Origin of the sequence: Stenotrophomonas sp. NPDC047960, from assembly GCF_043204395.1 — a bacterium.
In the GTDB taxonomy this organism is placed as follows: domain Bacteria; phylum Pseudomonadota; class Gammaproteobacteria; order Xanthomonadales; family Xanthomonadaceae; genus Stenotrophomonas.
Genome location: NZ_JBIDBX010000001.1, coordinates 896,994 through 953,413, shown reverse-complemented (window position 1 = coordinate 953,413; position 56,420 = coordinate 896,994). Strand labels below are relative to the sequence as shown.

Annotated in this window: 53 protein-coding genes and 2 tRNA genes (2 of these 55 cut by a window edge); 13 read left to right on the top strand and 42 right to left on the bottom strand. The window is 65.5% G+C overall.

The genetic code is table 11. The features are described from left to right. The 4 genes from ACGFZ3_RS04590 to ACGFZ3_RS04575 all read right to left on the bottom strand — a co-directional run. Positions 1-592, bottom strand: the 5' portion of a protein-coding gene (locus ACGFZ3_RS04590) for a homoserine kinase (RefSeq protein ID WP_392916988.1). 341 nt of this gene lie to the left of the window's left edge; the window shows 592 of its 933 coding nt (coding positions 1-592); the start codon lies at positions 590-592; its stop codon lies beyond the left edge, outside the window. Then, positions 589-3,111 carry a bifunctional aspartate kinase/homoserine dehydrogenase I gene (gene thrA / locus ACGFZ3_RS04585; RefSeq protein ID WP_392916985.1) on the bottom strand — a complete coding sequence of 841 codons (2,523 nt, stop codon included), beginning with the start codon at positions 3,109-3,111 and terminating at the stop codon, positions 589-591. The genes ACGFZ3_RS04590 and thrA overlap by 4 nt, the downstream gene beginning before the upstream one ends. 351 nt (positions 3,112-3,462) lie before the next feature. Beyond that, entirely contained in the window at positions 3,463-4,410 is a 948-nt protein-coding gene (locus ACGFZ3_RS04580; RefSeq protein ID WP_392916982.1) for a DMT family transporter, read from the bottom strand. A gap of 73 nt (positions 4,411-4,483) precedes the next feature. Beyond that, the gene (locus ACGFZ3_RS04575; RefSeq protein WP_392916979.1) at positions 4,484-5,212 is read right to left on the bottom strand and encodes a helix-turn-helix domain-containing protein; all 729 of its coding nucleotides are present in this window, start codon (positions 5,210-5,212) and stop codon (positions 4,484-4,486) included. Between the two features lie 143 nt (positions 5,213-5,355). On the opposite strand from ACGFZ3_RS04575, the gene ACGFZ3_RS04570 reads away from it, so the two are divergent. Then, on the top strand, positions 5,356-5,841 hold the full coding sequence (locus ACGFZ3_RS04570; protein ID WP_392916975.1) for a GNAT family N-acetyltransferase: 486 nt from the start codon (positions 5,356-5,358) through the stop codon (positions 5,839-5,841). Between the two features lie 6 nt (positions 5,842-5,847). Here the strand turns inward: ACGFZ3_RS04570 and ACGFZ3_RS04565 are convergent, their stop codons facing one another. The 11 genes from ACGFZ3_RS04565 to ACGFZ3_RS04515 all read right to left on the bottom strand — a co-directional run bounded on the left by ACGFZ3_RS04565 (position 5,848) and on the right by ACGFZ3_RS04515 (position 14,271). After that, positions 5,848-6,132: a hypothetical protein gene (locus tag ACGFZ3_RS04565; protein ID WP_392916972.1), complete on the bottom strand. Its 285-nt coding sequence runs from the start codon at positions 6,130-6,132 to the stop codon at positions 5,848-5,850. Positions 6,133-6,308: 176 nt separating this feature from the next. Continuing rightward, complete coding sequence (locus tag ACGFZ3_RS04560; RefSeq protein WP_392916970.1) at positions 6,309-6,758, bottom strand: PA2169 family four-helix-bundle protein; 450 nt, start codon at positions 6,756-6,758, stop codon at positions 6,309-6,311. A 553-nt stretch (positions 6,759-7,311) separates the two neighbouring features. Then, entirely contained in the window at positions 7,312-8,694 is a 1,383-nt protein-coding gene (locus ACGFZ3_RS04555; RefSeq protein ID WP_392916967.1) for a DUF1214 domain-containing protein, read from the bottom strand. Between the two features lie 182 nt (positions 8,695-8,876). Next, positions 8,877-9,305 (bottom strand): BLUF domain-containing protein, encoded by a 429-nt coding sequence (locus ACGFZ3_RS04550; RefSeq protein WP_392916964.1) that lies wholly within the window; start codon positions 9,303-9,305, stop codon positions 8,877-8,879. Positions 9,306-9,381: 76 nt separating this feature from the next. Further along, positions 9,382-9,735 carry a hypothetical protein gene (locus ACGFZ3_RS04545; RefSeq protein ID WP_392916961.1) on the bottom strand — a complete coding sequence of 118 codons (354 nt, stop codon included), beginning with the start codon at positions 9,733-9,735 and terminating at the stop codon, positions 9,382-9,384. A gap of 517 nt (positions 9,736-10,252) precedes the next feature. Beyond that, positions 10,253-10,789 (bottom strand): GNAT family N-acetyltransferase, encoded by a 537-nt coding sequence (locus ACGFZ3_RS04540; protein WP_392916958.1) that lies wholly within the window; start codon positions 10,787-10,789, stop codon positions 10,253-10,255. A gap of 354 nt (positions 10,790-11,143) precedes the next feature. Next, the gene (locus tag ACGFZ3_RS04535; protein ID WP_392916955.1) at positions 11,144-11,518 is read right to left on the bottom strand and encodes a M35 family metallo-endopeptidase; all 375 of its coding nucleotides are present in this window, start codon (positions 11,516-11,518) and stop codon (positions 11,144-11,146) included. Between the two features lie 180 nt (positions 11,519-11,698). Further along, positions 11,699-12,388, bottom strand: coding sequence for a hypothetical protein (locus ACGFZ3_RS04530; protein ID WP_392916952.1), 690 nt, complete (start codon positions 12,386-12,388; stop codon positions 11,699-11,701). A 600-nt stretch (positions 12,389-12,988) separates the two neighbouring features. Beyond that, a tRNA-Arg gene (locus ACGFZ3_RS04525) sits at positions 12,989-13,063 on the bottom strand. Positions 13,064-13,282: 219 nt separating this feature from the next. Next, positions 13,283-13,888: a hypothetical protein gene (locus tag ACGFZ3_RS04520; protein ID WP_392916950.1), complete on the bottom strand. Its 606-nt coding sequence runs from the start codon at positions 13,886-13,888 to the stop codon at positions 13,283-13,285. A 170-nt stretch (positions 13,889-14,058) separates the two neighbouring features. Continuing rightward, positions 14,059-14,271: a hypothetical protein gene (locus ACGFZ3_RS04515; protein WP_392916947.1), complete on the bottom strand. Its 213-nt coding sequence runs from the start codon at positions 14,269-14,271 to the stop codon at positions 14,059-14,061. Between the two features lie 221 nt (positions 14,272-14,492). On the opposite strand from ACGFZ3_RS04515, the gene ACGFZ3_RS04510 reads away from it, so the two are divergent. Next, the gene (locus ACGFZ3_RS04510; protein WP_392916944.1) at positions 14,493-14,948 is read left to right on the top strand and encodes a carboxymuconolactone decarboxylase family protein; all 456 of its coding nucleotides are present in this window, start codon (positions 14,493-14,495) and stop codon (positions 14,946-14,948) included. 58 nt (positions 14,949-15,006) lie between these two features. Here ACGFZ3_RS04510 and ACGFZ3_RS04505 read toward each other — a convergent pair whose 3' ends face one another. From ACGFZ3_RS04505 to kdsA, 6 genes are all read right to left on the bottom strand, one after another. Further along, on the bottom strand, positions 15,007-15,306 hold the full coding sequence (locus tag ACGFZ3_RS04505) for a hypothetical protein (RefSeq protein WP_392916941.1): 300 nt from the start codon (positions 15,304-15,306) through the stop codon (positions 15,007-15,009). A 344-nt stretch (positions 15,307-15,650) separates the two neighbouring features. Next, positions 15,651-15,839, bottom strand: coding sequence for a hypothetical protein (locus ACGFZ3_RS04500; RefSeq protein WP_392916938.1), 189 nt, complete (start codon positions 15,837-15,839; stop codon positions 15,651-15,653). Positions 15,840-15,924: 85 nt separating this feature from the next. After that, positions 15,925-16,287: a DUF3168 domain-containing protein gene (locus tag ACGFZ3_RS04495; protein ID WP_392916935.1), complete on the bottom strand. Its 363-nt coding sequence runs from the start codon at positions 16,285-16,287 to the stop codon at positions 15,925-15,927. Beyond that, positions 16,284-16,619, bottom strand: a complete 336-nt coding sequence (locus ACGFZ3_RS04490) for an HK97-gp10 family putative phage morphogenesis protein (protein ID WP_392916932.1) — start codon at positions 16,617-16,619, stop codon at positions 16,284-16,286. The genes ACGFZ3_RS04495 and ACGFZ3_RS04490 overlap by 4 nt, the downstream gene beginning before the upstream one ends. A gap of 268 nt (positions 16,620-16,887) precedes the next feature. Beyond that, positions 16,888-16,964: transfer RNA gene (locus ACGFZ3_RS04485), tRNA-Arg, on the bottom strand. Positions 16,965-17,089: 125 nt separating this feature from the next. Beyond that, positions 17,090-17,935, bottom strand: coding sequence for a 3-deoxy-8-phosphooctulonate synthase (kdsA, locus tag ACGFZ3_RS04480; protein WP_392916929.1), 846 nt, complete (start codon positions 17,933-17,935; stop codon positions 17,090-17,092). A 214-nt stretch (positions 17,936-18,149) separates the two neighbouring features. On the opposite strand from kdsA, the gene ACGFZ3_RS04475 reads away from it, so the two are divergent. Genes ACGFZ3_RS04475 through ACGFZ3_RS04445 form a run of 7 tightly spaced genes read left to right on the top strand, consistent with a single transcriptional unit; the run spans position 18,150 to position 24,650 of the window. Continuing rightward, positions 18,150-19,682, top strand: coding sequence for an aldehyde dehydrogenase family protein (locus ACGFZ3_RS04475; protein ID WP_392916926.1), 1,533 nt, complete (start codon positions 18,150-18,152; stop codon positions 19,680-19,682). Further along, complete coding sequence (locus ACGFZ3_RS04470) at positions 19,682-20,506, top strand: SDR family NAD(P)-dependent oxidoreductase (protein WP_392916923.1); 825 nt, start codon at positions 19,682-19,684, stop codon at positions 20,504-20,506. Before ACGFZ3_RS04475 ends, ACGFZ3_RS04470 begins: the two co-directional genes overlap by 1 nt. Positions 20,507-20,556: 50 nt before the next feature. After that, entirely contained in the window at positions 20,557-20,841 is a 285-nt protein-coding gene (locus tag ACGFZ3_RS04465; RefSeq protein WP_392916920.1) for a DUF4190 domain-containing protein, read from the top strand. A 7-nt stretch (positions 20,842-20,848) separates the two neighbouring features. Further along, a complete protein-coding gene (locus tag ACGFZ3_RS04460) occupies positions 20,849-21,619 on the top strand; it encodes a class I SAM-dependent methyltransferase (RefSeq protein ID WP_392916918.1) in 771 nt (256 codons plus the stop codon). Between the two features lie 9 nt (positions 21,620-21,628). Continuing rightward, on the top strand, positions 21,629-22,684 hold the full coding sequence (locus ACGFZ3_RS04455) for a quinone-dependent dihydroorotate dehydrogenase (RefSeq protein WP_392916915.1): 1,056 nt from the start codon (positions 21,629-21,631) through the stop codon (positions 22,682-22,684). Positions 22,685-22,692: 8 nt separating this feature from the next. Continuing rightward, a complete protein-coding gene (gene murB / locus ACGFZ3_RS04450; protein WP_392916912.1) occupies positions 22,693-23,730 on the top strand; it encodes a UDP-N-acetylmuramate dehydrogenase in 1,038 nt (345 codons plus the stop codon). A gap of 32 nt (positions 23,731-23,762) precedes the next feature. Further along, positions 23,763-24,650 (top strand): DMT family transporter, encoded by an 888-nt coding sequence (locus tag ACGFZ3_RS04445; RefSeq protein ID WP_392916909.1) that lies wholly within the window; start codon positions 23,763-23,765, stop codon positions 24,648-24,650. 40 nt (positions 24,651-24,690) lie between these two features. Here the strand turns inward: ACGFZ3_RS04445 and ACGFZ3_RS04440 are convergent, their stop codons facing one another. The 4 genes from ACGFZ3_RS04440 to ACGFZ3_RS04425 form a co-directional block, all read right to left on the bottom strand. After that, a complete protein-coding gene (locus ACGFZ3_RS04440; RefSeq protein WP_392916906.1) occupies positions 24,691-25,740 on the bottom strand; it encodes a phosphotransferase enzyme family protein in 1,050 nt (349 codons plus the stop codon). Positions 25,741-25,829: 89 nt separating this feature from the next. Next, positions 25,830-28,034, bottom strand: a complete 2,205-nt coding sequence (locus ACGFZ3_RS04435) for a hypothetical protein (protein WP_392916903.1) — start codon at positions 28,032-28,034, stop codon at positions 25,830-25,832. Continuing rightward, a complete protein-coding gene (locus tag ACGFZ3_RS04430; protein WP_392916900.1) occupies positions 28,031-29,242 on the bottom strand; it encodes a helix-turn-helix domain-containing protein in 1,212 nt (403 codons plus the stop codon). Before ACGFZ3_RS04430 ends, ACGFZ3_RS04435 begins: the two co-directional genes overlap by 4 nt. Positions 29,243-29,332: 90 nt before the next feature. Beyond that, complete coding sequence (locus ACGFZ3_RS04425) at positions 29,333-29,857, bottom strand: DUF3592 domain-containing protein (RefSeq protein WP_392916898.1); 525 nt, start codon at positions 29,855-29,857, stop codon at positions 29,333-29,335. 255 nt (positions 29,858-30,112) lie between these two features. Between ACGFZ3_RS04425 and ACGFZ3_RS04420 the strand changes: the two genes are divergently transcribed. Beyond that, entirely contained in the window at positions 30,113-33,202 is a 3,090-nt protein-coding gene (locus tag ACGFZ3_RS04420) for a discoidin domain-containing protein (RefSeq protein ID WP_392916895.1), read from the top strand. Between the two features lie 24 nt (positions 33,203-33,226). Here the strand turns inward: ACGFZ3_RS04420 and ACGFZ3_RS04415 are convergent, their stop codons facing one another. The 14 genes from ACGFZ3_RS04415 to ndk form a co-directional block, all read right to left on the bottom strand. Continuing rightward, positions 33,227-33,724 carry a hypothetical protein gene (locus ACGFZ3_RS04415; RefSeq protein WP_336443376.1) on the bottom strand — a complete coding sequence of 166 codons (498 nt, stop codon included), beginning with the start codon at positions 33,722-33,724 and terminating at the stop codon, positions 33,227-33,229. 85 nt (positions 33,725-33,809) lie between these two features. Continuing rightward, complete coding sequence (locus tag ACGFZ3_RS04410; RefSeq protein WP_392916891.1) at positions 33,810-34,397, bottom strand: TetR/AcrR family transcriptional regulator; 588 nt, start codon at positions 34,395-34,397, stop codon at positions 33,810-33,812. 123 nt (positions 34,398-34,520) lie between these two features. Then, positions 34,521-36,086, bottom strand: a complete 1,566-nt coding sequence (gene guaA, locus ACGFZ3_RS04405; protein ID WP_392916888.1) for a glutamine-hydrolyzing GMP synthase — start codon at positions 36,084-36,086, stop codon at positions 34,521-34,523. A gap of 106 nt (positions 36,087-36,192) precedes the next feature. Next, positions 36,193-37,647, bottom strand: coding sequence for an IMP dehydrogenase (gene guaB, locus ACGFZ3_RS04400; protein ID WP_282245539.1), 1,455 nt, complete (start codon positions 37,645-37,647; stop codon positions 36,193-36,195). A gap of 209 nt (positions 37,648-37,856) precedes the next feature. Further along, the gene (gene folD, locus ACGFZ3_RS04395) at positions 37,857-38,750 is read right to left on the bottom strand and encodes a bifunctional methylenetetrahydrofolate dehydrogenase/methenyltetrahydrofolate cyclohydrolase FolD (protein ID WP_392916885.1); all 894 of its coding nucleotides are present in this window, start codon (positions 38,748-38,750) and stop codon (positions 37,857-37,859) included. Between the two features lie 111 nt (positions 38,751-38,861). Continuing rightward, on the bottom strand, positions 38,862-40,688 hold the full coding sequence (locus ACGFZ3_RS04390) for a monovalent cation:proton antiporter-2 (CPA2) family protein (protein WP_392916882.1): 1,827 nt from the start codon (positions 40,686-40,688) through the stop codon (positions 38,862-38,864). Between the two features lie 125 nt (positions 40,689-40,813). Next, complete coding sequence (moeB, locus tag ACGFZ3_RS04385; protein ID WP_392916879.1) at positions 40,814-41,953, bottom strand: molybdopterin-synthase adenylyltransferase MoeB; 1,140 nt, start codon at positions 41,951-41,953, stop codon at positions 40,814-40,816. A 27-nt stretch (positions 41,954-41,980) separates the two neighbouring features. Beyond that, a complete protein-coding gene (gene der, locus ACGFZ3_RS04380) occupies positions 41,981-43,378 on the bottom strand; it encodes a ribosome biogenesis GTPase Der (RefSeq protein WP_392916876.1) in 1,398 nt (465 codons plus the stop codon). A 12-nt stretch (positions 43,379-43,390) separates the two neighbouring features. Then, entirely contained in the window at positions 43,391-44,599 is a 1,209-nt protein-coding gene (gene bamB, locus ACGFZ3_RS04375) for an outer membrane protein assembly factor BamB (protein ID WP_392916872.1), read from the bottom strand. Next, positions 44,599-45,237 (bottom strand): YfgM family protein, encoded by a 639-nt coding sequence (locus ACGFZ3_RS04370; protein ID WP_392916870.1) that lies wholly within the window; start codon positions 45,235-45,237, stop codon positions 44,599-44,601. Before ACGFZ3_RS04370 ends, bamB begins: the two co-directional genes overlap by 1 nt. Positions 45,238-45,309: 72 nt before the next feature. Continuing rightward, positions 45,310-46,170 carry a helix-turn-helix domain-containing protein gene (locus ACGFZ3_RS04365; protein ID WP_392916867.1) on the bottom strand — a complete coding sequence of 287 codons (861 nt, stop codon included), beginning with the start codon at positions 46,168-46,170 and terminating at the stop codon, positions 45,310-45,312. A 6-nt stretch (positions 46,171-46,176) separates the two neighbouring features. Further along, entirely contained in the window at positions 46,177-46,974 is a 798-nt protein-coding gene (gene pilW, locus ACGFZ3_RS04360; RefSeq protein ID WP_392916864.1) for a type IV pilus biogenesis/stability protein PilW, read from the bottom strand. Beyond that, on the bottom strand, positions 46,961-48,166 hold the full coding sequence (rlmN, locus tag ACGFZ3_RS04355) for a 23S rRNA (adenine(2503)-C(2))-methyltransferase RlmN (RefSeq protein ID WP_392916861.1): 1,206 nt from the start codon (positions 48,164-48,166) through the stop codon (positions 46,961-46,963). Before rlmN ends, pilW begins: the two co-directional genes overlap by 14 nt. A gap of 10 nt (positions 48,167-48,176) precedes the next feature. Then, positions 48,177-48,602, bottom strand: a complete 426-nt coding sequence (ndk, locus tag ACGFZ3_RS04350; protein ID WP_392916858.1) for a nucleoside-diphosphate kinase — start codon at positions 48,600-48,602, stop codon at positions 48,177-48,179. 275 nt (positions 48,603-48,877) lie between these two features. On the opposite strand from ndk, the gene ACGFZ3_RS04345 reads away from it, so the two are divergent. Genes ACGFZ3_RS04345 through ACGFZ3_RS04335 form a run of 3 tightly spaced genes read left to right on the top strand, consistent with a single transcriptional unit; the run spans position 48,878 to position 53,183 of the window. Next, the gene (locus tag ACGFZ3_RS04345) at positions 48,878-49,540 is read left to right on the top strand and encodes a TetR/AcrR family transcriptional regulator (protein ID WP_392916855.1); all 663 of its coding nucleotides are present in this window, start codon (positions 48,878-48,880) and stop codon (positions 49,538-49,540) included. 42 nt (positions 49,541-49,582) lie between these two features. Beyond that, positions 49,583-51,955, top strand: a complete 2,373-nt coding sequence (locus ACGFZ3_RS04340) for a 3-hydroxyacyl-CoA dehydrogenase/enoyl-CoA hydratase family protein (RefSeq protein ID WP_392916852.1) — start codon at positions 49,583-49,585, stop codon at positions 51,953-51,955. Between the two features lie 19 nt (positions 51,956-51,974). Then, positions 51,975-53,183, top strand: coding sequence for an acetyl-CoA C-acyltransferase (locus ACGFZ3_RS04335; RefSeq protein WP_392916849.1), 1,209 nt, complete (start codon positions 51,975-51,977; stop codon positions 53,181-53,183). 138 nt (positions 53,184-53,321) lie between these two features. Here the strand turns inward: ACGFZ3_RS04335 and galU are convergent, their stop codons facing one another. The 3 genes in view from galU to ACGFZ3_RS04320 are tightly spaced (at most 16 nt apart) and all read right to left on the bottom strand, a layout consistent with a single transcriptional unit that may run on beyond the window. Continuing rightward, positions 53,322-54,206, bottom strand: coding sequence for a UTP--glucose-1-phosphate uridylyltransferase GalU (gene galU, locus ACGFZ3_RS04330; RefSeq protein WP_392916846.1), 885 nt, complete (start codon positions 54,204-54,206; stop codon positions 53,322-53,324). Next, on the bottom strand, positions 54,203-56,110 hold the full coding sequence (locus ACGFZ3_RS04325) for a polysaccharide biosynthesis protein (RefSeq protein ID WP_392916844.1): 1,908 nt from the start codon (positions 56,108-56,110) through the stop codon (positions 54,203-54,205). The genes galU and ACGFZ3_RS04325 overlap by 4 nt, the downstream gene beginning before the upstream one ends. Positions 56,111-56,126: 16 nt before the next feature. After that, positions 56,127-56,420, bottom strand: the 3' portion of a protein-coding gene (locus tag ACGFZ3_RS04320) for a glycosyltransferase family 4 protein (protein WP_392916842.1). 681 nt of this gene lie beyond the right edge of the window; only the last 294 of its 975 coding nucleotides appear in the window; its start codon lies beyond the right edge, outside the window; the stop codon is at positions 56,127-56,129.

Here is a 56,420-nt window from a genome sequence, read left to right as displayed (position 1 = left end):
GTCGGTAGCTGCCCTGCAGCGCGGCACGCGCACGACGGGTTTCCAGCACGGCGTCCGGATGCACCAACAGGCTGTACCACTCGACAGGCACGGGAATGCGCACCAGCCGGTCCGCCGTGCTGAGCACCAGCCCACCCAGCAGCATCGGCCCGAGATTGTCCCCATGCCGGCCCCCACTGGCCACCGCCTCACCCGTCAGCGCGAATGGATACAGTGCTTCGCGCGGCAGCGGCGCATCCAGCAGCGCGTTGGCGGCTACCAGCGCGGCCACGCACGATGCCGCCGAACCGCCCATGCCCGAACCGAGCGCGATGCCTTTGTCGATCTCCAGCTCGAACCCGAACGGCAACGCAAGCGTGTCGATCATCGCCAGCAATGCCGCACCGGCGGTGTTGTCGGCAGCTTCCAGCGGCAGATCAACCGTGGTGCCCCGGATCGCCAGAATCCGAACGCCCTGCTCGTCCGTGCGGCGCACGGTCACGGTGTCGCCCACACCCGCGATGGCATGGCCCAGGATGTCGAACCCTACGGCGACATTGCCCACCGACGCCGGTGAGAATGCACGCGCCTCCCCTGCTGCGTTGGTACTCACAGGCGCGCCCCCTCTCCGGCGGCGACCCGCAGCACGTCGGCGAACACACCCGCAGCGGTCACTTCCGGACCCGCACCAGGACCCTGCACCACCAGAGGGTTCTCGCAATAACGACGCGTGGTGAACTGCACCACGTTGTCGGTCAAGCGAAGGTTGGCGAACGCGTGGCCGACCGGCAGCTCCACCAGGCCCACCTGGGCGGCATCCGCTGACAGGCGCGCTACGTAACGCAGCACCGCGCCGCGCGAACGCGCCTGTTCCAGCCGTCCGGCGAACACGTCATCGACCGATGCCAGACCGCTCATGAAGTCGTCCACGCTGGCCTGGCGCAGTGCCTCCGGTACGAGGCTTTCCACGCTGACCTGTTCCAGGCTCAGCTCACGACCGGCCTCGCGTGCCAGGATGACCAGCTTGCGGGCGACGTCCACGCCGGACAGATCGTCGCGTGGGTCGGGCTCGGTGTAGCCGAGGCCGCGCGCCTGCGCGACCAGCTCGGAAAACGGCACCTGGCCGTCGTACTTGTTGAACAGCCAGGCCAGCGTACCGGAGAAGATGCCATCGACGGCCAGCACTTCATCACCGGTATCGACCAGGTCGCGCAACGTGGTGATCACTGGCAACCCGGCACCCACGGTTGCTTCGTAGCGGAAGCGCGCGCCGCTGGCAGCGGCGGCCTCGCGGATGGCGTGATACCGCGGCAACGGACCCGCGCCGGCCTGCTTGTTGGGGGTGACCACATGGATGCCGGCCGCCAGCCAGCCGGCATAGCGGTCGGCGACATCGGCGCTGCCGCTGCAATCGACGATCAACGCGTGCGGCAGGTGTGCCGACAGCAGGTGTCCGGTGAACTGGTCCAGATCGGTCGCCTGCGCCTGCGTGGCCAACGCAGCGCGCCAGTCGCCCTGCACCCCACGTGCATCCAGATGCATGCGGCTGCGCGATGCCACCGCACGCACCCGCAGGTCCACGTTGGCCCGCGTCAGCAGGGTGGGCTGCGCGACCAGCAACTGGTCGAGCAACGCCGCGCCCACATTGCCGGGACCGATCACGCCCACCGAGAAGGTCTGCGGCGACAGCCAGAAGCCCGCATGCGCCGCGCGCAGTGCCTTGGTCGCCTGGCGGCTGTCCACTGCCACCGAGATGTTGCGTTCGGACGAGCCCTGCGCGATGGCCAGGATGTTCACCTGTGCACGCCCCAGCGATTCGAACAGGCGCGCCGCGACGCCCGGCTGCCCGGCCATGCCATCGCCCACCGCCGCCAGTACGCTCACGTTGTCGGTGAGCTGCACGCGTTGCACCTGGCCCAGGCTGAGTTCGTGGGCGAACGCGTGCAGCAGGGCATCGCGCGCCCGCTGCGCTTCAGCCTGGCGCACCACGCAGCAGATCGAGTGCTCGGATGAGCCCTGCGAGATCATCACCACCGACACGTGCGCGTTGCGCAACGCGGCGAAGACGCGCTCGGCCGTGCCGGGAACGCCGATCAGGCCGGTGCCTTCCAGGTTGAGCAGGGCCAGCTCCGGGCTCAGGGTGAGCCCCTTGATCGGGCCGGACGCGGTGCGCTCGGCGGTGATCCGTGTCCCGGGATGATCCGGGTGGAAGGTATTGCGGATGATGATCGGCAAGCCGCGTTCGATGGCCGGCGACATGGTCTGCGGGTGCACCACTTTGGCGCCGAAATAGGCCAGTTCGCAGGCCTCATCGTAACTCAGCGCGTCCAGCTGGACCGCCTCGGGCACCACCCGCGGGTCGGCCGAAAGCACGCCGTCCACATCGGTCCAGATATGCAGCTCGTCGGCGTTGAAGAGTGCGGCAAAGATCGCACCCGAATAGTCGCTGCCATTGCGCCCGAGGGTGGTTACCCGGCCACGGCGGTCGCGCGCCACGAATCCAGTGGCCACCACCCGCGCTGAGCCATGTGCTTCCCGCCATGCGGCCAGCCGCTGCGCGCTCTGCACCCAGTCCACGTCCACGCCCAGTTCGCCGCGGTCCACCACCAGCACCTCGCGTGCGTCCAGCACCGCGCAGTCCTCGCCAATGCTGCGAAGGTAGTGGCCCAGCAGGTGCGCCGAGTACACTTCGCCCAGGCCCTGCACGCGGTCAAGTACCTCGTCGGGCAGCTCACCGATCACCGCCAGCGCGCCCAGTACTTCCACCAGCTGGTCGAAGCGTGCATCCAGCCACTCCACCGTGTCGCCTGCGTGCTCGCCCAACAGCGCCACCGCGGCACCGCGATGGCGTGCGCGCAGGGCGTGCCAATCGTCGCGCCACTGTGGCGCGTTGTCCGCGGCCGCGCCGGCCAGCGCGATCAGCGCGTCGGTCACACCCTTCATGGCCGACACCACGGTGACCTGCACCGCCTCGGGGCGCGCCAGCAACAGCTGGGCCACATGGCGGTAGCGGTCGGCATCGGCCACCGAGGTGCCGCCGAACTTGTGCACGACCGTCGAGGATGCCGCGCGCAGCGGCAAGGAAGATGCGGGCGATGCAGCGGCATTGGATGAAGCGGCGACAGAAGACATGCTGACCTCGATTCGAGGCCCCGCGTCATCCAGGCTGAAGGAGATCCCCCGCAACCTGATCTGGTGCGGGGCCGTTGTTTTCGGAAACTACGCGAAGACGACGGGCCGCACCAGGCGAGTGGTGACGGTGGTAATGGTGGTGGTACCGGCGGCCAGGGCAACGCTGCGCAGTCCGCCGATGAGGGCGGTGGAGAGCAGCATGTCAGGGGCAGCGGCGATGACCATGGGCCAAGAAAACTACGCCGGGAGGGTGCGTGTCAAGTGGTGCACCGCAAAAAGTGCAACACGATGAATGGCAGACATCGTCGGCCAAAAAGTTGCGAATGTGACCATTCAGACCAGGCAGCCACATCAGCCGGCGTGTTCAGCCACCATCGGCGGCGGCCGGTGCGCGTGCGCGCACAGCAACACCCCGGCGACCAGGCAGACGATCGCCAGTGATTCCATCAGCGTAGGCCAGCGGCGCTGCCAGCCGAATCCATACAGCAGCGCGAACAGCGTCTCGAACACGATCATCTGCCCGGTCAAGGTCAGCGGCAGCTTGCGACTGGCCCGGTTCCAGCACGCGTTGCCGAGCACCGAAGCTACCACCGCCACCCCCGCGCTGATGATCCAGAACCACGCCCAGTCACCCAGCGCGTGGGACGGGCCGGCGCGGACAAACGCAGTGGGTACCAGCAGCAGCGCCAGCGCGCCGGTTGCCACGCCCGTCAGCAGCGACCAATCGTGGCCTGAAATATCCGGGCGGCGTGCCAGCCAGCGGCTGTTGCCGATGGAATACAACGCCCATGAAAACAGAGCGCCGAATGCACACAACAACCCCAGCAGGCGTTGATTCGCCGACCCTGGTGCATGCTCGGACTGCAGCGCCTCATAGCCCACCAGTCCCACCCCGAACAGACACAGGGTCAATGCGGGCGAGAGCTGCCGCAGTGGCACCGCGCCTTCTTCGCGCGCCCCGGCCACCGTCACCACCACGGGGATCAGCCCGACAATCAACGAAGCGGCCGCCCCACCCGCCCACTGCACCGCCTGGGCCAGGAGCACGAAGTACACCAGGTTGCCCGCCAGGCTGAGCCACAGCAGCCCCCGCCACTCGGCCATCCCGATCCGCCCGCGCAACTGGCGCCAGCGCGGCGCCAGCAGCAGCACGGCAACGAGCCCATACACCAGGTAGCGTCCGGCCGACAGCTGCACGGCGGTGAAATGGCCCAGCACCGCAGGCGCCAGGAATACCACGCCCCACAGCGCTCCGGCGGCGACACCATTGGCTACGCCCACGCCCATCGAACGATTCATGAACAGCTACGCGCCAGGTAACGGAAAGACCGCGCCAGTGTAGGCGCCACGCCGCCGACGGTCTTGACTGGATCTACTGCGCGGAGCGGTAGCGGCGCCGGTAATCGCCCGGGGTCATGCCCCACTCCCGGCGCAGGGCACGGGTCAGCGCGCTCTGCTCGGAATAGCCAGCGTGCTGTGCAATCTGCGCGATGGACGCATCGCTGGATGCCAGCCGTCCGCGTGCCCAGCGCAGCCGGCTGGCGCTGAGCCAGTTCTGCGGGCTGAGTCCAAAGGCCTGGCGGAACAGAGCATGCAGGCGACTGCTGCTGACCCCCACCTCACCGGCGATGCGCTCCACGGGCCAGGCCTCGCCAGGCGCGTGCTCGATGCGCGCACACACTGCCTGCAGGCGGGTCGCACTGCCGGCCAGCGAGAACGCCTGCAGCAGCCGGGGCAACTCGCGCCGCACCGTGTCGTCGTCGACCTGCTCCTGTTGCGTACTATTCACGCGCTGCGCCATTCCCCGCACCTCTGCGGGAAGCGCCAGTACCGGCTGGCGATGCAGACGTGCGAGCGTATCGGCGTCGAATATCGAGGCCGGGCAGTCCACGATCAGAAAGCGGTCGTGATCCGTGGCGCTCTGGGCATGCCCCGCCATTGGCGCCACGAACGCGCCCTGCAATCGATCCAGGCGTACGCAACGCCCCTCAAGCTCGAACGCCAACTCACCCTGCACTGGCAGCACCCATTGCGCGAATGCATGACGGTCCACGCTTGAGGCGCGGCCATAGCACCGGAGGTTGAAGGACGGTGAAGACATCGTGAGCGGAGGAATGATCGACAGTGCAAGTCTGCGCGTGGTTCTCAAAACCTGCAACGCGTCACGGCAGGAGGCTGATACCCCAGTGGTATAACGTCGATGTTGTCACGGGAAGTACCGTCGCGCCGTACAGGGAGTACTCGATGCCGTTTCTTGCCCTGAGCCATGCCCCGCACCTGTTGCCCGTTGTTGCCCGCTGGTACTTCGACGCCTGGGGTAGCCGCGTGCCGGGCTGGACGCTGGAAGACGAACAGCAGCGGCTGGAGGTGTTCCTGCACGACAATGAGCTGCCCATGCTGCTGATGACGATGGACAGGGATCTGCCGGTCGCCGCCGCCCAGCTCAAATTCCATGAGCGCACCGAGCGACCCGAGCGGCTGCACTGGCTGGGCGGTGTATTCGTGTGCCCGTCGCATCGTGGCCGAGAGCTTGCCAGCGAATTGATCGCCGCATTGATGCAGAAGGCACAAGGCTACAGCGTGCGTGAAGTATTCCTGCAGACCGAGCGCGATGATGGCGGCCTGTATGCGAAGCTCGGCTGGGAACCACTAGAGCGGCAGACGCACCGCACCGGGGTGCCGGTGCGCATCATGCGCCGCGTACTGCCGATCACACGCCAGGCAACGTAGCCTGGCTCAGCGGAAGCGCACCGGCTGCGGCGCAGGCCGATCGGCCAGCGAGCCCATGGTGAAGGTGTAACCGGCTTTTTCCAGCAGTTCGCGCATGCGCAGTTCGGCGCGCTTCGGGTAGGCCAGCGACGTTGGCGCATGGAGCGCATAAGCCGTTGACCGCCCGTCGGTATCGCGGGTTACCGAGGACTGGTTTGTTTCGCAGGCATTGGACCACAGTTCCCGCAGAACGCCGGGGCCGATGGACTGGTTGTTGCCAAGACGAAGCGTGAGCCAACGCATGTGTTCCATGAGTAATCCCGACAGTACCTGTGACCGAGTATGCACCATATCGGGTGGGGCCGTACGCCGGTGTCTGGAGTCGCGGACCCGGCTGATACGCAGACGCCCCGGCTGAACCGGGGCGCCTGCGAACGGTGGCAGCGACCAGCGTCGCCGCCACGGCTTCAAGCCTCATGGCTTGATGTTCAGTGCTTCATCGCATGCTTGCGGTTGCGCATCACGTTGTGGGTTTCCTCAACGCTCGGCAACAGCCGGGTCACTTCCGCGCGGGCGGCCGGCGGGGTGTCGGTGTCGGTGAGGGTGTCACGGAAGGCCTTCAGCAGGCGATCTTCCGATTCCTCAAGCTCGGCAACATAGCCGTACTGGGTATCGCCCAGCGTGGCACGGACCTTGCCGTAGAACTGCTGCATCGAGCCGACCATGGTGCCGTGCTCTGCCGGCTTGGCGCCGGTTGCGGCAACGGTGCTGCTCAGGGACGTGACAATCTGCGACTTCACGCCCGCGATGCGGGTGAACAGTGCGGACAACTCTGCATCCTCAACCTTCTTGGCCGCCTCGGTGTAAAAGTCCTGGCCATCACGGGCAATCTCGATGAGGTCGTTGAGGGTATGCGCGGTCTTGGATTCGGTGCTCACTGATATCTGCTCCTGGAGTGGATTCGTGTTGACCCGTGTCGGGGTGGATCCACTTTTCCGCATCGTCAATGAAGTCGGCGTGACCTTAAAATCGAAGTGTTAAGCGATGTCTGCGCGGCGCAAACGTGATGTTTCGACACGGTGTTCGCGGCGCAATGGCTTCGTCACGCGGGTTGCGCCGCAGAAAAGAAAAACGCCGCGTGTTACGCGGCGCATTCCAGCAGGTGCACGATCTTGCTGCGGTTGCTCACTCTGCTCTGGACGGCGGCGGCGCTTCCAACGGCGGCTGTTCGGCGGGTGGATCGCGCTCGGGCGGTATCTCGCCAGGTGGTTCCTGGGCAGGAGGGTCCTGCGATGGCGGTGCCTCCACCGGCGGTGCCGGGGGCTCCACGGCCGGATCGGGCGCGGGCACCTCTGCTGCCGGCTGCCAGGGAAACTCAAGTCGATGATCGATGCTCAGCATGAAAAACGTCCTGCGCAGTGGCGTTGCAGTCACCCTGACAGGCGGTTCGTCAATGCACAGCGATGGCAGCGTGCAGGGCGCGTACGTTCGCTACGGATCCACACGCACCATCGGCGGTGGATAGTAGCTTCCATCGGCCACGCCACCCTTTGGCCCATAGAAGCGGAACGTCAACCGATAGTCCTGCCCCTTGGGCGTGGGCAGCCAGTTCGGGTCGGGCGCTTCCGCAGGCCTTTCCGCCGCGAAGTAAAGCGTGAGCGATCCGTCGGCGTTGTACTTCAACCCCGATTCGCGATTGAGCAGGAACCGGTTCTTCGGATTGGGCAGCACCCGGGCGAACACCGGATCCACCGCAATCACCGACCAGAAATAGCTGGCAAAGCTGGCCGGCAAGGCATCCTTCGGGAAGGTCAGTGTGTACGTGTGATCGCCATTGAGCTGGGTATTGGTGCCATCCAGGCTTCCCTTGAAGTACACCACGCCATCAAGCCGGTTGGCCCAGATACCGCCCAGGTTGATCAGCGTCCGGCCCAGCCAGTCGTTACCGTAGGAACCTGCCACGGCAGGACGCACCCAGCCGTTCTGCAGGGTGCCGCGACCGATGGTCGGCGCAGCCTTGGCCAGGTCGGCGTGCGCCTTATCGCGCACCACCCGGTCCACCCGGGCCCGCTCCGCCGGGGATCGGATGCCCTGGGCAATGGCACGCACTTTCGCCGCTACCGTTTCCATGCCGGGGTTGAGGTCGCGTTCGCTGTCCAGCACCGCCTCGGCATTTTCAAACGCTTCCGCGCCGGGAAGGTGCTGCGGATCGAACGGCGGAATCGAGGGCAGTGTCGGAACCGCAGGCGTGCCGGTCGCCCGCAGCGCGAACTTGTGCTGCAGCGCCACCGCTTGTTCCCAGTCGTCGCCGAGCTCCACGCGTGCCAGCACCCGCAGGTAACGCGCCGGCACATCCACCCGGACCACGCCTTCGGGCAAGGTTGCGCTTGCCCCTTCCAGGCACACAGCGAACTCGCCCCAGTCACGCTCGGGCTGCGTCTCCGCATTGATGTTGGCCAGGGTTTCGCCCCAGCCGTTGAGGAACTGTACGGTGTAGTAGCGCCCCGTGATCTTCGGAACCGTGACCTGCGTGCAGCTGTTCTCGTCCAGTGCCACCCAGGCCTCGGAATAGGCCACGTCCAGGTTGGGGTTGGGCCATTCGACTGCCCCCGGCTTGCGGTGGGTGAATTCATTCCACTTCATCCCCTCGGCCAGATCCGCCTTCTGCTGCCGCAGCACCAGCAGCCGCCCGAGCAGGTAGATCCAGGCATCGCTGATGTCCTGGTCCGTGTACGCCGGCGCGGTGGCCGATGGCCCACTGGCGGTGGTTGGCGGCGTGCCGGAAGCAGGCGCCGCTTCCGGCGCGCTGCGGTCGCAGCTGGACAGGAAGAGCGGCGCGACGACCGCCATGGTGAGCCAGACAGTACGGTTCATCGAAGAAATCCTGCGAGGATCGCGATGTTCCATCGTGACCGCCGGCAAGCTTCGCGACCTCTGAGGAATTACTGAAGAAGGGCCGGTAAAATTACGGGCAGGTTCGCCCTCGATCGCGGCGAGTCAGGTCCGATTCGGACGGACGAACGTAAACGAAGCCGTCTTGGTCACAGGTCTGCCGGTCAGGCAATGTAGGGCGCAGCTAGCTCAGCCAAGCGGTCGAGGCCAGTGGAGGTGCGCCCGCGACTGGCGGCAAGGTCGCGACTGGAAAGGCTGGGCCAATCGCTCATCAGTGTGGCCTGCAGCTCCGACTCAGCCACGGATATCCATCGCATGGTCCAGTAAGGGAACTGGCGCTCAGCTACGCGGCCGCGCGCCAGCTCAACCATCCCGGTATGACTGCGGGAGTATTCGATCCGGGCATAGACGACCGACATACCGTCGTCAGGCCCCTCTATGTACTGCAGAAATCGACTGCCATCGAAGAGCATGACACCCGTGACACCGGCAATGCGGTTGTGGGCAGCAGCGCGCAGCGTCAGCTCGTCCACCCGGGAGGAACCGAGATTGGGGATCGCCTGACTTGTGTAGGCAATTGCTTGCAGCGCCATGCCGCTCCTGCGTTGTACGGGTTGTTTCCGGGTATCCAGTTTACCTGCGCGCGCGTGACGACGCAGGTTTCGCAGCTCACGGCGCCGGAGAAGGGAGACGGCCAGAAAGCCGTTCAACTGCGGAAAGAAGTTCTTTGAGTCTGAGTGGCTTACGCACCAGCGGGACAGTATCGTGCGGCCGAGGCAACAGCTCTATGAACGGTCCGGACATGAACACATAGGGAACGGCACACGTTTTAAGTCGGTCAGCCAACTCGAAGACGAGCTCACTGCCCACGTGGACATCCAGCAGGGCAGCTGCAAACGCATTCGCATGGCTGAGCTGGATGGCGTGCCCTAGCGTTCGCGCCCAGTGCACCTCATAGCCATGATCAAGAAAGAGCGCTTCAAGGATCTCGCCGAAGGCTACGTCGTCCTCTACCAACAGCATTCTCATCGGAGGCGATGAGGGTGGAGATATATCCTGCATCAGAGAGCGCTACGAAAGATGACTTGTTCACAATGCGCCGGCATGGATGACTGAAGTTTCACATGTCGCGGCCTGCAACGTGCTAGCAGCCCTCACGCGCGAGTGCACGGCGCTGTCAGCCAGACGCGCTTCAACGCGCCCCGCCGGTCTGGATCCTGTCACAGCAGGAGGCAATGCAGCGGCCTAACCGCGTCGGTGGGCGCTTGGATCGAAGCAACGAGACTGCATCGGCCAGAAGGTGGCTCCGTCGGCGAGCGGGTGCGTACGACCTGCGAATAACGCAAACGGTTGATCTATGGTGACCCCGGCCCGATTGGAAGGGGCGACCTTCCCCTTTGGAGGGGGGCGATGCGCCTATGTGGCGCAACGCCCTCGAAGCCAACTGTGCCAAACGTGTGCCGATCTGCGCCCAATTGCACGGGATTTGCAGTCCTGACACAACTCTATGCACACCCGATCCACCCTTGGCCAGGCGCTCCTAGCCCGCATCCCGCCCTGTCTGCTGTGCGGAGGGATCAGGCACTACCGGGGGAATTTGATAGATGACTGAGTTGTACTTCGGTGTCACTTCGAATGCCACTACCGTTCCGCCTAAGCGCTCGGCGATGCGTCTGCTGGATTGATTCACTTCGGCGACAGGGTAATGAAACGCGGCGGGAGAACCCTTCGTGGACCACCACCGGGCTACGGCCTGCACCGCCTCGAAGCCGTAACCATGCCCGTGCTCTGACTCACTCACCCAGATTCCGAGCTGGGGGCGCGCCCCGCTCGCATCGTGTAAGCCCGCCAGCCCAATGAAGCGACATCCGTCCTTGCACCGAATGGTGAACGCGTAGTCTGTTCCCTGCTCGGCAGCACGAATCCACTCACGCCAGACCTTCTCGAACGCCAGCGGTGACTCGGTCTTGGTGACGGACCACCCACATCTCTGCCCCGACGATGCCCTGGTTGTAGCTGGTGCATTCCCGCGTCGTCCAGCGCCGCCGGTCAGGCCGCTGGGTGTTGAGGTCGGCAAAACCGCCCTCCCCCGCTGATTCGCTCGCAAAGGCGCAGCACCTGCCTGCCGTCGAAGAACACGCTGTCGCCCCTCCCGTCGGGCGGGAGGCCCCGGAATGCCAGGGAGTCGGGAGGGAGCATGGCGCGGAATCCTACGGGTCCGGCTCTCAGATCCAGCTACTGTGGTCAAAGCCGGATCCCCCTCGCGGATCCGCCTCGCAAGGTCGATGCGTCCACACCCCGGTCAGAGACGCCGCCAGCTGGTAGTCGACCTGCTAACCGCGCGGGTGAAACATAGCGCCGGCAGTTGATGCCGGCGCTTCATCAACGATGAATAGTGAGCCAAACAATTCGCGCAGATCGCTGCGACGAACTATTCAGGCGGAGACAGACCGTGCACCTGACCAAGAACGAAGAACTTGTAAGCGTTGGGTAATCGAACGGCACCAGGGTGCGACTCAGCAGCGAGCTCCAGTGCATACGAAAGAGAGGTGACATCCTGACCCGGGACCGGCGGGTGCCGAAGTGCCACGCCCTTGCTATCGGTGAAATGGGTGAACTCATGGACCATCGTGCCAAGCTTCGACGATTCACCGATGTGATTAGCCGGCAGCATCGGGAGGGACCAGAACACGGGGCAGGTGTGAATGACGTAAGGGGCACCTGACTGCACATAGGCAATGGTGCCTGCTGGTACTTCATCCGCATTGCACCGGCAGGAAAGTGAGACCGGCGGCTTAGCCGTCACGCGATCTCCCGAAATTCGCCAAAGGATCGCCAGTTATGTGCTATCGACCAACGCATCATCTTCATTGACGACTTCACCGGTGCTGATATTGATGTCGGGGCCGTGCTCTCCGAAGTAACGCGTGTAGTGCAAAGTAGGGCTGAACCGTAGCCACATATCAGGTAAAGATGATGCATCAAACTAAGTCATCTGCTGAAGCTCAGTCAGCGCAATTCCGGCACCATTGGTAACCCCCGCCAGTACGCTTTGAAAAACTGCGCTCTTCCGCTGAGCCGGCGGGGTTCCCGCAGGATCGCTGCACACCACCGGATCAAGAAATTCGTCAGCGCTGGCACGTCCAATTGTATGGCCGGTCACTGGAACAACGATGGTGCGGGCTGCGGGATACGCACTGATCCATTTATCCGCTCGCTGCTGTGATGACTTGGCGGAGCCACTCCTACCTTCACCACTGCGATAGGAGACCGGAGCTCTCAAGCTCACCTCGTAGCTTAGCCCTGGAGAAAGGCGATAACCCTTCGCAAGTTCGATATCCACACTAAACGTACCGCCCGCAGGAATTGAAAACGACCTTGAAACCTCGGGCAACGTATCCCTCATTATCCCTATGAACTCAGCTTCGCGTCCATCCTCTTGCTTGAGGATGAAAGGATCATCCAATAGCATCCCACGGCCATTCACTGTAGGGACCGAGGACTTATCGACCAAGGCAGTTTGGTCACCAACATTCAGAAGGTTCAATGCAATCGACGTTTCGCTAAGCGCTCCCCTACCAGGTACGATTTCGACCTGAAGGCGAGCGTCAGCATTCGCAACACTGCTGACAAAGAGCGCGATGACGGTGATTGCTACTTTGTTCGAAAAGTTCATTTCGTTACCTGTCTTCTTCCGTGAGCCTATATTGGTGGATAGCACAAAGCACATCGGCTTACAGCAGGATTTAAGCCTCGGGGCTGTAGGGATACCCCGAAAGTTAGGCGGGCATTTGCGGAAGTCCTACAGCGGTCACATTTTCACGAGCGACCATTGGAATTTCCGACGGCAAATTAACGGAGCCCGACTGACGGTCACGCAGACTACGCGATTACTGAAAAGTGCTACGCACACCTAACGCCGGATGGGTACAACAGCGCCGTGGCTAGGCTGAGATTCTGATTACCGGTAAGAAGCCTCAGACCTTTTGAGAGCGATGCCTTTAAATCCGAGCGCACCAAGCATGAGCTGAAGCTCGCGGTCTGTAACGTCGGCGCGAGGACCAATGAAGATCTCTCTAATGCCCGCGTTGTCCTCTGGAAGCTGCACGTCGATGTACGGGGAAGGCTTGGATCCACGCATTTGAAACTGGACCCCGTGCATGCCATTACCTCCTGAGCCAGGTAGTCGGAGGGGAACTTCTTCTCCATGGTGGTACATCAGCCTGACTAGACGCACCTCTACGAGCAGTCGATAACTCGCCAAGTGATTGATATATGGTGACCCCGGCCCGATTCGAACGGGCGACCTTCCCCTTAGGAGGGGGGCGATGCGCCTATGTGGCGCAACGCCCTCGAAGCCAACTGTGCCAAACGTGTGCCAATCTGCGCCCAATTGCACGGGATTTGCAGTCCTGACACATCTCTATATGCGACAAGGGTTGTGACGGCAATTTCGTTCCGCAAAGTTGTTGAGTCATGGTGCCTTGGCGCTTAGTGCGGCAGGGGGTCGTCAACGATTGCGGAACGAATACGACCCCACCAAAGGCTGGGCCGACCCGGGGGCGCAGCCTTACCCAACTGAACCGTCGGCTGCCGCCTCTCTCGCTGGATAGCCAAAGACCTCCGTTCGGCAATTACCGGAAAGTAGGTTGCCTATCACTCGCCAGGTGTCCCCCGTCTGGTCGCATCCGCCAAACAACCACAGCGCCCCAAGGTTCAAACCAGACAGGTCAAGGTGCTGTACTCGAAAGGACACGTCTCGGTTCACGTAGACCGCCACGGTGAGATCGGATGAGGTGGGGTATTTATCCTTGAGCCCGTCGATCAAGCCCTGAAGGTCTTTGGTGAAGGGCAAGAAGCTTGGCGGAAGCTCCTTCATCTGGACAGGAACAAAACGTATCTCGTCGCCTACACGATGGTGCATGACCGCGTCGTAATCCGACGCTTCGCAGTAGGCCACGTACACGAAGGTCCCCGTTACCCGCCCCGTGAGATAAGCGAACATCGCGCATTGCCGCCGCTCGCCGTAGGGCTTCAACTCCCGGGTACGCAATGAGGCGACTTCGTATGGAACATCCTGCAATGCACCGCTTCGCTCATAGTCACGGAGCCCGATAAGCACCGGCGCAGGATCGAAGTAATCCAATGCTTTCCACTGCCGGATGCGCATGTCCATGCTTTCTCCAGGTCTACCGACCGTCAGCCAGCATCATGGCAAGGACCACTACCATGTCAAGGTCGCGGAAGATCAACAAAGACAACGACTAAGCCGATCTTCCGCGAACACATGCACTCTTTTGGAATCAACGGGTTAGCTGGCGCTTAGGGTCAGTTTGGGGGTCACCGTCAGGCGACCTGATCCTCCAGTGCCGCCTCAAACCGACTTGCCATCCTGTCGAATCGAGCGGCCTCGGCGCGCAGCCGCGCCGCTCCCCTTCCCCGCTGCGCCCGAACGCGCCAGTCGCCGCTGCGATCAAGGTCTAAGGCGTCGGCCTGCTGCCATAGCGAAGCCGCCCGTGCGCGCGCCCAGCGCGCCTTGCCGATCTCTGCTTTTGTCATGGTATCGATAGTGAATGCGGGGCGTCGCATGGTGCGACACGGAGGCAACGCCCAATGACTGGACCTAATGGCCCCCTGATCGCCCCGCTCCCTTATCGCGCAGCCTCGCGCTGGGCGATAGCGCGCCGGTGTCACAGCCGACTGCAGTCATCCGTCTGACTTGGTGATCGGCAGGCTATGCAAGCCGAGATCGACCTACCAAGCAAAAGGAATGAACAGAAATGAATCGCTCGAACTGGTTTGTGGTTTCCCCCGAAGGCGCTAAAGCTGTAGGGCAACTTCATCAATTCGTCACGACCGGCACGGCGCTGCCTTCCAAGCTTATCCACCTCGTATTCCTACGGGTATCCCAGCTCAACGGTTGCGCCCACTGCATCGACATCCACACGCGCGACCTCATCAAAGAGGGAATGTCATTCGACACTGTCGCGCTCGTGCCGGTCTGGGAAGAGGCTGCGTATCTTTTCTCCGACCAGGAACGCGCCGCGTTGGCTTGGGCCGAGGAGGTCACCCTTGTCAGCGAAACGCACGCATCGGATGAAGCCTATGCCAAAGCGGCGGCCAGCTTTAATGAGAAGGACCTGGTTGACCTCACGCTCACCATCGCCGCGATGAATGCTATCAATCGTCTCGGCGTCAGCTTCCGGCTGAAGCCGCGCGCAAAAGCCGACGCATAAGCCTGAGGGCGCCGGGGCGACTGTACTCGCCTCGGCGCAGGCGCGACCATCGGTTGAGTCAGCGCCGGACGCGCGCCGCACTTCTTGTTGCCCGCATCAAGTCGATCTCAGCACGGAGGCGGTCTTGGTGACGGACGACCCACAGCTCTGCGCCGACGACGCCCTGGTCATAGTTGGTGCATTCCCGCGTCGTCCAGCGGCGGCGGTCGGGCCGTTGGGTGTTGAGGTCGGCAAACCACCCTCCGCCGTTGATTCGCTCGGACATCCGCAGCACCTGGGTGCCGTCGCAGAATACGCTGTCGTCCTTCCCGTCAGGGCGGGAGGCCACGGAGCGCCAGTGGAAGTCGGGAGGGAGCATGGCGCGGAATCCTACGGGTCCGGCTCTCAGATTCTGCGACGGTGATCAAACCCTGATCCGCCTCGCGGATCCGCGGGGAATCAGGCCGAATGTGGTGACGACCTGCCCTGCGCATCCAGTCCACGTCACCGTAGTGCCGCTAATCGCCGGTACGTTGACGTTCTGGGGATACATGAGCCCGTTCTGATCGAGAATCGGGATCACAAATGGGATGCCTTGCGAGAGCGCCGGTTCCTGCAGGGACCCCGCACCTTGATTCACGTATCCCAGCAGCCGTGTCATTCGGCTGGTCAGGTCGACGGTGATGTTCCCGTTCGCGTCCCAGCATTGAAGTCCAGTAGGCATCAGTTATTCCAGGTAGCCTTTCGGCCGGACACGAACTGATCCCAATCGTCGTCGAAATCGGAGATATCGATTTCCGACGCCTGGCCATCGGGGAAGCCGACGGACCGGACGCGGGTCACCTTGATGACCTCGGTCGCACCGATGGCGATGAAAAGCTGGGTGTGTTTGGACTTGATCACGTCGCCCATTGCGCTGTTCCTTTGGATAAAGCCCGGTCGCCGGGCAAAAGAAAGCCGGCTGTCGCCGGCGGTTGGGGTTGATGTTGTGTGACGGCTACCGAAGTTCCAGCAGCCGCACGTCGAAGGAAATTCCGAAAGCGCCGGTGTCGTCGTCGTCGGGGGACGGGTTGTAGGATTCGATGCTGCCGCGGCGTTCGACCTCATCGCGGATCGCCACCGCTGCGGCGTTCGCCTGGGTCAGGGTCGAACCCCACACAGTGACGCGTACCCGCCAGCCGTCCGCCGGCGGCGCCTCGCTGAGCAGGTTTTCCGGGCCGCCACCGACGACGTCCCATACCCCGTATGGCATCGCGGTATTTAGTGGCGCGGTGCCGTAGAAGAACCGGATTGGGTTGCCCAGCTGGGCCAGCACGCCGGCGCTGCCCTGCATCACTGCCTGGATCAGCGGCACCATCATTTCCAGCCCCTTGCCTTCATGATCTTGTCGATCGCGTTGCGGGTTTCATCAATCATCACCTGGGCCGCCTGCGCGCCACGAGCCTCCGCCGCAGGGGTCAGGAATGGCTTGGCGCGCATGTTCTTCGTGCCGAACTCGAGGAAGCGCCAGTAATAGGCCCATCCGCTCTGCTCGTAGAGCTTCCCAGCCCGGCCCTGCCGGCGGTTGCGCTTGGTGTTGGCGTACTTGACCTTCTTGCCGGTGCGAACGCCCACGGTGAAGTACTCGCCGCCGGCGCCCACACCGATGACGACCCACTTGTCCGCGAGCTTTATGACGGTAACTGCGCGCAAGACCTGTCATTGCACTACAGCGCGCAGGCCCATTCCAGAATAGGCCAGGAGCAAATCTATTTCAGCGAAGGGTTGACTCCACCCTGCATGGACGGAGTGTCTTTCCGTTACAGGATGCCGTGGGCGAGCAACCAAGCAACGGTCCAGACCCCAGCTTTCTAGCCGCTGGGGGCCCGAACAGACCTGTGCCAACTGTGCCAGAACGTGACGAAAACACGGCTAGATCTGGCACCGGAGGCCCCAGTCGCCTCACGTAACCCGTTGATTTTGGTGACCCCGGCCCGATTCGAACGGGCGACCTTCCCCTTAGGAGGGGGACGCTCTATCCAGCTGAGCTACGGGGCCATGTGCGGGCCAGGCGAGCGTGCCTGGCCGCAGGCTGCAACGCACATTGCGTGCGGGCAGCGGTAAAGGATACCCACATTCAGCGACAGCACCAAGGCCAATACCGCCGCGCGGGCATCTCCGCCTCAGCGGATCTCCAGCTCGGCGAAGCCCTTGACCAGCTCGTCCACCGCCTTGATCTGGGCCAGGAAGGGTTCCAGCGCAGCCAGCGGCAGGGCGCTGGGGCCATCGCAACGGGCGTGGTCGGGGTCGCGGTGCGCTTCCAGGAACAAGCCGGCCAGACCCACGGCCATGCCCGAACGGGCCAGTTCGGCGACCTGGCGGCGACGGCCACCGGAGGCTTCGCTGCCGGCATCGCGGCGCTGCAGGCTGTGGGTGACATCGAAGATCGCCGGCAGCCCGCCGGTGGATTCGATCATTTCGCGGAAGCCCAGCATGTCCACGACCAGGTTGTCATAGCCGAACTGCGAACCGCGCTCGCACAGGATGATGTTCTCGTTGCCGGCTTCGCGGATCTTGGAGACGATGTGCCTGATCTGCGTGGGGCTCAGGAACTGCGGCTTCTTGATGTTGACCGCACGCCCGGTCTGGGCGATGGCCACCACCAGGTCGGTCTGCCGGGCCAGGAACGCGGGAATCTGCAGCACGTCGACCACCTCGGCCACCGGGGCGGCCTGGGCCACTTCGTGCACATCGGTGATCACCGGCACGCCGAGCTGGCGCTTCACTTCCTCGAAGATGCGCAGCCCTTCATCCAGGCCCACGCCACGGAAGGAATGGATCGAGGAGCGGTTGGCCTTGTCGAACGAGGCCTTGAACACATAAGGGATGCCGAGCTTGGCGGTCACCGTGGTGAAGTGTTCGGCCGCATGCAGGGTCGAATCGAGGTCTTCAAGCACATTCAGGCCGCCAAACAGCACGAACGGGAGACGGTTCCCGACCACCACGCCTTCTGCAACGGTAACGTTCATTCAGATTCCTGGGGGCGAACAATGGTGTCCATTCTAGCGGGTTGGCACGGGGCGCCGCCCGACCAACGGTCGGGCGCTACCGTGTCGGCCCCCGGGTAGGTACCGACCGTTGGTCGGTACGGCGGATCGCGACGGGTTAGAATCGTCGTTCTGCACGCCGCACCCCCACCCTGCCAGCGGCTGCGCCCTTTTTCGATCCGCAACAGGAGTTTGCATGTCCTCTGACCTGCTCAAGGCACTCGGCCTCGACGCGACCAACGCTGGCACCTACCTTGGCAATGGCGAGTGGTCCACGGCCACCGGCGCGGGGGTGATCACCTCGGTCAACCCGACCACCGGCGAGGCCATCGCCCAGGTGCACGCCACCACCGACGCCGACTACGAAACCATCGTGGCCCGCGCGCAGGAAGCCTTCAAGGTCTGGCGCACCACCCCGGCACCGCGCCGCGGCGAGGCGGTGCGCCTGTGTGGCGAAGCACTGCGCGCCAACAAGGATGCGCTGGGTTCGCTGGTTGCGCTGGAAATGGGCAAGAGCAAGCCGGAAGGCGACGGCGAAGTGCAGGAGATGATCGACATCGCTGACTTCGCCGTGGGCCAGAGCCGCATGCTGTATGGCTACACCATGCATTCCGAGCGCCCCGGCCACCGCATGTACGAGCAGTACCAGCCGCTGGGCCTGGTCGGCATCATCAGTGCGTTCAATTTCCCGGTGGCGGTGTGGGCATGGAACTCGTTCCTGGCCGCGATCTGCGGTGATGTCTGCCTGTGGAAGCCATCGAACAAGACCCCGCTGACCGCCATCGCCTCCATGCGCATCTGCAATGAAGCGCTGCGGGGCGCCGGCTTCCCGGACATCTTCTTCCTGGTCAACGACGCCGGCACCGAACTGTCGCAGAAGCTGGTGGCCGACAAGCGCGTGCCGCTGATCAGCTTCACCGGTTCGACCCAGGTCGGCCGCCAGGTCGCAGAGAAGGTCGCCCACCGGCTGGGCCGCTGCCTGCTGGAACTGGGTGGCAACAACGCCATCATCCTGGATGAAAGCGCGGACCTCAAACTGGCCATTCCGGGCATCGTGTTCGGTGCGGTCGGCACCGCCGGCCAGCGCTGCACCACCACGCGCCGCCTGATCGTGCACGAATCGATCTACGACAACGTGCTGGCCACGCTGGTCAAGGCGTACAAGCAGGTGGAAGGCAAGATCGGCGATCCGACCGATGCGGCCAACCTGATGGGCCCGCTCAACAGCGACAGCGCCGTGCAGCAGTTCCTGGCCTCGATTGAAAAGGCCAAGGCCAGCGGCGGCACCATCGAAACCGGCGGTACGCGGATCGACCGCGCCGGCAACTTCGTGCTGCCGGCGATTGTCACCGGGCTGAAGAACAGCGACGAAGTGGTGCAGCACGAAACCTTCGCGCCGATCCTGTACGTGATGAAATACAGCACGCTGGACGAAGCCATCGACATGCAGAACGGCGTGCCGCAGGGCCTGTCCTCGTCGATCTTCACCCAGAACCTGAAGGTGGCAGAGCGCTTCCTGTCGGCAGCCGGTTCTGACTGCGGCATCGCCAACGTCAACATCGGTACCTCCGGTGCGGAAATCGGCGGTGCGTTCGGCGGCGAGAAGGACACCGGCGGTGGCCGCGAGTCCGGTTCGGATGCGTGGAAGGTCTACATGCGCCGCCAGACCAACACCATCAACTACTCCGATTCGCTGCCGCTGGCCCAGGGCATCAAGTTCGACCTGTGATGGTTGAATCGGGTGACAGCGTGCCGACCGACGGTCGGCACCTACCGAATGGGGCCGCATTGCGCGGCCCTTCCCTGGATTTCGTTGATCGCCGGGTGCTGGTGGCCGGTGGCAGCAAAGGCATCGGCCGCGCGATGGCGCTGGCCTTTGCCGCTGCCGGCGCCCGCGTTTCGGTGTGCGCCCGCGGCGAGCCCGGCTTGGCCGCACTGCGCGCTGACGCCGCTGCCCGAGGGCTGCCGTTGCACACGGCGGTGGCCGACCTTTCTCGCCTGGCCGACATCGAGCACTGGCTGGCCGGTGCGGCCGACGCGCTCGGCGGTATCGATGTGCTGATCAACAACGCCACCGGTTATGGCATGACCGACGACGAAGGCGGCTGGGACGCCAGCCTCGGCGTCGACCTGATGTCGGCGGTGCGCGCCTCCCGCCTCGCGCTGCCCTGGCTGAAGCAGTCGGCCGAGGGCTGCATCCTCAACCTTGCCTCGATCGCCGCCCAGCAGCCGCGCCCCGCCGCCGCCCCGTATGGCGCCGCCAAGGCGGCACTGATGCACTACACCACCTCGCAGGCGCTGGCCCTGGCCCCGCACCGGATCCGGGTGAACGCCATTGCCCCGGGCTCGATCGAGTTCGAGGATGGGCTGTGGGCACGCCGGCGCCAGCAGGACCCCGACCTTTACCACGGCACCCTGGCCAAGATCCCGTTCGGCCGCTTCGGGCAGCCGGAGGAAATCGCCGATGCCGCCCTGTTCCTGTGCTCGCCAATGGCGCGCTGGATCACCGGGCATACCTTGAATGTCGATGGCGGCCAGGTCCTGATGGGATAAACCCGTTGCTGGCCCTATCATTCCCTTGTCCCACCTACCCCAGGAGCCGCATGAGCCTCCCGCCCCGCCAAACCAGCGCCATGGCCCTGATCAGCCTGATCGCCGGCATCCTCGGCTGGACCGCCCTGCCCTTCCTGGGCAGCGTGGTCGCGATCATCACCGGGCACATGGCCCGCGCCGAAATCCGCCGCCGCCCGCTGGAACTGGAAGGCGACGGTCTGGCACTGGCTGGCCTGATCATGGGCTGGGTGGTGGTGATCGGCAGCCTGCTGGCGCTGCTGGCAATCGTGCTGTTCTTCGGCGGTCTGGCGTGGTTCGTTTCCCTGCAGTCGTGAGGTGCGCATGAGCGGATCGGACGCAACCGAGCGTTTCAGCAACCGCGTGGCGGACTACGTCCGCTACCGCCCCGACTACCCGCCGGCGCTGCTGAACTGGGTGCACGGCGAGATGGGCGTGCCTACCGAAACCCTGGTCGCTGACATCGGCGCCGGCACCGGCATTTCCACCCGCCTGTTCCTGGCCACCGGGCATCCGGTGATCGCAGTGGAACCCAACGGCCCCATGCGCGAAGCGGCCGGGAAGCTGCTTTCCAAGGAATACCTTCGCCTGAAGCTGGTGGATGGCACGGCCGAAGCCACCACGCTGGCCGACCACAGCGTCGGTCTGGTCGCTGCCGCGCAGGCCTTCCATTGGTTCGACACCGATGCGGTGCGCGCCGAATGGAAGCGCATCCTGCACAAGGAGGGCCTCGCGCTGGTGTTCTGGAACTCGCGCCTGCTCGACGCCTCGCCATTCCTGGTGGGCTATGAGCAGTTGCTGCTGGAGTTCGGCACCGATTACACCCAGGTGGCCGAGCGCTACCAGGACGACGATGCCATGCGTGCGTGGTTCGGACCGGGCCTGCGCGGCATCGCCCAGTTCCCGAACGCGCAGTACATGGACGCCGATGGCCTGCGCGGCCGCCTGCTGTCGTCTTCATATGCCCCGCCGCCGGATCACCCGCGCCACGCACCGATGCTGGAGGCGCTGCAGCAGCTGTTCGACGCGCATGCGGTCGATGGCAAAATCGCATTTGAATACCAAACCCGTGCTTTCATCGGCACGCTGGACTGACTGGACGCCATGTACTCGCTTGCCCGACCCTTCCTGTTTTCCCTGGACGCCGAACGCGCCCATGGCCTGGGCCTGAGTGCGCTTGAGCTCGCCTACCGCACCGGCACCACACCGCTGGTGGCACGCCGCCCTGCCCCGTTGCCGACCAATGTGTTCGGGCTGAGCTTCCCGAACCCGGTCGGTCTGGGCGCCGGCCTGGACAAGAACGGCGAGCACATCGACGCACTGTTCGGGCTGGGCTTCGGGTTCGTCGAGATCGGCACGGTCACGCCGCGCCCGCAGGACGGCAATCCCAAGCCGCGCCTGTTCCGGCTGCCTGCCCACCAGGCGATCATCAACCGCATGGGGTTCAACAACCAGGGGGTGGATGCGCTGGTACGCAATGTCGAGCGCGCGCAGCGCCGCAGCGGCCTGCTGGGCATCAACATCGGCAAGAACAAGGACACTCCCAACGAGCAGGCGTTCGACGATTACCAGCACTGCCTGCAGAGGGTGTATCCGCTGGCCGATTACATCACCGTCAACATCTCCTCGCCCAACACCGCCGGTCTGCGCGAACTGCAGGAAGAAACCGCACTTCGCCAGCTGGTATCGCAGCTGCGTGAAAGCCAGGAAGCGCTGGCCGCCAGGCATGGCAAGCGGGTACCGATGCTGGTCAAGGTCGCCCCGGACCTGAGCGACCGCGACATCGATGCCGCAGCGCGGGTACTGGGCGAATTGAAGGTCGACGGCGTGATCGCCACCAACACCACGATTGACCGCAGTGCGGTTGCCGCTGAGCGGCACGCCAACGAAGCCGGCGGCCTGTCCGGCGCACCGCTGATGGGGCAGTCCACCCTGGTGCTGCGCCGCCTGCGCGCGCGCCTGCCCGAATCCACGCCGCTGATCGGTGTCGGCGGCATTCTGTCCGGCGCCGATGCCGTTGCGAAGATGGCCGCCGGCGCTGCCCTGGTCCAGTGCTACAGCGGCCTGATTTTCCGCGGCCCGGCGTTGGTGCACGACTGTGTCGAAGCGATCCGGCGACGCCGCGAAGCACCGAGCCGTGGCGCGGTGGCCCCGCTATGAGGACTGCAATGCCTGCCTGGTCGCTGACCGAAAACGCCTCGCTGAAGGCCCTCAATACTTTCCACGTCGACGCTGTTGCAGAGCAGCTGCTTGAGCTGCACGACGCCAGCCTGCTGCCGGATGTGCTGGCCCTGCCCGAGGTCGCCGGCCACCCGCTGCTGGTGCTGGGCAGCGGCAGCAACGTGCTGATCGCCGACAACGTGCCAGGGACTGTGCTCGTGTTCGCCAACCGTGCCATCGACGTGCTGGAACACCGCGCCGACCACACCGTGGTGCGTGCCGGCGCCGGCGTGAACTGGCACGCGCTGGTGATGTGGTCGCTGCAGAACGGCCTGTCGGGGCTGGAAAATCTTGCACTGATTCCCGGTACGGCCGGCGCGGCACCCATCCAGAACATCGGCGCCTACGGCGTGCAGGTTGATGAGTTCATCCAGGCAGTGGAGGCCTGGGATCGCCAGAACGGCGAATGGGTGCGGCTGGACGCTGAAGCCTGCGCGTTCAGTTACCGCGACAGCATCTTCAAGCAGGATGCGGACCGCTACCTGATCAGCGCCATTGAACTGCGCCTGCCACTGCTGCACGCCTTGCGCCTGGGCTATGCGGGCATCGCCGAGGAAATGCAGGCGATGGGCGTGGAACTGCCGGTGGCCGCTGACGTAGCCAATGCGGTGATTGCAATCCGCCGACGCAAGCTCCCTGACCCGGATGTACTGGGCAATGCGGGCAGTTTCTTCAAGAACCCGGTGCTGCCTTTGGAGCAGGTGGAGGTGCTGCTGCAGCACTTCCCTGGCCTTCCGGTGTACCCGGCCGACCAGGACGACCGGCGCAAACTCTCGGCCGCCTGGATGATCGAAGCGTGCGGCTGGAAGGGCTTCCGCGAAGGCGATGCCGGCGTGGCGCCCCAGCACGCACTGGTGCTGGTCAACCACGGCAACGCCACCGGTGCCGAACTGCTGGCGCTGGCGCGGCGGGTTTCCGCATCGGTATTGGAAAAATTCGGTGTTCCCATCGAACCGGAGCCGCGCCTGATCGGCGCGCAGTGGTGACCGTACAGCTTGCCCTTCCAGCGCCCACACCGATGCGTGCGGCGCTGCTGATGCTGGGCAGCACCCTGGCATTCGGGTTGATGGCCGTGGCGATCCGCTATGCCACCCGCTACGTACCCACCCCGGAAGTAGCGTTCTTCCGCAACGCGTTCGGCCTGCTGGCCCTTCTGCCGTTCCTGCTGCGCCCGGGCAGCGCCCCGTTCCGCACGCAGCAGCTGCCGCGCTACCTGGTGCGCAGCCTGATCGGGCTGGCTTCGATGCTCTGTGCATTCTGGGCCATCGGCCACCTGCCGATGTCGCAGGCGATCTCGCTGTCCTACTCCACGCCGCTGTTTGTCACCATTGCCGCCGTGCTGTTCCTGAGCGAAACCGTGCGCGTGCGCCGGTGGGCGGCGGTAGTCTGTGGCTTTATCGGGGTCCTGATCATCGTTCGCCCCGGGGCCGACACGTTCAGCCCGGGCGTGCTGGTGGCGGTGCTGGCCGCTGTGCTCAGTTCACTGGTCGCCATCCAGATCAAGCAGCTGACCCGGGTGGACGGGGCCGATACCGTGGTGTTCTACACCTACGTGTTCTGGGTCCCGCTGTCGCTGGTGCCTGCCCTGTTTGGCTGGGTCTGGCCCAGCGGCGTTGCATGGGCCTGGCTGGCCGCTACCGGCGTGCTGGGCACGCTCGGCCAGCTGTTGTGGACCCGGGCCCTGCGTCTGGGCGAGGTATCGGCACTGACCCCGATCAGCTTCATGCAGCTGCCGCTGGTCAGCCTGCTGGGCTGGCTGCTGTTCGATGAAACGCTGGACCGCTGGACCGTCATCGGGGCGGGCATCATTCTCGCCGCCAATGCCTACATTGCCCACCGCGAAGCGGTACTGGTGCGGCGCGCGGCATCGGAAGCGGCCACGGCCGGCGCGAAGCCGGGCGAGTAAGGGGGCCAAGGGGCCGGTTCTGCGCGTTACCGGCTGCGCGTCATTGCACGGCCGCCCAGCTTCGCGCAGCCGCGTCGATGACATTACCCGGCGCGAACTGCTCCTCCATGAAACGCAGCGCCTGCCGACGCTGGCTGGGGGGGCGCGATGCCGCGCCCGGCTCCAGCAGCAGATCGTGGAATTCCTGCAGATCGTGCAGGATTCGCCAGTGGCGGTAGTAGGCCAGACGGACCGGATCCAGCGCCACCGCGCCATAGCCTTCGCGGAACCCTGGCGGATCATCACGTCCCCAGCGACCGCCGACGCCTGCGCCGACGAACATCAGGTCGCGCTCGCGGGGCGCCAGCACCATGTCATCCCAGTCGATCAGATGCAGACCACCATCGGCGCGCAGCAACACGTTGCCCGCGTGCAGGTCGCCGTGGCACAGCCTCCGCGACCAGCGCTGCCCCGAAAGCCGCTCCCGCAGGGCCACGCAGTGCTGCCACACCTCGACCACCCGCGCCTGCCGCTGCCGCCAGACACGCCGGTACTGCTCAGCCAGCGCATCGGGAATGGGCCAGCGTTCATCGCCGCGCTGCAACCACGAACCGACCCGTTCCACCGCCGTGTCATCATCGAAACCCGGTTGCGCAAGGCCGGACGCCAACCGGGCCGGCAACGGGGTGTCATGCACCTGGCGCGTCACCAGGCCCAGCCGGTGCCACTGCGCGTGCGACAGGGCCACTTCGAAACCCGACTCGCCTTCCACATAGGCAAACAACGTCCACTGCAGGCCCTCGGCGTGTGGGGCCGGCGCACCGTCAAGCGCAGGCTGCGGGGCCACCACCTCGTCCAGGCCGAGCGCGCAGCGCAGGTGCTGCAGGACCTCCCATACGGCATCTGCAACGGCATAGCGGCGGCACTTCAACCACCAGCGCGCGCCATCATCAGAGGTCACCTGATACACCGTGGCGCCCGCATCGGCCCCCGCCGGCCGCTGCATGACATGACTGACGTGCAGGCCGTAGGCCTGGGCCAGCACGGTGCCAATCTGCGAAGAAGACAACTCCTGGGGATGCAGCATCACTCCGCCGTAGCGCGCGAACATCGCATCACTATCCCAGAATCGCGTCGATACACACAGGGAAACGCGTCACGAAGAGACGTAATTTTTCATTCGTTAGATTGACACCGGAGTCATACCGCCGCGCCGGTCACCAACGCCTGGAGTTCGCGCTGCAGCAGTACCTGCACTTCCTCGCGCTGGAACTGGGTCACGAATACAGGCACCGCAAATACGTAGGGCAACCCGTCAGCTTCACGGCGAATGACATACGCCAGCTGCAACCGCGCCAGGGCATGGCGTATCTGCTCCGGTTCGACCCGGGCCCCCACCGCATCGAATGCGGTCAGCAGCTCCAGCAGGGTGATGCCGCGCTCGCCGCTGCCCACCAGCTGTGCACCCGCTAGCTGGTACACCACAATGCGGTCGATGCGACACGCCAGGGGATCAGGACTCAGCCGCGCCCACCCGGCCAACGCATCGAACATCGGCTCGCTGACCAGCGCCCCGTGTACCTGCGTGGCATCCAGCACGCGCTGGCCACGGTCCAGCTGGGCCAGCAGCTGCTGGCACGCAATGGCGACCAGATTGGCGCGGCGCCCGCACGCCGCCACCAGCCGCTGCGGCAGGTCCGGGCTGGCGAAGTGCACGCCCAGGCGCGCCATCGGTTCGGTGGCCAACGCCAGGCAGGCGTCCTGTTCCAGCCCGCCGATATGGATCACGTCGCCGAAATTGCGCAGTGGCGACGCGAAATCCAGGGTGACCGCTTCGTACAGGTCCCAGAACCCGGCCAGCATGAAGTGGCAGCGCCCCTCTTCGCTCAGCGCGCGCAACGCCGCCAGTTGCGGGTAGCCGTGTGCCGCTTCGGCGCGCAGGAACAGATCGGTCTCATCGATCAACAGCAGCAGGCCCCGTCCGGCAGCCCGCGCGGACAACTCGGCGACCAGCGCATCGATCCCGGTGTCCTCGGCCAGGCCCAGTTCCAGCGCCAGCCGCATCGTCAGCCGATGATCGCGCAGCGACAGGTACACGCAGTGCACGCGCGGGTGGCCGACGAACCGCCGCTCGATCGCCTTCATCAAACTGGTCTTGCCGAGCTGCCGACCGCCCACCAGCAGGTAGTTGCCGGGCTCGCGGTTGAGTACGCGGGCCAGCAGCGACTCGCGCCCGAAGAAGGCCGCCGGGCGGGTAATGCCACCATGGGTCTGGTAGGGCGAGATGCGGGTCACCCGGAGCTGCCGGGCCAGCAGCCCGACCAGCGCGTCGAGCGCCCCCGGCTGCAGCAGCCAGCGGGTCTGTGCGACCTGGCCCAGGCACACACACAGGTTGGCGGGATCATCAGCGTAGACCGCCAGTTCGGCCTCGGCGGCCAGCGATGGACTCACCACCAGCACCACGTCCTGTCCATTGGGCATGGCGCGCAGCTGTTGCACGATGGCGTCGGCCGCCAATGCCGGATCAGGCTGGTACAACCACAGCCGCTCCAAGGCCAATGGCAGCTTGTCCGGCAGGGTCCATTCGCGCACCAGGCCGGTCAGCGCCCAGCCCGGTGCCGGCGCATCGATCGCACCGATGCGCGCGGCCAGCTGCACTGCACGTGTCGCGGGCGTGCCCTGCAGGTGCCGCAGCGCGTCGCGCCATCGCACCGTCGCGATCCCGGCACCGGCCAGGACGCGATCGCGAAGCCGCAGCCATCCCAGCTGGCGGTCGATGGCGGGCAGTGCCTGCAACGGCTGGGCGAGCAGTCGTTGTGGCTCGCGCACGATATCGGCCACCGCCGGCCGCACCCGGTACCAGAGCATGCCAAGCCCGGCCAGGCCCAGTACCGACAGCCCCAGCACCACCGACAGCCACTGCACGATGCCCCAGGGTGCCTGCGCGTGGCAGTTGGCAGGCAGCCAGCGAGAGGGCGGCGCAGGATCGCCGGGACGGCACCGCCAGTACTGGGTGCGCGGCTCCAGCGTCTGCTCGATCACCGCCCCGCGCAGTCCGCTGTTGGCCGGGAAGCGGTCGGTGAAGCGCAGGCGCAGCACGAACGGCTGCGGCAGTTCGGCAATCACCAGGGTTTCCTGCGGATCATGCACGCCCGGCACGTGCACCTGCTGCGGCCAGGTTTCATGCTGGAGCCAATACGACAACGCCTCTTCGCGCAGGAACATCATGTCGATGTTCGCCCGCTGCATGAGCATCATGCTTTCGCCGTCGCGCTGCATGCGCAGCAGCTGCACCGGATTGAGCCACGGCACGAACAGGTAGCTGCCGACGAACCAGGTCAGTCCGGCCACCAGCAGCAGCCACCACCAGCGCAGTACCGGCTGCCGGCGCGGTGGGCTGCTCATGCAGGCTGCACCTGCAGGCTGTCGATGACCTGTTTCACCGCGCGGCGGATCGCCTCGCAGCGCCATTCCAGGTAGCGCCCCTGCGGGTGCGTGCGCGCGGCAAGCAGGTTGTTCCAGTACAGCTGGCGCAGCACCGGATCGGCCAGGTACGGCCGCGCCGGTGCTACCACCGGGTGGGCCAGCCATCCCTGCACGGCGGCACGGGCCGCCTCATCACGCAACAGCGGCACCAGTGCCTCCCACAACCGTGGATGGCTGGACAGCGTGTCGGTGACCGCCCCATCGTCGAGAGCGGTGTCAGCAAGCAAGGTCAGTGCGGCCTGCGCCAGCAGTGGATGCCCGCCGGACAACCGCAGCGCGCGCGACAGCGTGTCATCGCCGATGCCGGGCGCACTGCGCCGCATGTCCTCGATTCCCAGCTCCGGCCAGCTCTCGCTGGCCGCAATGTTGAGCAGCGAAAGATCGCCGCCCTGGTACTTCAGGTCGGCCAGCGCGGCGCCGCCACAGATCAGCAGGTGCAGCTTGCCGCTGTACATCTCGCTGAGACTGCGCAGGATGCCGGCCAGCACGTCGCGCGGACCGGGATTCCCCTGCTCGAACCGGCTTACCAGGCAGAACAGCGCACCGGGCTGCTGCAGCCGACGCGCCAGTGCCATCTCGAAACTGGCGTCCGAGCCAACCCCGTCCAGCCCGCACTGTGCGGCCAGCAAGGCAAAGTAGTCCTGGTCACCCTCGCCGGAGCGGAACGGCGGCTGCAGGTGCAGCACGCGCTCCTGCCCATAGCGTGCGGCTGCTTCAGCGAGAATCGCCGCGCGTTCCGGGGGCTGCCCCCAATGGGCCTGGGTCAACAGCAGACTCACCGGATACGGACGCAGCAACTGCAGCCGGTCGAACAACCGGGTGACGGTCGGCGGCACTGAGACGGCGGGATCGGCCTGCTCTTCCCGTGCCGATACCGGCTCCACCGGGAATTCCGGCTCGAATCCCACTGACTGCAGCAGTGCATTGCATTCGGTTTCGGTCAGGCGCAGGTAATTGGCGCAGGCCAGGACCCGGTCGCGGTGCCGGCGGCTGGGCCGCGAAGTACCCGCGCGCCAGTTGTTGACCGCCTCGCGGCTGATGCCGATCTCGGCGGCCACCCCGCCGGCACTGGCCCGGATCCGCCGCATGTGTCGAGACAGCAGGTCCGCGAACTCAGGGGCGGGCATCGGAAACGACCAGAACGGAAGAGAGTCGCACACCCTACCGTGACCGTCTGGACTGTCAACCATGCCTGCGCTCCCCTGCCTGCCGCCGGCTCAAACCGCAGGAAGCGCAGGGCCCTGGCGCACGAACAGCTTGCGCGTCACCAGCAGGTGCACCACGAAGGCCAGGATCGCCAGCATGCCCAGCGCCACGATCACCCGGCCCAGTACCGAACCCAGCCCCTTCTGCCCTTCAAGGCGATCAAGCCGGTCGAACTGCGCGGGGTTGCTGCGTGCGTAAGCCACGTCGACCTGCGGCGCTTCACCCAGGTACGGCGTGGCGTTGTCCTCGGAAGTGGAGAAGTGGCCGGTGTACTCGACGCCATCAACGCTGAAGTCGTAGCGGAAGTGGTACTGGTAGGACACCCGCCCCTTGCGGCGCTTTTCCTCGATGTGGTCCACCTGCACCGGCGCCTGCACGGTCACCGCATCCTTGAGGATGGCTTCGGCCTGGCGGTGGCCACTCAGGGCCGACCAGGCAAAGACCACTGCAAGGATGGCGTAGCCGATGCTGCACAGCCACCGCGAAACGCGGGACACGCGGGCGTGCGAGGTGTCTGAAACTGGAATGCTGATCATCTGTTCTTCCCCGTTGGTGGTCGCTTGCGTCATCAGCCAGGTCGCCGTGACATCGGGATCCAGTGTGGGGAGTTCCGTCGCGTTGCTGAACGGGCAGCGTGTCAAGTCAGGACCTCGGGCACCTGACAATCCGTCAACCCGGCGTCGGGGTGCGACCCCGGGGACGCCATACTGCGATGCGTCATGTAACCGATTACAACCACTGCTACGGTTGGCCCGCCTCACTGGTGAGGCCGTAGCAGGAGGGTTGTCTTGATGAGTGTGTATGTACGTCGGCGCATGGTGCTGCTTCCCGTGCTTGGCCTCGTGTCTGCCTCAACCTGTTTTGCCCAGGACCTGCCGGACCGCAGTCAGTGGCAGGCCAGCAGCTCCTCCTCGCAGGTTCCCGCCATGGCGGTGAGCCACCTGATCGACGGCGACCCCAAGACCGTGACCGGCGGCGCGTTCAGCCCCGGCCACTGGTTCCAGGTAGATCTCGGAAAGCCCACCTCGCTCAGCGGCACCCGGCTCACCTGGGATGTCTCCAACCCGGAGGGCTACAGCCTGCAGACCTCGCTGGACGGCAAGCAGTGGCAGGTCGCCTACACCATGCGCGATTCGCTGGGCGGTATCGAAACGCTCTATTTCTCGCCCCGCCAGGCCCGCTACCTGCGGCTGGCCAGTCCGCAGCGCACCTCGGACTGGGGGGTGTCCATCTTCGAACTTGAGCCGCTGGACACGCGCGCGACGGCCCGCATTTCCGGGCTGGATGCGAAACAGACGGCGGCAGTGTGGCAAGGCGGCAGCGCAGTCGCCATTCCTGTCACCCAAGATGGCCACCATGTGCTGGACATCGCTTTGCCCAAAGCAGTCTCCACCACCGGTCTGGCGGTGGACTGGGCAGGCGCGCATGGTAGCGCTCACCTGCAGGCACAGGACGCACAGGGACGCTGGATCGCGCTGGCGCAAGACCCACAAGCCGGCAGCCGGCAACAGAGCTGGCTGGCCGGCACCGCACCGGTGACCGCACAGGCATTGCGCCTGCAGGTGGAAGGCCCAGCACCGAAGGTCAATCGCCTGCGCCTGCTCGGGCCGGGCGCCGTGATGACGCCGATGAAGCGCTACCAGACCGCCGCAACGGGTGCCCAGCGCGCCCTGTTCCCGGCCTCCCTGCACATGCAGCAGACCTACTGGACCGCCGTGGGCGTGCACGGGGGCCTGCAGAAATCGATCTTCGACGAGTTCGGCAACATCGAAGCGTTCAAGGGCGCACCGTTGGTACAGCCGATCTGGCGCAATGCCGATGGCAGCGCCGCCGGCGCCGCCGACCAACCGGTGCAGCACGCGCTGCGCGACGGTTGGAAGCCGATGCCGTCGGTGACGTGGAAACCGCAACCCGGCCTGGAATTGAACAGCGAGGCCTTCGCCGTGGAGCTGGGCGGCCAACCGGTCACGCTGGTGCGCCACCGCCTGCGTAACGTTGGCACTACCCCCATCGCCGGCAGCCTGGCGCTGGTGACGCGCCCGATGCAGATGAACCCGCCGTGGCAGAACGGAGGCCTCTCGCCGATCCGTTCGGTGGCCATCGACGGCACCACGGTGCGGGTCAACGGGCGCTCACTGCTGCATTCGCTGACGCCGGTGGAGGCGTCGGGCGTGGCGCCATTCGGCCCCGATGGCAGTACCGAGATCACCGCCGCGGTGGCGCAGGGCGAACTGCCCAAGGCGCAGCAGGCCGATGACCCGGATGGCTTGGCAGCGGCCGCCCTCGCCTACCGCATCGACCTTGCCCCGGGTGCCACCCAGTCGGTCGTGGTCGCGTTTCCGCTGGGTAGCGCCGCTGCCAACAGCGACGGCGCGCTTCCAGAGCCTCCACCGATCGCATTCGGGATGAAAACGCAGAACCCCGATGCGCTGTTCGACACACTGGCTGCCCGCGTGTCCAACGATTGGCAGCAGCGCCTGGGCCAGGTCGGCCTGCGCCTGCCCGACCCGTCACTGGTAGACATGCTGCGCGCCCAGGCGGCGTACATGCTGATCAACCAGACCGGGCCGGCGATGCAACCGGGACCGCGCAACTACAACCGTTCCTTCATCCGCGATGGCATGGCCACCTCGGCCGTGCTGCTGCGCATGGGCGAATCACGGATCGCGCGCGACTACCTGGACTGGTACACCAAGCACGGCGTGCACGCCAACGGCCTGGTCTCGCCGATCCTCAACAACGACGGCAGCGTCAACACCGGCTTCGGTTCGGATATCGAGTACGACAGCCAGGGCCAATACGTTGCGTTGGTGGCCGATGTGGCGCGGCTGGATGGCGGCCCGGAATCGGTGCGCGCCTACCTGCCGAAGGTGAAAGCCGCGCTGCGCTTCCTGCAGGCGCTGCGCGAGCGCACGCTGGTGCCCGGCTACATGGCCAGCCAGCCCGCGCCGGAGCGGTTCGCCGGCATCCTGGCACCGTCGATCAGTCACGAAGGCTATCCCTCGCCGACCCACAGTTACTGGGACGACTACTGGGGCCTGAAGGGCTGGCATGACGGCGCGTGGCTGGCCGAATCCCTGGGGGATCACGAAACCGCCGCGTGGGCGCGCGAACAGTACCGCCTGCTGCACGATGCGCTGGCCGCTTCGATCCGCGCCACCATGGCGTGGAAGGGCATCGACTTCATCCCCTCCTCCGCCGACCTGGGCGATGGCGACCCCACCGGCGTGTCGATCGCGCTGGACCCCACCGGCGCGCAGGACGTACTGCCCGGGCAGGCCCTGCGCACTACTTTCGCGCGTTATCTGGATGACGTGCGCAAGCGAAACCAGCCTGACGCGCTGTACGCCTACACCCCGTATGAAATCCGCAATGTCCTCAGCTACGTCCACCTGGACCAGCCCGAAGCCGCCGATGAACTGCTGCAGGGCCTGCTGCGCGACCGCCGCCCGCTGGAGTGGCAGGTGCTGGCCGAAGTGGTGCACTCGCGGCTGCGCTTCCCGCGCTACCTGGGTGACATGCCGCACACGTGGATCGGTGCCGAGTACGGGCGCACGTTGTTCGGCATGCTGATGCGCGAGGACGATGATGCGCTGTCGCTGCTGCCGGGTACGCCGCCGTCGTGGCTGGCGGGCGACGGGTTGGCGGTGGAGCGGTTGCCAACGGCGTTCGGGACGCTGCAGATGGACGCGGTGCAGCGTGGCAGCACACTGAAGGTGACGTTGGGCAAGGGCCTGCGGCACAACGCCGCGGTCCGGGTGTGGTGGCCTTCGCGCACCCGGCCCAACCACGTGCGTGTGGATGGGCGGGATGTGCAGGATTTTGATGCCAAGGGCGTGCGGCTGGGCAAACCGTTCCGGACCCTGGAGGCGGTCTGGTAGAGCCGGGCCCTGCCCGGCTGCATGTCACTCCATGCGTCTGTTGCGCGCATGGATCATCCATCCCTGCGCGGCGATCCCGATGAGAAACACGACGAAGCAACCCAGCAGGGTCTGCAGCACTACCGGCGCCATCGGTGCAGCGGCAAGCGGATGCGACACCGGCAGGCGGGTCAGCGATTCATTGACGGCAGGCACCAACCCGAGCAGGAAACTGAATGAAAGCGCGAACGCGGACAGATACGGTCGGAGTCGTCCAAGGAAGCCGATCCGGTTCACCAGCACCCCGCCGAACGCCACCAGCAGCACCACGATGCCGAAGGCGTGACCGGGATTGAGCCCACCGGTGCTGGAGACGGTGAACGAGGTCGCCACCGCCAGCACCAGGCCGACCAGATAGAGCTTGCCGGCGCCGGTGGCGGGATCGATCTTCCGGTGGCGCACGAATCCGTACAGACCGGCGAACACGGGGATCAGGCTGATGGCGGTATGCAGTACGCCGAGTGCTGAGAGCGGATGTGTCATTGGAACGGTCCTCAAGTAAACCTACTAGTAGGTAGGCACGATGGCCATGAGAAAGCCCGCGTGAGGCGGGCTTCAGAAAATGGATTCAACGTTGTGCAGTCACCCGCGCAACCGACAGCCGCGCCAGGGCTGCGAACGTCTGCGCATCACCAAACCCCCGCGCGGCCAGCATCGCCCCATGCACGGAGGCCATGAAAGCCTTGGCCTCATCCGAGGGCGCGCCCTGCAGCTGGAACTGCCCCTGCGCTACCCCCTTCTCCAAGGTCGCAGTCAACCAGCCACTGAGATCCTCGAAGTGTCCGCGCACTTCTTCGGCAATTTCCGGGGGAATCATCGGTGACTCTGCCGCGAGCATGGCGCAGATGCAGAACGAGGCCGTGCCACCGGCGATGCAGCTGGACCAGTACTCGACGTAGGCATTGAGCTCCTTCAACGGATCACCCAGCTGCCGGTCCAGCATGGCCAGCCCTTCCCGGGCCTCGGCGCGGTACAGCGCCACCGCCGTACGAACCAGCTCGGCTTTGCTGGGAAAATGATGATGAATGCTGGCCTTGCTGATGTTCACCCTGGCCGAGATATCGGCATAGCTGAAGCCGTTGTAGCCGCCCGCCTCCAGCAACGTGCGCGCGTGCGCGACGATTTCAGCGGCTTTGGGGGAGAGGACGGTATCCATTGGCCTATCCTACTAGTAGGTAGGCTGAGAGGTCAAGCGACCGGGCAGCGCGTATCGACCAACGGTCGATACCTACCCGGTTCACCAATAAAGAAGGGCGCCTTGCGGCGCCCATCTTTCAGCTCATTCCCACTCGATCGTCGCCGGCGGCTTGCCGGAGATGTCATACACCACCCGCGACACCCCCCTCAGCTCATTGATGATCCGGTTGCTCACCGTGCCCAGGAAGTCATACGGCAGGTGCGCCCAGTGCGCGGTCATGAAGTCGATGGTTTCCACCGCGCGCAGCGCGATCACCCACTCATAGGCGCGGGCGTCGCCGACCACGCCCACCGACTTGACCGGCAGGAACACCGCGAAGGCCTGGCTGGTCTTGTCGTACAGATCGGCCTTGCGCAGCTCATCGATGAAGATCGCATCGGCCTTGGCCAGCAGCTCGGCATACTCACGCTTCACTTCGCCCAGGATGCGCACACCCAGGCCCGGACCCGGGAACGGATGGCGGTAGACCATGCTGCGCGGCAGGCCGAGTTCGACGCCGAGGCGGCGCACTTCGTCCTTGAACAGTTCGCGCAGCGGTTCCACCAGGCCCAGCTTCATGTGCTCGGGCAGGCCGCCGACGTTGTGATGGCTCTTGATCACGTGGGCCTTGCCGGTCTTGCTGCCGGCCGACTCGATCACGTCAGGGTAGATGGTGCCCTGCGCCAGCCATTTCGCGTTGCTGAGCTTGCTGGACTCTTCGTCGAAGATGTCCACGAACAGGTTGCCGATGATCTTGCGCTTGGCTTCCGGGTCGCTCACGCCTTCCAGCTTGCTGAAGTAGCGGTCCGCCGCGTTCACGCGGACCACCTTGACGCCCATGTGCTCGGCGAACATCGCCATCACCTGGTCGCCTTCCTGCCAACGCAGCAGGCCGGTGTCGACGAACACGCAGGTCAGCTTGTCCCCGATCGCCTTGTGCAGCAACGCGGCCACCACCGATGAATCGACGCCGCCGGACAGGCCCAGGATCACTTCATCATCGCCCACCAGTTCGCGCACGCGGGCGATCTGGTCGTCGATGATGTTGGCCGCGGTCCACAGCGTCTGGCAGCCGCACACGTCCACCACGAAGCGGCGCAGCAGCGCCTGGCCCTGCAGGGTGTGGGTCACTTCCGGGTGGAACTGAACGCCGTACCAGCGCTTTTCCTCGTTGGCCATCGCGGCCACCGGGATGCGGTCGGTGGTGGCGGTGATGGTGAAGCCAGGCGGCGCCACCGACACGTGGTCGCCGTGGCTCATCCACACGTTCAAACGCGGCTCGCCGCCGTGGTCGCTCAGGCCCTTGAACAGCGCATCGGGGTGGACCACGTTGACTTCGGCATGGCCGAATTCGCGCTGGTCGGCCGCTTCGGTGGCGCCGCCCAGCTGCGCGGCCAGGGTCTGCATGCCGTAGCAGATGCCGAAGATCGGAAGACCGCTGTCGAACACTTCCTGCGGCGCGGCGGGCGCATCCGGCAGGGTGGTCGATTCCGGGCCACCGGACAGGATGATGCCCTTGGCGCCGAACGCGGCGATCTCGGCCGGGTTGTGGTCCCACGCCCAGATTTCGCAGTACACGCCGAGCTCTCGGATGCGGCGCGCGATCAGCTGGGTGTATTGCGCGCCGAAATCGAGGATGAGGATCTTGTCGTTATGGATGTTGGTCATGGCGCCCAGGCAAAGCAGGAAAGAAAACGGAATGACGAAAAGCGGTAGCAGATAGAGAAAGAGGAACGGGAATCAACTTCCTCGTTCCTCTTTGCTCACCGGCGCATCAGGCCCGGTAGTTCGGCGGCTCTTTCGTGATCTGCACGTCATGGACGTGGCTCTCACGTTGGCCGGCGCCGCTGATCTTGACGAACTTCGGCTTGCTGCGCATGTCTTCGATGGTGCCGCAGCCCACGTAGCCCATGGTGGCGCGCAGGCCGCCCATCAGCTGGTGGATGATGCCGCCCACCGGGCCGCGATACGGCACGCGGCCTTCGATGCCTTCGGGCACCAGCTTGTCGGCGCTCGATGCGTCCTGGAAGTAGCGGTCCTTGGACCCCTTCTCCATCGCCGCCAGCGAACCCATGCCGCGGTAGCTCTTGTACGAACGGCCTTGGAACAGCTCGGTTTCACCGGGCGATTCCTCGGTGCCGGCCAGCAGGCCGCCGATCATGATGGTCGATGCGCCGGCGGCCAGCGCCTTGCCGATGTCGCCGGAGTAGCGGATGCCACCGTCGGCGATCAGCGGGATGCGGTCCTGCAGCGCTTCGGCCACCAGGTCGATCGCGGTGATCTGCGGCACGCCGACACCGGCGACCACGCGGGTGGTGCAGATCGAGCCCGGGCCGATGCCCACCTTGACCGCGTCGGCACCGCTGTCCAGCAGCGCCAGTGCGGCTTCGCCGGTGCAGATGTTGCCACCCACGACCTGCACCTGCGGGAAGTGCTTCTTGACCCAGCTGACACGGTCCAGCACGCCCTGCGAATGGCCGTGCGCGGTGTCCACCACCAGCACGTCCACGCCGGCAGCGACCAGCGCTTCGACGCGGCGATCGGTATCGCCGCCCACGCCCACCGCGGCGCCCACCAGCAGACGCGTGGCGATGTCCTTGGCGGCGTTGGGGTAATCGGTGTTCTTCTGGATGTCCTTGACGGTGATCAGACCGCGCAGGGCGAAATCATCGTTGACCACCAGGATCTTTTCGATGCGGTTGCGATGCAGCAGCTGCAGCACTTCCTCGGACGCGGCGCCTTCCTTGACCGTGATCAGGCGATCCTTCTTGGTCATGATGTGGCGGACCGGATCGTCCAGCTCGGTTTCAAAGCGCATGTCGCGGTGGGTCACGATGCCCACCAGCTGGCCGCCATCGACCACCGGCACGCCGGAGATGTTGCGCGCCTGGGTCAGCGCCAGCACGTCGCGGATGGTGGTCTCCGGACCGACCGTGATCGGGTCGCGGATGACACCGGCCTCGAACTTCTTGACCTTGGCCACTTCGGCGGCCTGCTGGTCCACGCTCAGGTTCTTGTGGATGATCCCCATGCCGCCGAGCTGGGCCATGGCGATGGCCAGGCGTGCTTCAGTGACCGTATCCATGGCAGCCGACAGGATCGGAAGCTTCAGCCGCAGATCGCGCGTCAGGCGCGTTTCCAGGGTGACATCCTTGGGCAGGATGATGGAATGGGCGGGGACGAGCGAAACGTCGTCGTAAGTGAGTGCTTCAGCCTGGATGCGCAGCATCGGCATACCCGAGATGTGGGGAAGCGCGACATTTTACCCTGATTCCGCCGCGATGGGCAGGGGGCGGATGCGACGCTGTGTCACGCCACGACCGCCCGTTCACCTACCGGAGAGCACAGCCCCCGAAGTTCGGGGGCGGCCGCGAAGCGGCGGGGGCGTGGGTGCTGGTGAGTGGGGGCCCGCGGTTTGCGCAGCAAATCGTGGGAGCGTCAGCGCGATTGCGCGGACGCGTACCCTTCGGCGGCCTCAATGGTGTTCTGCATCAAGGTAGCCACGGTCATCGGCCCTACCCCGCCCGGCACCGGGGTGATCCAGCTGGCCCGTTCGGCCGCCGCCTCGAAGCCCACGTCGCCCACCAGGCGGCCGTCGTCCAGGCGGTTGATGCCCACGTCGATGACCACCGCACCCGGCTTGACCCACTCGCCCGGCACGATGCCCGGGCGGCCCACTGCCACCACCAGGATGTCGGCGTTGCGCACCGACTGCTCCAGCACGTCCTTGGGGGTGAACTTGTGGCAGCTGGTCACGGTGCAGCCGGCGATCAGCAGTTCCAGGCCCATCGGCCGGCCCACGTGGTTGCTCACCCCCACGATGGTGGCGTTGCGGCCGCGCACCGGCTGGTCGGTGTGGCCCAGCAGCGTGGTGATGCCACGCGGGGTGCACGGGCGCAGGCCGAATTCGCGCAGCGCCAGGTGGCCGACGTTCTCCGGGTGGAAGCCATCCACGTCCTTGCGCGGGTCGATCCGGTGGATCAGGCGGCTGGCGTCGGGGATCCCCGGCAGCGGCAGCTGGACCAGGATGCCGTGGATCTTCGGGTCGGCATTGAGCTGGTCGATCAGGGTCAGCAGCTCGGCTTCACCGGTGCCGGCTGGCAGGTCGTAATCGAATGCCTCGATCCCGACCTTCTCGGCGGCGCGGCGCTTGTTGCGCACATACACGGTCGAGGCCGGATCGCCGCCCACCAGCACCACCGCGAGCCCCGGCCGGGTGCCACCAGCAGCCAGGCGGGCATCCACGCGCACTTTCAGGCTGTCCAGCAGGTCTTCGGCGATGCGGCGTCCGTCCAGGATGCGGGCGGAATGGCGGGGAGTGGAATCGTTCATCGAATGCAGGGCGTGGGGCGGCGGAAGGGTATTGTCCCCGATTAACGTGCCGCCGAACACCGTCGCAGCCGGGCATGGCCCCGCCCTACGCTGCGGTCGCGCTCACGCGCGTCATTCTTCTTCCGGCACTTCATCGGCGTTGAGGGTGCGCGCTTTGCGCTTGGGTGCGGTGAACGGGGTCGGCGTTGGCACGCCGGGCAGCGCGGTACCAAACACCATGTGGGCCCCTGCACGCAGATCGCCGCCGGCCATCTCCAGCTCGAAACGCTCGGCATCGCGCTCGCGGATCTGCTCGGCGATGTCGCGTGCGTCGTCTTCCTCCGCCCCCAGTTCCACCAGCGCGGCCTGGCCGAACAGCAGCGCCGACTCGAAGGTTTCGCGGATCTGGAAGTCCACGCCCGCGTGGATCAGGCGCAGCGAATGCTCGCGGTCGAACGAACGCACGAGCAGCTTGGCCTGCGGGAACTCATGCGAGACCAGCTCGACGATGCGGTCGGCATCCTGTGCGTTGTTGACGCACACCGCGATCGCACGCGCGGTGGCCGCGCCCGACGCGTGCAGCACATCCAGCCGGGTGCCGTCGCCGTAGTAGATCTTGAACCCGAAGCGCTCGGCGTTGTGGATCATGTCCACGTCGTTGTCGATGATGGTCACGTCCACGTCGCGCGCCAGCAGTGACTGGCTGGCCACCTGGCCGAAGCGGCCGAAGCCGATCATCAGCACGCTGCCGGACATGCCCTCGGCGGTGTCCACGCCTTCCAGCGAAACCTCGCGCGCCGGCATCAACCTGTCGTGCAGCAGCACGAACAGCGGGGTGAGTGCCATCGACAGCACCACGATGGCAGTCAGGTTGGCGTTGACCTCGATGCCGATCACCCCGGCGGTGGCCGCGGCCGAGAACAGCACGAAGGCGAATTCGCCGCCCTGCGCCATTACCACGCCGCGATCCAGCGCCTGGCGGTGGTCGCTGCCCAGGATGCGCGCCACCGTGTAGATGCACACCGCCTTGGCCAGCATCAGCGCCAGCACGCCGGACACGATCAGCGGCCAGTTGTTGGCTACTACGGTGAGGTCCAGCGCCATGCCCACGCTGAGGAAGAACAGCCCGAGCAGGATGCCGCGGAACGGTTCGATGTCCGCTTCGATCTGGTGGCGGAAGGTGGATTCGCTGAGCAGCACGCCGGCCAGGAACGCGCCCATCGCCATCGACAGCCCGCCCAGCTGCATCAGCAGCGCCGCGCCGAGCACCACCAGCAGTGCGGCGGCGGTCATCACCTCGCGCGCCTTGGCGGCGGCCAGGATGCGGAACAGCGGATTGAGCAGGAAGCGGCCCACCAGCACCAACCCGATGATCGCGCCGGCGGCGATGGCCACGCTGATCCAGCGCGAACCGCTGCCAGCGTCTGCCTGCACGGGCGCCATGAAGGCGACGACCGCCAGCAGCGGCACGATCAACAGGTCTTCGAACAGCAGGATCGACACGATTTTCTGCCCGGAGGGCAACGCGATGTCGCCGCGCTCGGCCAGCAGCTGCATCACCACTGCAGTGGAAGTCAGCACGAAGCCGGCCGCACCGATGAAGGCCACCGGTAGTGGGAAGCCGAACAACATGCACACGCCGGTCAGCACCGCACCGCAGACCACGATCTGCAGCGTGCCGAGCCCGAAGATTTCCCTGCGCAGACTCCACAGGTGCGAGGGCCGCATTTCCAGTCCGATCACGAACAGGAACATCACCACGCCCAGTTCGGCGGTGTGCAGGATCGCCTGCGGGTCTGAGAACCAGCCGAAACCGAATGGACCGATCGCCAACCCGGCGGCGAAGTAGCCCAGCACCGAGCCCAGCCCCAGCCGGCGGAACAAGGGCACCATCACCACTGCCGCACCCAGCAGGGCGACTACTTTCACCAGTTCACTGGCACCTGCTTCCACCGCCATGCGGTTCGTTCCCTGCAACGCCGATCAGCCGTCACCATAGGACAAGTTGACGCAGGGTCATAGCACGCAGGTGCGCATGATCGTGCTGCGAATGGAACGATTGATCAGAAAATCACCAGGTCGTCCTACGAGCCTGCGCAGAACGCGGCGTAGTCGATGTAACCAGGGAACGCCCGGCCGGGCGCACACAGTGGGCACGCTGGGTCCGGACCCAGACGGATCTCGCGGAAACGCATGCCCAGCGCATCGAACGTGAGCAGCCGTCCTGCCAGCGGCTCTCCGATCCCGAGCAGCAGCTTGAGCACTTCGGTGGCCTGCAGCAGACCGACCATGCCCGGCAGCACGCCCAGCACCCCGGCCTCGGCGCAGTTGGGGGCGAACTCCGGCGGTGGTGGCTCAGGGAACAGGCAGCGGTAGCAGGGGGCCTGGCCGCGCTGGCGGCCGGCGTCGAATACCGACACCTGGCCGGTGAAGCGCTCCACGGCGCCATACACCAGCGGAATGGCGTGCAGGATGCAGGCATCGTTGAGCAGGTAACGCAGGGGGAAGTTGTCCGACCCGTCCAGCACCACGTCCACGCCGTCGAGCAGCGCGTCGATGTTCTCCGAGGTCACCCGGGCCTGCACCGCCTCCACGTCCAGCCGGGGGTTGAGCGCCAGCAGCCGTGCGCGGGCCGAATGCACCTTGGGTTCGCCGATGCTGGCGTCGGTATGCAGGATCTGCCGCTGCAGGTTGCTGCGCTCCACCACGTCGTCATCGGCGATGCGCAGGTGCCCTACCCCGGCGGCGGCCAGGTAGAAGGCGGCCGGCGAGCCAAGGCCGCCCGCGCCAAGCAGCAGTACCCGCGCACCGAGCAGCGCCTGCTGCCCAGCAACGCCGACCTGCGGCAGCAGCAGATGGCGTGAGTAGCGTTCGTTGAAATCGCGCTCGTGGTCGCTCTGCAGCGGCTGCACGAGCGGCAGCCCGGCAGCGCGCCAGGCAGTGGTGCCGCCGTGGACGGACGCGATGTGGGAGTAACCGAGATCGAGCAGCGCCCGCGCCGCTTCCAGGGAGCGCTTGCCGCTCTGGCAGATCAGGATCAGCTCGCGGTCGTGTGCCGGGAGGTACGCGGACGGATCTGCCTGGAGCTCCCCCTTTGCGATGCCCAGTGCGCCCTCGGCCATGCCGGTGGCGCGCTCGTGCGCTTCGCGCACGTCGATCAACAAGGCGCCTTCGGTGAGCCGCTTGCGGGCCTGATCTGGGGTGATGTCGGGGACGGCGGTCATAACGCATTATGCCGCCGTCGAGATCGCTTACCGACCCTTTACGTGCTTGATCAGGCGCTTCTTCTTGGCAATCTGCCGGTCGCTCAGCACGTTCTTCTTGCCCTCGTAGGGGTTGGCACCCTCTCGGAAGATGAACTGCACCGGCGTGCCGATCAGCTTGAAACGCTTGCGGAAGAAGTTTTCCAGGTAGCGCTTGTACGACTCCGGCAGTTCCTTCAGGCGCGTGCCGTGCACGATGAAGGTCGGCGGATTGGAGCCACCCGGGTGCACGTAACGCAGTTTGGACACGTGACCACGGATCGCCGGCGGCGGGTTGGTCTCGTAGGCGATTTCCAGCGCCTTGTTGACTTCGCTGGTGCTGAATTCGTGGGTCGCCGAGGCGTGGGCCTGGTGGATCGCACGGAACAGCTCGCGCAGGCCCGAGCCGTGCTTGGCCGAGATGCGCACCGTTTCGGCCCACGGCACGAAGCCGAGCTTGCGCGAGACCAGCGCTTCGGCCTGTTCGCGCTGGTAATCGGTCAGGCCATCCCACTTGTTGATCGCCACCACCAACGCGCGGCCGGCATCCAGCACCGCGCCCAGCACGGTAGCGTCCTGGTCGGTCACGCCTTCGCTGGCGTCCAGCATCAGCACCGCCACCTGGCACTGCTCGATGGCCTGCAGGGTCTTGATGACGCTGAACTTTTCCACCACCTCTTCGACCCGGCCGCGGCGACGCAGGCCGGCGGTGTCGATCAGGCGGTATTCGCGGCCGTCGCGCTCCAGGTCCACCGCGATCGAGTCGCGGGTGGTCCCGGGCACTTCGGAGGCGATCATCCGTTCCTCGCCGAGAATACGGTTGACCAGGGTCGACTTGCCCACGTTGGGGCGACCGACGAAGGCAATGCGCATCCGGTTCGGATCGTTGTCCATCTCCTCGCCACTGCCCTCTTCGGGCAGGCGCTGGACCACTTCTTCAAGCAGGTCGTCCAGGCCCTGGCGGTGCGCAGCGGACACGGTCAGCATTTCGCTGAACCCGTAGCGGGCGAATTCCGCGCGCACGGTGTCTTCGTTGGTGCCGTCGATCTTGTTGATCAACAGCAGGGTCGGCCGCGACAGCTTGCGCAGCCACGACAGGATCTCGTCATCCAGCGCGGAGGTGCCATCACGGGCATCGACCACGAACAGGATCAGATCGGCTTCGCCGGCGGCAGCACGCGCCTGGTCGGCGGTTGCGCCGGCCAGGCCTTCGTCATCCTCCGAGATACCGCCCGTGTCGACGACGAGGAAATGGTTGTCCTCGTCAAGACGGCAAACACCATAGTTGCGGTCCCGGGTGACGCCGGGCTGGTCATGGACCAGGGCGTCACGGGTACGGGTCAGCGCATTGAAAATGGTGGACTTGCCGACATTCGGCCGTCCAACCAGGGCGACCAAGGGCAGCATCGCGGTAACTCCTTATTGTGCCAACCGGAACGCGGTCAGCTTTCCATCAACGTTCTGCACCAGCAGAATCCCATCGGCGACCACCGGCTGCGCCAGCAGGGCATCGCCGCCGCTCTTGGCGCGCGCGGCCAGTTCACCATTGTCCGTCCGCAACCAGTGCAGATACCCCTTGTAGTCACCGACAACAACGTAATCGCCGTGGATCGCCGGCCCGGTCAACGAACGCCGGGCCAGGGCCGTCTGCGACCACATCGCGCTGCCACTGGCCTTGTCCAGGCCGAACACGCCGCCCTTGTTGTCGGTGACGATCACATTGCCCGAGGTCAGGGCCACGCCACCAGCGCCGCCGTGATCACGTGCCCACAGCGGGCGGCCGGTCGGGCCTTCGATCGCCATGGTCTGGTTCTTGAAGCTGCTCACGAACAGGGTGTTGCCTTCCAGGACCGGGGCACCATCCACGTCGGACATGCGGTCCAGCTCGGTGCGGCCTTCGCCGTTGGCCACCATCTGGTCCCACACGGTGCGGCCGTCCTGCATGCCCAGCGCCGAGACGCTGCCGTCGTCGTTGCCGATGAACAGCACGCCCGGGCCGGTCACCACCGGCGCGTTGCCGCGCACCGTCAGCATGGGCAGCTCACGCGGGTTGAACCACTTCTGGGTGCCGTTGCCGGCATCGAAGGCGGTCACCCGGCCATCGTTGCTGCGCACGAACACGATGCCCTGGGCGATCGCCGGCGTGGCGATCACTTCGCCCGGCACCTTGGCCCGCCACTTTTCGCTGCCGTCGTTGGCGTCCAGCGCAATCACCTGGCCATCCAGCGTTCCGATCACGACCAGGCCTTCGCCAACGCCCGGACCGCCCGACAGCCGCAGCTTGGGCTGCTTCTTGACCTTGGCCGGCTCGTAAGTCCAGACCGTCTTGCCGGTCTGCAGGTCCAGCGCATGCACCCCGCCGGTGATGGCAGCGGCGTATACGCGGCCATCGGCCACGACCGGACCCTGGCGTACACCGATGCGCTTCTCGCCCTTGCCCAGGTTGGTGCTCCAGATCCGGTCGACCTTCGCGGTCGGCTCGAACTTGACCAGTTCAGCCGGCTCCAGCGCCTTCTTGGCTTCCGCGTCCTTGCCGGCGAACCAGCCCTTGACGGTGGTGCAGCCGGACAACGCCACGCCCATCAATACCAGGGTGGCTACGCGCTTGATCATGACCATCTGCTTCATTACACCGACTCCGCAGGCTCGGTGACGGCGCCACCGGCATCCATCACTTTGGTTTCCAGCACGCGCCGCTGGGGCGCCGCCACATCCAGCGTCTTGAGCGCCTTCTCATACTGCCCGCGGGCTTCGTCACGCTTTCCCAGCGCCATCAAGGCGTCGCCGTGGATTTCCAGGCTCGCACTGTCAGTGGCGCCGCCCAGCAGCGCGATGGCCTCATCGTGCTTGCCGGTAGCGATCAGCAGGCGCGCAATGCGCTGGTCGATCGCCGTCTTGTATTCAGGGTCTGCCTTGATGGCACGAAGGGTGGCCAGGGCCTCCTCGTTCTTGCCTGCATCGACCTGCGCCTTGGCCAACTGGAGCGCTGCCAGGTCACCGTAGACCTGGACCTTGCCGGCTTCCAGGCCCTTCACGCCCTTGGCCGCTTCATCCAGCTTCTTGTCCTGCAACTGCTTCAGCACCGTCTGGTACTCGCCGTGCGCCCCCGCCAGGTGGCTGCCCTGCTCTTTCTGCCACCACTGCCAGCCGGCGATGCCGCCGATGGCAATCGCCACCCCGGCGATGATGCTGACACCGTTCTTCCGCAGCCAGCTGCGGACGCGTTCACTTTGTTCGTGCTCGTCGAGCAGGTCGTCGATCGCCATGCGTACTCTCGCCCCTGCCCGTCAGGAGGGACTGTTTGAATTGGATTGTCGAAATGAATCGGGAAACGCGACTCAGTGTGAAACCGGAGCCACGGAGCCGTCAGAGGATACCGTAAAGCGCGCCACGTTGGCTCGCTGGTACGGCGAAAGGTCGACGATAGTGCCGCCCTGCTGAACCTCCACCGCCGACGCATTGCCCAGCACCATGCGGGCCACCTGGCCCGGGCTGAAGGTGCGGGTTTCCCCCGACTTGATCAGCGCTTTCTCGACGGTGCTGCCGTCGGGCGCGGCGATGTCCACCCAGCTGTCGCCCTTGAACTGCAGGCTGAGCGCGCCCGACGGCGCAGGCGCGCTGGCGGTGGGACGGGGCACCGGGGTCAACGAGGCCAGGTAGGGTGCAGAGGGCGCCGTCGCCGGCGCAGGCGCCACTGCCGGCGCCGCCTGGGCCGCCGGCCCGGTGCCGGCGACGGGTACCGCAGCGGGAATCACATCAAGCGAGGCGGTACTGGGCGTGTTCGCGGCACCGTCGAAGTGGCCGCGGGTGGCGAACCACACCGGCACCGCCAGCACTGCGGTGATGCCGACATACAGGACGCGGCGGCCGACGCTCTCGGCGATCCGCCGGGCCCGCGGGGTGTGGGTGTGGCTGACCAGCTGCGGCGGCACCACCGGTCCGATGTGGGCCTGGTCCAGCAGATCCCCGAGATCGACCTTGAGCAGGCGCGCGTAGCTTTTGAGCTGGCCGCGGACGAACACCGGCGCACCGAGGCGATCCCACTGCTCGGCTTCCAGCGACTTCACCACCTGGACCGGCATGCGCAACTGCTGCCCCACCGCTTCGAGCGACAGTCCTGCCGCTTCCCGCGCCTGCCGCAGACGCGCTCCACAGCCAGCCGCAGCATCAAAAGCGTTCACAGTCTGGTCATCAATCACAATGCTTCAACCCCGGGAATTAGGAGCCGCATCCTGCGGAAATTCGTCGCGAATTCGCTGCAGATAACGACCGGATGCCACTGTGTCGCCAAGCTGCGCCTCGATTTGAGAGGCAAGTTGTAACACGGAACGTGTGGCCGGTGCAGCCGCAAGACGCCGTTGCACGAAGGCCCGGGCCTCGAAAAAGCGACCCTGGGCCGCCTCGTTGCGGGCCATCGCCTCCAGTGCATAGGCATTGGCCGGATCCAGGGCCAGGGCCCGGCGCAGGTCACGCACGGCCCGCTCGGGCTGGCCTGCGTCCAGCGCACACCCGCCCGCGTTGGCCAGGGCTGCCGCCGGCGTCCGGTAGCCCGGTGCGGCAATGGCCCGGTCGAACAGCGGCAACGCCTCGGTGGCGCGGCCATGGCCACACAACCACGCCCCATAATTGTTCAACACGTCGCCACTATCCGGCGCCAGCTCGGCCGCCTTCTGGAACAGCGGCCCGGCCGCGGCATCGTCGCCGCGCCGGTTGGCCAGCGCCGCGAGCATGATGTAGGCATCCGGGCGTCCCGCATCCAGCTTGAGCGCGCTCCTGGCACGTTTTTCAGACGCCTCCAGCGCCCCGGCGCGGAATGCCTCCGCCGACAACGTCATCTGGTCCTGGTAGCTGACCCGGCGACGGGTATCGGCGTTGTCGCGCGCCACGTATTCGGGCGCGACGCCCAGCGGTGCGGTCTGGGGTTTGACGCCTTTGCTGCCACACCCGGCGACTGCCAGCGCGACGAAAAGAACGGCTGGCAATCGGCGGTCAGGCAGCGGCATCCCGGCTTTTCCCGTCCTGGAGCGTTTTGTTGAACTCGGCCTGGCGCCGGGTGCGATCCATTACCTGGCCCTTGAGCTGGCCGCAGGCGGCATCGATGTCGTCACCACGGGTACGCCGTACCATTGTCAACACCTGCTGATCCAGCAGGATCTTCTGGAAGGCGCGGATCTCCGCATCACCGGAGCGCTCATAGCGGGTACCCGGGAACGGATTGAACGGAATCAGGTTGACCTTGCCCGAATGCGAGGCCTGTACGGCATTGTCGAACTGGCGCATCAGGCGCGCCAGCTGGCGGGCGTGCTCGGGCTGGTCGTTGATGCCCTTCATCAGGGTGTATTCGAAGGTGACCGATTCGCGGCGCTTGTTGGCACGCAGGTAACGCGCGCACGAGGCCATCAGTTCCACGATCGGGTACTTCTTGTTGAGCGGCACCAGGGTCTCGCGCAGCGCATCGTTCGGCGCATGCAGCGACACCGCCAGCGACACATCGCTTTCGGCGGACAGGCGGTCGATCTGCGGCACCAGGCCGGAAGTCGACAGGGTCACGCGCTTGTTGGCCAGGCCGTAGCCCAGATCGTCGCGCATCACGCTCATGGCGCGCACGACGTTGTCGAAATTCATCAACGGCTCGCCCATGCCCATCATCACCACGTTGGTGAGGCGACGCTGCTTGTGCGGGATGTTGCCCAGGTGGCGCGCCGCCACCCACACCTGTCCGATGATCTCGGCGGTGGAGAGGTTGCGGTTGAAGCCCTGGGTGGCGGTGGAGCAGAACGTGCAGTTGAGTGCACAGCCCACCTGCGACGACACACACAGCGTGCCGCGGTTCTTGTCCGGGATGTAGACCGCTTCGATCGCGTTCTTGCCATCGGTGCCCATGGCCAGCAGCCACTTGTGGGTACCGTCGGCCGACGGCTTGTCGAAGACGATGTTCGGCACGCGGACTTCGGCGTGCTGCTGCAGCTTGCTGCGCAGCGCCTTGCCCAGGTCGGTCATCTGGTCGAAATCGGTGACGTAGTGGTGGTGGATCCACTTCATGACCTGGTGGGCACGGTAGCGCGCTTCGCCGAGGGTCTCGGCGAAGAAGCGCTCCAATCCCTCGCGATCGAGGTCGAGCAGGTTCTGCTTGGCCACCGGCGCGCCCTGGGCGAGCACGATGGGGATGGCGTTGGGCTGTACGACCTCGTTCACGGCATTACTCTCAGCGCGAGACCACGTCGGTCGCGGCGAAGAAGTACGCGATTTCAATCGCGGCATTCTCAACCGAATCCGAGCCGTGGGCGGCATTGGCATCGATGGAATCGGCGAAGTCGGCGCGGATGGTGCCCGGCGCAGCGTCCTTCGGATTGGTGGCGCCCAGCAGGTCGCGGTGGGCCAGCACGGCGTTCTCGCCTTCCAGCGCCTGGATCATCACCGGGCCGGAGATCATGAACTCGACCAGCGCGTTGAAGAACGGACGCTCCTTGTGCACGGCGTAGAAGCCTTCGGCTTCACGGCGCGACAGCTGCTTGTACTTGGCAGCCACGACCTTCAGGCCCGCCTTTTCGAAGCGGGCGTAGATTTCACCGATGACGTTCTTGGCGACGGCGTCCGGCTTGATGATGGAAAGGGTGCGCTCCAGCGCCATGGGAATTCTCCGTTGGGCGGGCCACTGCTCGGCCCGAGAGTAACATGAAAAAAACCCGCGTCGAAACGCGGGCTTAGCCTATATACGTGGCGTGATTCTACAACCTCTGGGTACGTCTTGCCACGCCCTGCGTCGCAGCCCGTGGATGTTGACGACTGCCCGCCGTTCAGGTTGGCGGGCATGAACGCGGACCAACATCTTGTGCGTCGCAGCATGCCAGCAGCGACACCGGGGTCTAATATCAAACAATCGTTTGATTGAACCCTGCCCCGCCCATGGCCAAGCCCGCCCATTTCTCCACCAAGGACCGCATTCTCGGCGCTGCCGAGGAGCTGTTCGCCCTGCACGGGTTCGCCGGGACATCGCTGCGCCAGGTGACCAGCCAGGCCGATGTGAACATTGCCGCGGTGAATTACCACTTCGGCTCCAAGGAGAACCTGGTCAACGAGGTGTTCCGCCGGCGCATGGACGAAATGACCGCCGCCCGCCTCGCGCAGCTGGACACTGCCCGTCGCGACCACCCCGGCCAACTGCGCCCGGTGCTGGCCGCCTTCGTCGAACCGGCGCTGGCGATGGCCCAGGACCGTCAGACCGGGGGCGCGTTCGTGCGCGTCATCGCCCGTGCCTATGCGGAAAAGAACGACAACCTGCGCAAGTTTCTCTCCGACCACTACGGCCACGTCCTGCGCGAGTTCGGCAAGGCGATCGCCGCCACCGTGCCGGGCCTGAGCAAGGAAGAGCTGTATTGGCGGCTGGACTTCCTGGCCGGCGCGCTGACCTACGCCATGGCTGATTTCGGGCTGATCAAGCGACCCGCGGGTGTCACCGAAGCCGCGCATCGTGCCCATGCAGCCCACGAACTGATCCATTTCGCCGAAGCCGGTTTCCGCGCCAGCGCGGCCACCACGCCTGCGGCGACACCCCTTACCACCCCGTAGAGCCGGGTTTGCCCGGCTGCCAACACACAAAGGCTTATCGACATGTCCAATTCCCTGCTAGTCCGCCGCGCCGCTGTTCTGGGTGCCGGCGTCATGGGTGCCCAGATCGCGGCCCACCTGACCAATGCCGGCGTCGACACCGTGCTGTTCGACCTTCCCGCCAAGGAAGGTCCTGCCGACGGCATCGTGCTCAAGGCCATCGCCAACCTGGGCAAGCTCAGCCCTGCCCCGCTCGCCAGCAGGTCGTACGCCGAAGCGATCACCCCGGCCAACTATGAATCCGGCCTGGAGCAGCTGCGCGACTGCGACCTGATCATCGAAGCCATCGCCGAACGGATGGACTGGAAGCAGGACCTGTACAAGAAGATCGCCCCGTTCGTGGCCGATCACGCCGTATTGGCCTCCAACACCTCGGGGCTGGGCATCAACAAGCTCGCCGACGTGCTGCCCGAGCAGCTGCGCCATCGCTTCTGCGGCGTGCACTTCTTCAATCCGCCGCGCTACATGCACCTGGCCGAGCTGATCCCCGCGACCACCACCGACGCCGCGGTACTGGAAGGCCTGGAAAGCTTCCTGGTCACCACCCTGGGCAAGGGCGTGGTGTATGCGAAGGACACCCCGAACTTCATCGGCAACCGCATCGGCGTGTTCTCGATCCTGTCCACCATCTTCCATACCCAGCAGTTCGGCCTGGGCTTCGATGAGGTCGATGGCCTGACCGGCCCGCTGGTAGGGCGCCCGAAGTCGGCCACCTACCGCACCTCCGACGTGGTCGGCCTGGACACCATGGCCCACGTCATCAAGACCATGGGCGACACCCTGCCCAACGACCCGTGGCACCAGTACTTCGCCTCGCCGAAGTGGCTGGACGCGCTGATCGCCAAGGGTGCACTGGGCCAGAAGACCGGCGCCGGCATCTTCCGCAAGGTCGGCAAGGACATCGTGGTGCTGGATCTGGAGAAGCAGGACTACCGTCCGGCCGATCGCACCGCCGCGCCGGAAGTGGTCGAGATCCTGAAGATCAAAAACCCGGCCGAGAAGTTCGCCAAGCTGCGCGAAAGCCAGCACCCGCAGGCGCAGTTCCTGTGGGCGACCTTCCGCGACCTGTTCCACTACAGCGCCTACCACCTGGCCGACATCGCCGAAACCGCGCGCGACGTCGACCTGGCCATCCGCTGGGGCTACGGCTGGTCGCTGGGCCCGTTCGAAACCTGGCAGGCCGCCGGCTGGAAGCAGGTCGCGCAGTGGATCGCCGATGACATCGTGGCGGGCAAGAGCATGAGCAACGCCCCGCTGCCGGATTGGGTGTTCGATGGCCGCGACGGCGTGCACGCCGCCGAAGGCAGCTACAGCCCGACCCGCAACGCCAAGCTGCCGCGTTCGGCGCTGCCGGTATACCAGCGCCAGCGCTTCCCGGATCCGCTGCTGGGCGAAACCTTCAGCCCGGGCGAAACCGTGTTCGAGAACGACGGCGTGCGCATGTGGCACGACGGCGACGGCATCGCCGTGGTCAGCTTCAAGACCAAGATGAACACCGTCTCCGACCACGTGCTCAACGGCCTGCAGGAAGCGATCAAGCGCGCCGAGCAGGGCTTCAAGGGCCTGGTGATCTGGCAGCAGAAGGAACCCTTCTCCGCCGGTGCTGACCTGGCCGGCGCGCTCGGCCTGCTGCAGGCCGGCAAGGTCGACCAGTTCGAAGAAATGGTGCACAACTTCCAGCGCACCAGCCAGGCGATCAAGTACGCGCTGGTGCCGGTGGTGACCGCCGTGCGCGGGCTGGCCCTGGGCGGCGGTTGCGAATTCCAGATGCACAGTGCCAAGAGCGTGGCCGCACTGGAAAGCTATATCGGCCTGGTGGAAGCCGGCGTCGGCCTGCTGCCCGCCGGTGGTGGCCTGAAGGAACTGGCGGTGCGCGCCTCGCAGGCCGCCGGCCCGGGCGGTGATGTGTTCGCCGAACTGAAGAAGACCTTCGAAACCGTGGCCATGGCCAAGGTTTCCAATTCGGCAGTCAACGCCAAGGAACTGGGCCTGATGCGCGCCACCGACAAGGTGGTGTTCAACAGCTTCGAAGCGCTGCACATCGCCAAGGCCGAAGTGCAGGCGCTGGCCGAAGGCGGCTACCGTCCGCCGATGCCGGCCCGCCGCATCCAGGTAGCCGGTGACGTGGGGATTGCGACCTTCAAGATGATGCTGGTGAACATGCTCGAGGGCCGCTTCATCAGCCCGTACGACTACGAAATCGCCGTGCGCATCGCCACCGTGCTGTGTGGCGGCGAAGTGGACCGCGGCACGCTGGTGGACGAAGAGTGGCTGCTGACCCTGGAGCGCAAGCACTTCGTCGAGCTGGCCCAGCAGGAAAAGACCCAGGCCCGCATCGCGCACATGCTCAAGACCGGCAAGCCGCTGCGCAACTGACCTAAAAGAGACCATCACAATGACCAAGCAGATCCAGGACGCCTACATCGTCGCCGCCACCCGTACTCCGGTTGGCAAGGCGCCCAAGGGCGTGTTCCGCAATACCCGTCCCGACGACATGCTGGCCCACGTGCTCAGGTCCGTGGTCGCGCAGGCACCGGGCATCGACGTCAACCGCATCGACGACGCCATCATCGGCTGCGCCATGCCCGAAGCCGAGCAGGGCATGAACGTGGCGCGCATCGGCGTGCTGTTGGCTGGCCTGCCGGACACCATCGCCGCCCAGACCGTGAACCGCTTCTGCTCGTCCGGCCTGCAGGCCGTCGCGATGGCAGCGGACCAGATCCGCCTGGGCAACGCCGACCTGATGCTGGCCGGCGGCACCGAATCGATGTCGATGGTGCCGATGATGGGCAACAAGATCGCAATGGCACCCAGCGTGTTCGATAACGACCACGTCGCCATTGCCTACGGCATGGGCATCACCGCCGAGAAGGTTGCCGAGGAATGGAAGGTCTCCCGTGAGGAGCAGGATGCGTTCGCCCTGGCCTCGCACCAGAAGGCCATCGCTGCGATCCAGAACGGCGACTTCAAGGATGAAATCAGCCCGTACGATGTACGCACCCGCCAGCCGGACCTGGCCGACGGCCGCCGCATCATCACCCGCGACCGCATTGTCGACACCGACGAAGGCCCGCGCCCGGACTCCTCTGCCGAAGGCCTGGCCAAGCTGCGTCCGGTGTTCCGCAATGGCCAGTTCGGCGGCACGGTGACCGCCGGCAACTCCTCGCAGATGAGCGACGGCGCAGGCGCGGTGCTGCTGGCGTCGGAACAGGCAGTCAAGGACTACGGCCTCAAGCCGCTGGCCCGCTTCGTCAGCTTCTCGGTCGCCGGCGTGCGCCCGGAAGTGATGGGCATCGGCCCGATCGCGGCCATTCCGAAGGCGCTCAAGCAGGCCGGACTGAGCCAGGACCAGCTGGACTGGATCGAGCTCAATGAAGCCTTCGCCGCGCAGTCGCTGGCGGTGATCCGCGATTGCGGCCTGGACCCGTCCAAGGTCAACCCGCTGGGCGGCGCCATCGCTCTGGGCCATCCGCTGGGCGCCACCGGTGCCATTCGTACCGCGACCCTGCTGCACGGCCTGCGCCGTCGCCAGCAGAAGTACGGCATGGTCACCATGTGCATCGGCACCGGCATGGGCGCAGCGGGCATTTTCGAATCGCTGTGATGCTTTACCGGGGACCGACCAGGGGTCGGTCTCCCACGCGGCAGGTACTGACCGTGGGTCGGTACGCGTCTGCAGAAACAAAATGGGCGGCCCTTCGGCCGCCCATTTTCATGCACGCATCAACGGTGCGTACCTGCCTCAATCCTCGGCCAGCATCTGCGCCAGCTTCTCGCGCGCGGGCTTGCCCAGCTTGTGGCTTTCCAGCGCGAAGCGGATGGTCGCCTCCACCAGCCCCAGATGGGTACCGCAGTCGAAACGGGTGCCTTCGAACCGGTACGCGTCGACCTCATCGGTTGCGAGCAGTTCGGCAATGGCGTCGGTCAGCTGGATCTCACCGCCCGCGCCCTTGCCGGTGGCTTCGAGCAGTTCGAAGATCTTCGGGCTGAGCACGTAGCGTCCCACCACCGCCAGATCGCTCGGCGCGTCCTCGGGCTTGGGCTTTTCCACGATCTGCGCAATGCGACCCTTGCGGCCGTCGAAGGCCTCGGTGGCCACGATGCCATAGCTGGCCGTGTTCTCGTGCGGCACGTCTTCCACCGCGATCACGCTTGCGCCGGTAGCCTGGTTGAGATCGGCCATCTGCTTCAGGGCACCGTCGCCGCGATTCCAGATCAGGTCGTCCGGCAGCAGCACCGCGAAGGGCTCGTCGCCAACCACGGACCTGGCACACAGTACCGCATGGCCCAGGCCCAGCGCTTCGGTCTGGGTAACGAACACCGCGCGCACGCCTTCCGGCAGCACGTTGCGCACCAGCTCCAGCAGCTCGGTCTTGCCGGCACGTTCGAGCTTCTGCTCCAGCTCGTAAGCCTTGTCGAAGTAGTCGGCGACCGCATGCTTGTAGCGGTTGGTAACGAAGATCAGGGTATCGCACCCTGCTTCGATCGCCTCATCGACGGCGTATTGGATCAACGGCCGGTCGATGATCGGCAGCATTTCCTTGGGAACCGTCTTGGTTGCGGGAAGGAACCGGGTACCCAGCCCCGCTACCGGGAACACCGCCTTGCGAATACGTTTGTTCGTCACAGCCTGTTGGCCTCTCGTGCCGGAAAGGGAAGCACCTTAGCCGACTCGACGTGAGAATCCTGTTGCAACGGCGCAAATTCCGGCATGGTCGCAAACAGGATGCTGTTGATGGCATCGGTATCGTAGTTGGCGATCGCCTCACGAAGGCGCGGCAGGTTGCCCAGTACCTGATCGCGGGAGAACGTGCGCACACCCGCCTCAAGGATCTTCGGATGCGCGGTCGGGCGGTAGTCCTCGTCCGAATAGAACAGGGTCTCGTGCAGCTTTTCGCCGGGGCGCAGGCCGGTGTAGATGATGGCAATGTCCTTGTACGGCTGCTTGCCGGCCAGGCGGATCATCTGCTCGGCGAGCACCCGGATCGGCACCGGCTCGCCCATGTCGAGCGTGTAGATCGCCCCGTGCGAGGCCGAGGCCGCCGCCTGCAGGATGAGCTGGCAGGCTTCGGGGATCGTCATGAAATAGCGGGTCACTTCCGGGTCGGTGACCGTCACCGGCCCACCCTTGAGGATCTGCTCGCGGAACACCGGAACCACGCTGCCGGCCGAAGCCAGCACGTTGCCGAAGCGCACGGTGACAAAGCGGGTGTGGCTGGTCTTCTGATCCAGGCTCTGGCAGATCATTTCGGCGTAGCGCTTGCTGGCACCCAGCGCATTGACCGGATCGACCGCCTTGTCGGTGGAGATGAACACGAAATGTTCGATCCGCGCTTCGACGCAGGCCCGCGCCACCGTTTCGGTGGACAGGATGTTGTTGCGCACCGCTTCGCGCAGCTGCCGTTCCAGGACGGGCACCTGCTTGTAGGCCGCCGCATGGAACACCGCGTCCACCTGCGACAGGGACAGTGCATGGCGGATCACAGCCGGGTCGCCACAGTCACCCAGCACCGCTTCCACTACCAGGTCGGGGAAGCTGCGCTTGAGTTCGGCCTCGATGGTCAGAAGCAGCAGCTCGCTCATCTCCAGCAGCACGACCCGCCCTGCCCCGTGGCGCGCGCACTGGCGGCACAGTTCCGAGCCGATCGAGCCGCCAGCGCCGGTCACCAGCACGGTACGCCCACCCAACCAGCCGCGGATCAGCGACCAGTCCGGCAGGATCGGCTTGCGGCCCAGCAGGTCCTCGATCGCCACTTCCTTCAGCTCACCGGGCAGAGAGTGGCCAAGCAGCACATCGTTGAGCTTGGGCACCATGCGGAACGGCACCCCGGTACTTTCGCAGATGGCCACCACCCGCTGCATGCCGGCGGCGTCCAGCGACGGAATGGCAATCACCAGCAGCTTGGCGGCGGTTTCGCGCACCACCGAGGCGGCATCGTCCAATGTGCCCAGGATGGGCAGGCCCTGCAGCTTCGCCCCTTGCAGGTGGGGCGCATCGTCAAGCAGGCCCACCGGCTCGAAATCTCCCGAACGGCGCAGGTCGCGGACCAACGCTTCGGCAGCCTGGCCGGCGCCCAGGATGAGTACCCGGCGCGCGGTCGCATCGGACTGCAGCGCCTGGTAGTCCTTCCATGCCCGGTACAACAGGCGCGGCGCGCCCAGCAGGGCCGACAGCGCGAAGGGGTAGATCACCAGCACCGACATCGGCACGCCATTGAAGCGCTTGTAGGCCAGCACCACCACGATGGCCAGCAACCCGATGAAGCTGGATTTGAAGATGTGCAGCAGGTCGGCCACGCTGGCGAACCGCCACAGGCCGCGATACAGGCCGACGCGCCAGAAGACGATGGCCTGGATCACCAGCACCAGGGAGGTATCGATGTTCCACAGAGGCAGCGACGGGGCATCGGCCAGCATTGAATAGCGGCCGGCGTGCAGCAGCTGCCAGCACGCCCACACCATGAAAAGGTCGTGGACCACGATGGCGGCACGGGGGAGCAGACTCGTGAAACGGTCCTGCCAAGGCGTCATAAACCAAACAATCCTTCTAGTGGCGCATTCCATTGCGCAGGAGCAGCCAAAGACCGGTCGCGAGGAACATCCACGCTACGGCCACGGCAGCCTCCCACCTCGGCTGCAAATATGTGCAAGCATTAAACACTGTAATACTGAACAAACCAAAAACAAAGTACATCCCGGTAACCGAAGTGTGCGTTGCACCACTCTTGACCGCACGCTGGTACAGATGCTGGGTGTGGGGCTCCATCCATCTTTGCCCCGACAGCATGCGCGAAAGCAGTGTGAAGCCAGCGTCCACGAGGAACGCCGTCAGGGGCACCAG

What these genes read in the sequence shown, in the direction of transcription:
- thrA (WP_392916985.1), bottom strand. Translation starts at nt 3,111, where the DNA reads ATGTCTTCTGTCGCCGCTTCATCCAATGCCGCTGCATCGCCCGCATCT.
- ACGFZ3_RS04580 (WP_392916982.1), bottom strand. Translation starts at nt 4,410, where the DNA reads ATGAATCGTTCGATGGGCGTGGGCGTAGCCAATGGTGTCGCCGCCGGA.
- ACGFZ3_RS04575 (WP_392916979.1), bottom strand. Translation starts at nt 5,212, where the DNA reads ATGTCTTCACCGTCCTTCAACCTCCGGTGCTATGGCCGCGCCTCAAGC.
- ACGFZ3_RS04570 (WP_392916975.1), top strand. Translation starts at nt 5,356, where the DNA reads ATGCCGTTTCTTGCCCTGAGCCATGCCCCGCACCTGTTGCCCGTTGTT.
- ACGFZ3_RS04565 (WP_392916972.1), bottom strand. Translation starts at nt 6,132, where the DNA reads ATGGAACACATGCGTTGGCTCACGCTTCGTCTTGGCAACAACCAGTCC.
- ACGFZ3_RS04555 (WP_392916967.1), bottom strand. Translation starts at nt 8,694, where the DNA reads ATGAACCGTACTGTCTGGCTCACCATGGCGGTCGTCGCGCCGCTCTTC.
- ACGFZ3_RS04550 (WP_392916964.1), bottom strand. Translation starts at nt 9,305, where the DNA reads ATGGCGCTGCAAGCAATTGCCTACACAAGTCAGGCGATCCCCAATCTC.
- ACGFZ3_RS04545 (WP_392916961.1), bottom strand. Translation starts at nt 9,735, where the DNA reads ATGCTGTTGGTAGAGGACGACGTAGCCTTCGGCGAGATCCTTGAAGCG.
- ACGFZ3_RS04530 (WP_392916952.1), bottom strand. Translation starts at nt 12,388, where the DNA reads ATGAACTTTTCGAACAAAGTAGCAATCACCGTCATCGCGCTCTTTGTC.
- ACGFZ3_RS04520 (WP_392916950.1), bottom strand. Translation starts at nt 13,888, where the DNA reads ATGGACATGCGCATCCGGCAGTGGAAAGCATTGGATTACTTCGATCCT.
- ACGFZ3_RS04515 (WP_392916947.1), bottom strand. Translation starts at nt 14,271, where the DNA reads ATGACAAAAGCAGAGATCGGCAAGGCGCGCTGGGCGCGCGCACGGGCG.
- ACGFZ3_RS04510 (WP_392916944.1), top strand. Translation starts at nt 14,493, where the DNA reads ATGAATCGCTCGAACTGGTTTGTGGTTTCCCCCGAAGGCGCTAAAGCT.
- ACGFZ3_RS04505 (WP_392916941.1), bottom strand. Translation starts at nt 15,306, where the DNA reads ATGCTCCCTCCCGACTTCCACTGGCGCTCCGTGGCCTCCCGCCCTGAC.
- ACGFZ3_RS04500 (WP_392916938.1), bottom strand. Translation starts at nt 15,839, where the DNA reads ATGGGCGACGTGATCAAGTCCAAACACACCCAGCTTTTCATCGCCATC.
- ACGFZ3_RS04495 (WP_392916935.1), bottom strand. Translation starts at nt 16,287, where the DNA reads ATGATGGTGCCGCTGATCCAGGCAGTGATGCAGGGCAGCGCCGGCGTG.
- kdsA (WP_392916929.1), bottom strand. Translation starts at nt 17,935, where the DNA reads ATGAACGTTACCGTTGCAGAAGGCGTGGTGGTCGGGAACCGTCTCCCG.
- ACGFZ3_RS04475 (WP_392916926.1), top strand. Translation starts at nt 18,150, where the DNA reads ATGTCCTCTGACCTGCTCAAGGCACTCGGCCTCGACGCGACCAACGCT.
- ACGFZ3_RS04470 (WP_392916923.1), top strand. Translation starts at nt 19,682, where the DNA reads ATGGTTGAATCGGGTGACAGCGTGCCGACCGACGGTCGGCACCTACCG.
- ACGFZ3_RS04465 (WP_392916920.1), top strand. Translation starts at nt 20,557, where the DNA reads ATGAGCCTCCCGCCCCGCCAAACCAGCGCCATGGCCCTGATCAGCCTG.
- ACGFZ3_RS04460 (WP_392916918.1), top strand. Translation starts at nt 20,849, where the DNA reads ATGAGCGGATCGGACGCAACCGAGCGTTTCAGCAACCGCGTGGCGGAC.
- ACGFZ3_RS04455 (WP_392916915.1), top strand. Translation starts at nt 21,629, where the DNA reads ATGTACTCGCTTGCCCGACCCTTCCTGTTTTCCCTGGACGCCGAACGC.
- murB (WP_392916912.1), top strand. Translation starts at nt 22,693, where the DNA reads ATGCCTGCCTGGTCGCTGACCGAAAACGCCTCGCTGAAGGCCCTCAAT.
- ACGFZ3_RS04445 (WP_392916909.1), top strand. Translation starts at nt 23,763, where the DNA reads ATGCGTGCGGCGCTGCTGATGCTGGGCAGCACCCTGGCATTCGGGTTG.
- ACGFZ3_RS04440 (WP_392916906.1), bottom strand. Translation starts at nt 25,740, where the DNA reads ATGTTCGCGCGCTACGGCGGAGTGATGCTGCATCCCCAGGAGTTGTCT.
- ACGFZ3_RS04435 (WP_392916903.1), bottom strand. Translation starts at nt 28,034, where the DNA reads ATGAGCAGCCCACCGCGCCGGCAGCCGGTACTGCGCTGGTGGTGGCTG.
- ACGFZ3_RS04430 (WP_392916900.1), bottom strand. Translation starts at nt 29,242, where the DNA reads ATGCCCGCCCCTGAGTTCGCGGACCTGCTGTCTCGACACATGCGGCGG.
- ACGFZ3_RS04425 (WP_392916898.1), bottom strand. Translation starts at nt 29,857, where the DNA reads ATGATCAGCATTCCAGTTTCAGACACCTCGCACGCCCGCGTGTCCCGC.
- ACGFZ3_RS04420 (WP_392916895.1), top strand. Translation starts at nt 30,113, where the DNA reads ATGAGTGTGTATGTACGTCGGCGCATGGTGCTGCTTCCCGTGCTTGGC.
- ACGFZ3_RS04415 (WP_336443376.1), bottom strand. Translation starts at nt 33,724, where the DNA reads ATGACACATCCGCTCTCAGCACTCGGCGTACTGCATACCGCCATCAGC.
- ACGFZ3_RS04410 (WP_392916891.1), bottom strand. Translation starts at nt 34,397, where the DNA reads ATGGATACCGTCCTCTCCCCCAAAGCCGCTGAAATCGTCGCGCACGCG.
- guaA (WP_392916888.1), bottom strand. Translation starts at nt 36,086, where the DNA reads ATGACCAACATCCATAACGACAAGATCCTCATCCTCGATTTCGGCGCG.
- guaB (WP_282245539.1), bottom strand. Translation starts at nt 37,647, where the DNA reads ATGCTGCGCATCCAGGCTGAAGCACTCACTTACGACGACGTTTCGCTC.
- folD (WP_392916885.1), bottom strand. Translation starts at nt 38,750, where the DNA reads ATGAACGATTCCACTCCCCGCCATTCCGCCCGCATCCTGGACGGACGC.
- ACGFZ3_RS04390 (WP_392916882.1), bottom strand. Translation starts at nt 40,688, where the DNA reads ATGGCGGTGGAAGCAGGTGCCAGTGAACTGGTGAAAGTAGTCGCCCTG.
- moeB (WP_392916879.1), bottom strand. Translation starts at nt 41,953, where the DNA reads ATGACCGCCGTCCCCGACATCACCCCAGATCAGGCCCGCAAGCGGCTC.
- der (WP_392916876.1), bottom strand. Translation starts at nt 43,378, where the DNA reads ATGCTGCCCTTGGTCGCCCTGGTTGGACGGCCGAATGTCGGCAAGTCC.
- bamB (WP_392916872.1), bottom strand. Translation starts at nt 44,599, where the DNA reads ATGAAGCAGATGGTCATGATCAAGCGCGTAGCCACCCTGGTATTGATG.
- ACGFZ3_RS04370 (WP_392916870.1), bottom strand. Translation starts at nt 45,237, where the DNA reads ATGGCGATCGACGACCTGCTCGACGAGCACGAACAAAGTGAACGCGTC.
- pilW (WP_392916864.1), bottom strand. Translation starts at nt 46,974, where the DNA reads ATGCCGCTGCCTGACCGCCGATTGCCAGCCGTTCTTTTCGTCGCGCTG.
- ndk (WP_392916858.1), bottom strand. Translation starts at nt 48,602, where the DNA reads ATGGCGCTGGAGCGCACCCTTTCCATCATCAAGCCGGACGCCGTCGCC.
- ACGFZ3_RS04345 (WP_392916855.1), top strand. Translation starts at nt 48,878, where the DNA reads ATGGCCAAGCCCGCCCATTTCTCCACCAAGGACCGCATTCTCGGCGCT.
- ACGFZ3_RS04340 (WP_392916852.1), top strand. Translation starts at nt 49,583, where the DNA reads ATGTCCAATTCCCTGCTAGTCCGCCGCGCCGCTGTTCTGGGTGCCGGC.
- ACGFZ3_RS04335 (WP_392916849.1), top strand. Translation starts at nt 51,975, where the DNA reads ATGACCAAGCAGATCCAGGACGCCTACATCGTCGCCGCCACCCGTACT.
- ACGFZ3_RS04325 (WP_392916844.1), bottom strand. Translation starts at nt 56,110, where the DNA reads ATGACGCCTTGGCAGGACCGTTTCACGAGTCTGCTCCCCCGTGCCGCC.